General features: G+C 67.3%; 51 protein-coding genes and 2 tRNA genes (1 of these 53 running past the window's edge). 27 read left to right on the plus strand and 26 right to left on the minus strand.

What is annotated here, in order from left to right; genetic code table 11:
• From QZ951_RS10745 to QZ951_RS10770, 6 genes are all read left to right on the plus strand, one after another.
• A partial coding sequence (locus tag QZ951_RS10745) for a hypothetical protein (protein WP_293000708.1) occupies positions 1-515 on the plus strand: 515 nt, incomplete at its 5' end.
• 129 nt (positions 516-644) lie between these two features.
• Positions 645-1,130 carry a YHS domain-containing (seleno)protein gene (locus tag QZ951_RS10750; protein ID WP_293000581.1) on the plus strand — a complete coding sequence of 162 codons (486 nt, stop codon included), beginning with the start codon at positions 645-647 and terminating at the stop codon, positions 1,128-1,130.
• Between the two features lies 1 nt (position 1,131).
• Positions 1,132-1,911 (plus strand): hypothetical protein, encoded by a 780-nt coding sequence (locus QZ951_RS10755; RefSeq protein WP_293000582.1) that lies wholly within the window; start codon positions 1,132-1,134, stop codon positions 1,909-1,911.
• The gene (locus QZ951_RS10760) at positions 1,908-2,984 is read left to right on the plus strand and encodes a 3-oxoacyl-[acyl-carrier-protein] synthase III C-terminal domain-containing protein (RefSeq protein WP_293000583.1); all 1,077 of its coding nucleotides are present in this window, start codon (positions 1,908-1,910) and stop codon (positions 2,982-2,984) included. Before QZ951_RS10755 ends, QZ951_RS10760 begins: the two co-directional genes overlap by 4 nt.
• Entirely contained in the window at positions 2,977-3,843 is an 867-nt protein-coding gene (locus QZ951_RS10765) for an ABC transporter ATP-binding protein (protein ID WP_293000584.1), read from the plus strand. The genes QZ951_RS10760 and QZ951_RS10765 overlap by 8 nt, the downstream gene beginning before the upstream one ends.
• Positions 3,840-4,937 (plus strand): ABC transporter permease, encoded by a 1,098-nt coding sequence (locus QZ951_RS10770; RefSeq protein WP_293000585.1) that lies wholly within the window; start codon positions 3,840-3,842, stop codon positions 4,935-4,937. The genes QZ951_RS10765 and QZ951_RS10770 overlap by 4 nt, the downstream gene beginning before the upstream one ends.
• On the opposite strand, the gene QZ951_RS10775 is transcribed toward QZ951_RS10770, so the two are convergent.
• From QZ951_RS10775 to QZ951_RS10820, 10 genes are all read right to left on the minus strand, one after another.
• Positions 4,891-7,266: a M20/M25/M40 family metallo-hydrolase gene (locus tag QZ951_RS10775; protein WP_293000586.1), complete on the minus strand. Its 2,376-nt coding sequence runs from the start codon at positions 7,264-7,266 to the stop codon at positions 4,891-4,893. The two genes, QZ951_RS10770 and QZ951_RS10775, sit on opposite strands and share 47 nt — an antisense overlap.
• 140 nt (positions 7,267-7,406) lie before the next feature.
• Positions 7,407-7,482 (minus strand) — tRNA-Lys (locus QZ951_RS10780).
• A 17-nt stretch (positions 7,483-7,499) separates the two neighbouring features.
• A tRNA-His gene (locus QZ951_RS10785) sits at positions 7,500-7,576 on the minus strand.
• A gap of 146 nt (positions 7,577-7,722) precedes the next feature.
• The gene (locus tag QZ951_RS10790; RefSeq protein ID WP_293000587.1) at positions 7,723-8,502 is read right to left on the minus strand and encodes an outer membrane lipoprotein-sorting protein; all 780 of its coding nucleotides are present in this window, start codon (positions 8,500-8,502) and stop codon (positions 7,723-7,725) included.
• Positions 8,499-9,785 carry a DUF445 domain-containing protein gene (locus QZ951_RS10795; RefSeq protein WP_293000588.1) on the minus strand — a complete coding sequence of 429 codons (1,287 nt, stop codon included), beginning with the start codon at positions 9,783-9,785 and terminating at the stop codon, positions 8,499-8,501. The genes QZ951_RS10790 and QZ951_RS10795 overlap by 4 nt, the downstream gene beginning before the upstream one ends.
• 82 nt (positions 9,786-9,867) lie before the next feature.
• The gene (locus QZ951_RS10800) at positions 9,868-10,629 is read right to left on the minus strand and encodes an Abi-alpha family protein (protein ID WP_293000589.1); all 762 of its coding nucleotides are present in this window, start codon (positions 10,627-10,629) and stop codon (positions 9,868-9,870) included.
• Between the two features lie 16 nt (positions 10,630-10,645).
• On the minus strand, positions 10,646-11,410 hold the full coding sequence (locus QZ951_RS10805; protein WP_293000590.1) for a hypothetical protein: 765 nt from the start codon (positions 11,408-11,410) through the stop codon (positions 10,646-10,648).
• A complete protein-coding gene (locus QZ951_RS10810) occupies positions 11,407-12,129 on the minus strand; it encodes a hypothetical protein (RefSeq protein WP_293000591.1) in 723 nt (240 codons plus the stop codon). Before QZ951_RS10810 ends, QZ951_RS10805 begins: the two co-directional genes overlap by 4 nt.
• Before the next feature lie 14 nt (positions 12,130-12,143).
• The gene (locus QZ951_RS10815) at positions 12,144-14,333 is read right to left on the minus strand and encodes a DUF1302 family protein (protein ID WP_293000593.1); all 2,190 of its coding nucleotides are present in this window, start codon (positions 14,331-14,333) and stop codon (positions 12,144-12,146) included.
• Complete coding sequence (locus QZ951_RS10820) at positions 14,323-14,808, minus strand: DUF4282 domain-containing protein (RefSeq protein ID WP_293000595.1); 486 nt, start codon at positions 14,806-14,808, stop codon at positions 14,323-14,325. The genes QZ951_RS10815 and QZ951_RS10820 overlap by 11 nt, the downstream gene beginning before the upstream one ends.
• A 546-nt stretch (positions 14,809-15,354) precedes the next feature.
• Here QZ951_RS10820 and QZ951_RS10825 point away from each other — a divergent pair.
• From QZ951_RS10825 to QZ951_RS10855, 7 genes are all read left to right on the plus strand, one after another.
• Positions 15,355-16,014, plus strand: coding sequence for a TetR/AcrR family transcriptional regulator (locus tag QZ951_RS10825; protein ID WP_293000596.1), 660 nt, complete (start codon positions 15,355-15,357; stop codon positions 16,012-16,014).
• Entirely contained in the window at positions 16,014-17,543 is a 1,530-nt protein-coding gene (locus QZ951_RS10830) for an efflux transporter outer membrane subunit (protein WP_293000597.1), read from the plus strand. The genes QZ951_RS10825 and QZ951_RS10830 overlap by 1 nt, the downstream gene beginning before the upstream one ends.
• 64 nt (positions 17,544-17,607) lie before the next feature.
• A complete protein-coding gene (locus QZ951_RS10835; RefSeq protein ID WP_293000598.1) occupies positions 17,608-18,888 on the plus strand; it encodes an efflux RND transporter periplasmic adaptor subunit in 1,281 nt (426 codons plus the stop codon).
• 40 nt (positions 18,889-18,928) lie between these two features.
• The gene (locus QZ951_RS10840) at positions 18,929-22,021 is read left to right on the plus strand and encodes an efflux RND transporter permease subunit (RefSeq protein WP_293000599.1); all 3,093 of its coding nucleotides are present in this window, start codon (positions 18,929-18,931) and stop codon (positions 22,019-22,021) included.
• Between the two features lie 111 nt (positions 22,022-22,132).
• Positions 22,133-22,897, plus strand: coding sequence for a hypothetical protein (locus QZ951_RS10845; protein WP_293000600.1), 765 nt, complete (start codon positions 22,133-22,135; stop codon positions 22,895-22,897).
• Positions 22,890-25,181 (plus strand): ATP-dependent DNA helicase, encoded by a 2,292-nt coding sequence (locus QZ951_RS10850; RefSeq protein WP_293000601.1) that lies wholly within the window; start codon positions 22,890-22,892, stop codon positions 25,179-25,181. The genes QZ951_RS10845 and QZ951_RS10850 overlap by 8 nt, the downstream gene beginning before the upstream one ends.
• A gap of 79 nt (positions 25,182-25,260) precedes the next feature.
• Positions 25,261-26,187, plus strand: a complete 927-nt coding sequence (locus QZ951_RS10855; RefSeq protein ID WP_293000602.1) for a M14 family metallocarboxypeptidase — start codon at positions 25,261-25,263, stop codon at positions 26,185-26,187.
• Between the two features lie 51 nt (positions 26,188-26,238).
• Here the strand turns inward: QZ951_RS10855 and QZ951_RS10860 are convergent, their stop codons facing one another.
• The 5 genes from QZ951_RS10860 to QZ951_RS10880 all read right to left on the minus strand — a co-directional run bounded on the left by QZ951_RS10860 (position 26,239) and on the right by QZ951_RS10880 (position 30,049).
• Positions 26,239-26,784, minus strand: a complete 546-nt coding sequence (locus QZ951_RS10860; protein WP_293000603.1) for a hypothetical protein — start codon at positions 26,782-26,784, stop codon at positions 26,239-26,241.
• 10 nt (positions 26,785-26,794) lie between these two features.
• Positions 26,795-27,733 carry a DegV family protein gene (locus QZ951_RS10865; protein WP_293000604.1) on the minus strand — a complete coding sequence of 313 codons (939 nt, stop codon included), beginning with the start codon at positions 27,731-27,733 and terminating at the stop codon, positions 26,795-26,797.
• A gap of 112 nt (positions 27,734-27,845) precedes the next feature.
• The gene (locus tag QZ951_RS10870; protein ID WP_293000605.1) at positions 27,846-28,226 is read right to left on the minus strand and encodes a MazG nucleotide pyrophosphohydrolase domain-containing protein; all 381 of its coding nucleotides are present in this window, start codon (positions 28,224-28,226) and stop codon (positions 27,846-27,848) included.
• On the minus strand, positions 28,223-28,846 hold the full coding sequence (locus QZ951_RS10875) for a CoA pyrophosphatase (RefSeq protein ID WP_293000606.1): 624 nt from the start codon (positions 28,844-28,846) through the stop codon (positions 28,223-28,225). Before QZ951_RS10875 ends, QZ951_RS10870 begins: the two co-directional genes overlap by 4 nt.
• A 3-nt stretch (positions 28,847-28,849) precedes the next feature.
• Entirely contained in the window at positions 28,850-30,049 is a 1,200-nt protein-coding gene (locus QZ951_RS10880) for an O-succinylhomoserine sulfhydrylase (RefSeq protein ID WP_293000607.1), read from the minus strand.
• Positions 30,050-30,203: 154 nt separating this feature from the next.
• Between QZ951_RS10880 and QZ951_RS10885 the strand changes: the two genes are divergently transcribed.
• Positions 30,204-30,830: a TetR/AcrR family transcriptional regulator gene (locus QZ951_RS10885; RefSeq protein WP_293000608.1), complete on the plus strand. Its 627-nt coding sequence runs from the start codon at positions 30,204-30,206 to the stop codon at positions 30,828-30,830.
• Positions 30,831-30,924: 94 nt separating this feature from the next.
• Positions 30,925-31,737, plus strand: a complete 813-nt coding sequence (locus tag QZ951_RS10890; RefSeq protein WP_293000609.1) for a TIGR00266 family protein — start codon at positions 30,925-30,927, stop codon at positions 31,735-31,737.
• Positions 31,738-31,774: 37 nt separating this feature from the next.
• Here the strand turns inward: QZ951_RS10890 and QZ951_RS10895 are convergent, their stop codons facing one another.
• Complete coding sequence (locus tag QZ951_RS10895; RefSeq protein WP_293000610.1) at positions 31,775-32,329, minus strand: DUF427 domain-containing protein; 555 nt, start codon at positions 32,327-32,329, stop codon at positions 31,775-31,777.
• Between the two features lie 259 nt (positions 32,330-32,588).
• On the opposite strand from QZ951_RS10895, the gene QZ951_RS10900 reads away from it, so the two are divergent.
• From QZ951_RS10900 to QZ951_RS10910, 3 genes are all read left to right on the plus strand, one after another.
• The gene (locus QZ951_RS10900; RefSeq protein WP_293000611.1) at positions 32,589-33,587 is read left to right on the plus strand and encodes a hypothetical protein; all 999 of its coding nucleotides are present in this window, start codon (positions 32,589-32,591) and stop codon (positions 33,585-33,587) included.
• A 154-nt stretch (positions 33,588-33,741) separates the two neighbouring features.
• On the plus strand, positions 33,742-35,136 hold the full coding sequence (locus tag QZ951_RS10905; protein ID WP_366943876.1) for a TIGR00366 family protein: 1,395 nt from the start codon (positions 33,742-33,744) through the stop codon (positions 35,134-35,136).
• A gap of 32 nt (positions 35,137-35,168) precedes the next feature.
• Complete coding sequence (locus tag QZ951_RS10910) at positions 35,169-36,491, plus strand: MFS transporter (RefSeq protein WP_293000613.1); 1,323 nt, start codon at positions 35,169-35,171, stop codon at positions 36,489-36,491.
• Positions 36,492-36,504: 13 nt separating this feature from the next.
• On the opposite strand, the gene QZ951_RS10915 is transcribed toward QZ951_RS10910, so the two are convergent.
• Positions 36,505-36,792 carry a pyrimidine/purine nucleoside phosphorylase gene (locus QZ951_RS10915; RefSeq protein WP_293000614.1) on the minus strand — a complete coding sequence of 96 codons (288 nt, stop codon included), beginning with the start codon at positions 36,790-36,792 and terminating at the stop codon, positions 36,505-36,507.
• A 146-nt stretch (positions 36,793-36,938) separates the two neighbouring features.
• On the opposite strand from QZ951_RS10915, the gene QZ951_RS10920 reads away from it, so the two are divergent.
• Positions 36,939-37,703, plus strand: coding sequence for a ParA family protein (locus tag QZ951_RS10920; protein WP_366943877.1), 765 nt, complete (start codon positions 36,939-36,941; stop codon positions 37,701-37,703).
• A gap of 195 nt (positions 37,704-37,898) precedes the next feature.
• Here the strand turns inward: QZ951_RS10920 and QZ951_RS10925 are convergent, their stop codons facing one another.
• From QZ951_RS10925 to QZ951_RS10960, 8 genes are read right to left on the minus strand one after another with little or no spacing between them, the layout of a single operon-like run.
• Positions 37,899-38,837, minus strand: coding sequence for a pseudouridine synthase (locus tag QZ951_RS10925; protein ID WP_293000616.1), 939 nt, complete (start codon positions 38,835-38,837; stop codon positions 37,899-37,901).
• On the minus strand, positions 38,834-39,712 hold the full coding sequence (gene scpB / locus QZ951_RS10930) for an SMC-Scp complex subunit ScpB (protein WP_293000617.1): 879 nt from the start codon (positions 39,710-39,712) through the stop codon (positions 38,834-38,836). Before scpB ends, QZ951_RS10925 begins: the two co-directional genes overlap by 4 nt.
• Positions 39,713-39,750: 38 nt before the next feature.
• Positions 39,751-41,262: a hypothetical protein gene (locus tag QZ951_RS10935; protein WP_293000618.1), complete on the minus strand. Its 1,512-nt coding sequence runs from the start codon at positions 41,260-41,262 to the stop codon at positions 39,751-39,753.
• Positions 41,259-42,020: an ABC transporter ATP-binding protein gene (locus tag QZ951_RS10940; protein ID WP_293000619.1), complete on the minus strand. Its 762-nt coding sequence runs from the start codon at positions 42,018-42,020 to the stop codon at positions 41,259-41,261. Before QZ951_RS10940 ends, QZ951_RS10935 begins: the two co-directional genes overlap by 4 nt.
• A complete protein-coding gene (locus QZ951_RS10945) occupies positions 42,017-42,877 on the minus strand; it encodes a ScpA family protein (RefSeq protein WP_293000620.1) in 861 nt (286 codons plus the stop codon). The genes QZ951_RS10940 and QZ951_RS10945 overlap by 4 nt, the downstream gene beginning before the upstream one ends.
• On the minus strand, positions 42,874-43,878 hold the full coding sequence (gene trpS / locus QZ951_RS10950) for a tryptophan--tRNA ligase (RefSeq protein ID WP_293000621.1): 1,005 nt from the start codon (positions 43,876-43,878) through the stop codon (positions 42,874-42,876). The genes QZ951_RS10945 and trpS overlap by 4 nt, the downstream gene beginning before the upstream one ends.
• A 34-nt stretch (positions 43,879-43,912) precedes the next feature.
• Positions 43,913-44,575: a site-2 protease family protein gene (locus QZ951_RS10955; protein WP_293000622.1), complete on the minus strand. Its 663-nt coding sequence runs from the start codon at positions 44,573-44,575 to the stop codon at positions 43,913-43,915.
• A 36-nt stretch (positions 44,576-44,611) separates the two neighbouring features.
• Positions 44,612-45,238 carry an L-threonylcarbamoyladenylate synthase gene (locus tag QZ951_RS10960; protein ID WP_293000623.1) on the minus strand — a complete coding sequence of 209 codons (627 nt, stop codon included), beginning with the start codon at positions 45,236-45,238 and terminating at the stop codon, positions 44,612-44,614.
• A gap of 118 nt (positions 45,239-45,356) precedes the next feature.
• Between QZ951_RS10960 and ispZ the strand changes: the two genes are divergently transcribed.
• The 3 genes from ispZ (at position 45,357) to QZ951_RS10975 (ending at position 47,615) form a co-directional block, all read left to right on the plus strand.
• The gene (gene ispZ, locus QZ951_RS10965; protein WP_293000624.1) at positions 45,357-45,902 is read left to right on the plus strand and encodes a septation protein IspZ; all 546 of its coding nucleotides are present in this window, start codon (positions 45,357-45,359) and stop codon (positions 45,900-45,902) included.
• Positions 45,886-46,161: a BolA family transcriptional regulator gene (locus QZ951_RS10970; protein ID WP_293000625.1), complete on the plus strand. Its 276-nt coding sequence runs from the start codon at positions 45,886-45,888 to the stop codon at positions 46,159-46,161. The genes ispZ and QZ951_RS10970 overlap by 17 nt, the downstream gene beginning before the upstream one ends.
• 77 nt (positions 46,162-46,238) lie before the next feature.
• Positions 46,239-47,615, plus strand: coding sequence for an adenosylmethionine--8-amino-7-oxononanoate transaminase (locus tag QZ951_RS10975; RefSeq protein WP_293000626.1), 1,377 nt, complete (start codon positions 46,239-46,241; stop codon positions 47,613-47,615).
• Between the two features lie 12 nt (positions 47,616-47,627).
• Here the strand turns inward: QZ951_RS10975 and QZ951_RS10980 are convergent, their stop codons facing one another.
• A complete protein-coding gene (locus tag QZ951_RS10980) occupies positions 47,628-48,050 on the minus strand; it encodes a VOC family protein (protein WP_293000627.1) in 423 nt (140 codons plus the stop codon).
• 398 nt (positions 48,051-48,448) lie between these two features.
• Between QZ951_RS10980 and fdxA the strand changes: the two genes are divergently transcribed.
• The 5 genes from fdxA to QZ951_RS11005 form a co-directional block, all read left to right on the plus strand.
• Complete coding sequence (gene fdxA, locus QZ951_RS10985) at positions 48,449-48,772, plus strand: ferredoxin FdxA (RefSeq protein ID WP_293000628.1); 324 nt, start codon at positions 48,449-48,451, stop codon at positions 48,770-48,772.
• Between the two features lie 48 nt (positions 48,773-48,820).
• Positions 48,821-51,631 (plus strand): PD-(D/E)XK nuclease family protein, encoded by a 2,811-nt coding sequence (locus QZ951_RS10990; RefSeq protein ID WP_293000629.1) that lies wholly within the window; start codon positions 48,821-48,823, stop codon positions 51,629-51,631.
• Positions 51,628-55,026, plus strand: a complete 3,399-nt coding sequence (locus QZ951_RS10995; protein WP_293000631.1) for an exodeoxyribonuclease V subunit beta — start codon at positions 51,628-51,630, stop codon at positions 55,024-55,026. Before QZ951_RS10990 ends, QZ951_RS10995 begins: the two co-directional genes overlap by 4 nt.
• 128 nt (positions 55,027-55,154) lie before the next feature.
• The gene (locus QZ951_RS11000) at positions 55,155-56,963 is read left to right on the plus strand and encodes a hypothetical protein (protein WP_293000633.1); all 1,809 of its coding nucleotides are present in this window, start codon (positions 55,155-55,157) and stop codon (positions 56,961-56,963) included.
• Positions 56,964-57,238: 275 nt separating this feature from the next.
• Positions 57,239-57,671, plus strand: partial view of a hypothetical protein gene (locus QZ951_RS11005; RefSeq protein WP_293000635.1) — the 5' portion only. It continues 134 nt past the right edge of the window; 433 of the gene's 567 nt are visible here — the first part of the coding sequence; the start codon lies at positions 57,239-57,241; the stop codon falls past the right edge of the window.

Raw genomic sequence — 57,671 nt, forward strand, 5'->3', positions numbered from 1 at the left:
CTCGTCAAGGCGGCGGCCCGACACCTGCGCAGCGTGCAGCGGCAGCCCGACCGCATCAAGCGCTACTTCCAACACGAGCCGGTTCGGTATGCCGCTTGAGTTCAACATTTGAATGCCGGCTCAATAATGACGCGTTTTTATCAGGACCTGATCGCAATGGCACTGATCTAAAACAAGTCTGCAGCCATCCAGATGGCCGCATCCCTGCCTGCCCTGACGACGGAAATCCGATTCCGGCTATAGAAGCGGTTTATACACGCGGTTTCGAGGCAATCAAAGTTCGATTGATAATCGTCAAGCAATTGTCATCAGGCCTGTCTTCATCACGTTATTCGTGCGTGCCGCGCACGATTTCATTGTTCATGTCGGCTTTTTTGCACCGTCGTAGTGCGCACCGGAATGCATCGATATTGAAGCCCTTGATCAGCGGAACTTTCGACCGTTTCGTGCATCCGAACGTAGCGCTCCAATTCAATTACGACGCGGTGCGCGTGTTCAAACATGAAACTTGTTAACTTGCGACTGTCAGCCGCACCGTTGTTGGGCCGGAACCGATGGTCGCCTTGACATTTAATGCACTTTCAAGCGTTCGTCACCGAACGACTGTTATCTTTTTTTCGAGCCGATACATGGAGAGCCGGTCGATGTCGCCAAAACCTGCAAGCTTGCTTTGCAACCTGCTGCTGGCGATCTGTCTGGCATCGACGGCAACGCTGCCTTGGCCGGCGGCAGCGGCGACGGTGATCAGCGGTGCCGACAAGGGACCCGCGATCGAAGGCTACGATCCGGTGGCGTACTTCACGGACGGCAAGCCCGTCCGCGGCTCGGAAGCGTTCTCGACCGAGTGGCAGGGTGCGACCTGGCACTTCGCCAGCGCCGAGCATCGCGATCTTTTCATCGCAATGCCCGAGCGCTACGCACCGCAGTACGGTGGCTATTGCGCCTATGCCACCTCGCTGGACCGGGTGGCTGCCGGTGATGGCCGACACTGGCGAATCGTCGACGACAAGCTCTATCTCAACAACAACTGGTTCGCCCACAAACTGTGGCAGACCGATGTCAAGGGCAATCTGGTCGACAGCGAGCGGCACTGGCCGGAGGTCAAGGCCCGCATCGAGACGGCGAACTGACATGCCGCCGGCCGCAGATGGCAACAACCTGGCGATCGCGCCAGCGACCGCGGACACGGACGCGGGCGGCGGCAAGCTCCGTCGCGCCTGCCGGATCGCGCAGCGCTGGCCGTCATCACCGCGGGCGATGGCCGACGATGCGCTGGCTCAGGCGATCTCGGACCTGCTGCCGGTGCTGATCTGCGGCGAGGCGTCGGCCGAGCAGGCGTTCGGGCGCGCCGTGCAGTCGCTGTCGGCTCGCCTTCCGGCAGCGATGACGCAGGCCTTGCGCAGCATCGAGGACGACGAGCGCCGCCACGGTCGCGTGCTGGGACAACTGTGCGAATCGCTGCCGCCACCCCGATCGCAACGTCCGGCCCGCGCCGCAGCGCGCTTCGTTCGGCAGATTCAGCAGCGCGATCCCGCGCGCCACCTCGCCAACATTGCCGCGCTGGATGCCGCCCTCTGTCGCGTGCTGTCCGGCGTCTGCCAGCCCGGTCGCCCCCTCGCGCGCAACCCTGCCCTGCTCGCGGTGTTCGATGGCATACGTCGCGACGAAGCCCGCCATGTCCGGATCAGCCGGCGAACCGCGATGCACCTCGGTCTCGGCGCCGATGTCCTGCGCCATGCCCGGATGACCGTCGGCGAGGCCTTCGCCGCGCTGCTGCTGCCGCAGGCCGCGGCGTTCGCCGTGCTGGGCATTGACGAATCCGAGTTGCGACAGCGGCTGAAGGCCAGCGCCGGAGTCGCGGGCTCGACCGATGTCGATGACGGGATAGAACCGGAAGCCATCGCTTCGTGACGGCAAGGATCGTCCAGGGCCGACTCCGGCTGCTCGGGTCCGGCATCGCGCTGCCCGGCGAGCGGCTGTCCAGCGCCGATCTGCTGGCGAGAATCGAGCGCAACTTCGACGGCCTGCCGGTTCGCACCGGCCATGCGCTGGCGCGACGGCTGGCGGTCAGCCATCGCCATCACAGCCGGGATTGGCTGCAACGGCTGGAGTCCCCGCGCGATGGTGATCGCAACCCCGATCTCGCGGCGCTGGCACTGGCGCAGGCGCTGCGGGAAGCCGGCGTCGACGCTGCCGGTCTGCAATACCTGATCGGTCACACGACGACCCCGGCGAAGCTGCTGCCGCCGAACATCGCGGAAGTGGCGAATCGACTGGGAGTTGCCGCGCCATACGTCGAGCTGCGACAGGCCTGCACCGGCTTCGCCAATGCGCTGCAGCTGGCGGCGGGTTTGTTGACAGCACCGGGCGCGGCGCCGGTCGGCATCGTCGGCAGCGAGGTCGGTTCCGTGTTCTTCGATCCCGCCGCACTGGCCAGCGATCCGTCGCAGTGGGTCAATCTGATGCAGATGGGCGATGGCGCCGGCGCTGTCGTCATCGGCCGCGACGACGGCTCGCCCGGTCCGGCGATCGAGTCGCTGTACTTCGGCCATATCGGCCTGGGCCGCAACCCGGGCTTCCTGCTCGAAGACGGCGGCTCGGACTATCCGGCGGTGCGTCAGGGCCGAGTGACATCGACCTTCCATCACCCGTTCGAGACGGTGCGCGACGAAGGCGAGGCGCTGTTCCGCGCGGGTTTCGCCGCCGCTGCCGCAGCCGGCATCGCGATCGATTCCGTGCGTTACATCATTCCGCATCAGGCCAACGGTCAGATCGGCCGCTGGCTGGCGCGTGGCATGGGCCTGCCGGTGGAGCGATTCCGCGGCAACGGCGCGGTCGTCGGCAACCTCGGCAGCGCCTCGATCTGGGTGGCGCTCGACGACCTGCGCCGCAGCGGCGAACTGGCACCCGGCGATCGGGTGCTGATCGTCGGCGCCGAAGCCACGCACTATCTGTACGGCGGCTTCGTCTATGTTCATGGCTGAGGCGGCAGCCGGACGCGCACCGGCGCTGGTGCTGTCCGGCATCCGGCAGTCCTTCGGCACCGTGCAGGCACTGACCGGCCTCGACCTGACGATCGACACCGGCGAGATCTTCGGTCTGCTTGGCCCGAACGGGGCCGGCAAGACCACGGCGCTGCGGATCATCAGCGGCCTGCTGCGGCCCGGCGCGGGCAGCGGCCGCTGTCTCGACCAGCCGCTGGGGCGGCCAGTGCGCGGCCTTGGCTACATGCCGCAGCGCGGCGGCTTTTACGACGATCTGAGCATCGCCGAAAACCTCAATTTCCTGGCCCGCGCCCATGCGCTGGCCGATCCAGCGGCGCGCGTCGCGCAAGCGCTTGATGCGCACGGCCTGCACGAACGCAAGGCGCAGCGCGTCGGCCATCTGTCCGGCGGCTGGCGCCAGCGCGTGGCACTGGCGGCGGCACTGCTGCATCGCCCTCGCCTGCTGCTGCTCGACGAGCCGAGCGCCGGGCTCGACCCGCAGGCGCGCGACACGCTGTGGCAGCGGCTGCGCGCCCTCGCCGACGCCGGCACGACGCTGCTGGTGACGACGCACTACAGCGACGAGGCCGAACGCTGCGACCGGCTGGGCTACCTCGACGGCGGCCGGATTGTCGCGACCGGGCGCCCGGATCGCATCGCGGCCGATCTGGGGCTGGCGGTGCAGCGATCGGCCGCGACCGCCGCCCCGCCCGTTGTCGCCGACGGTGCGATGGTGCGAGACGGCAGCGGCTGGCGCGTGATCGCACCGGCTCGATCGCTGCCCGCCGACGCCCGCGAACCTGCGCGCCTCGGCGATGCCCTGAGCTGGCTCGCCGCCGGTCGCGGAGCGGGCCGATGAAGCATTGGCTGGCCGGCGTCCGGGCGCTGGCCGGCAAGGAGTTGCTGCACATCGTCCGTGATCGGCTGACCCTGGCCCTGCTGATCAGCGTGCCGCTGGTGCAACTGCTGCTGTTCGGCACTGCGATCGACCTGCATCCGAAAGGCCTGCCGACGGCGCTGGTCGCACACGAGGACGACAGTTTCACGCAGCGCGCGGTCGCCGAGCTCGAAGCCGTCGGCTATTTCCGGATCGCCGCGCGCACGAACGACGCTGCCGTCGCCGAACGCTGGCTGGCCACCAGCCGTGTGCAGTTCGTGCTGGAACTGCCGCCGCAGTTCGGGTTCAAGGCCACGGTCGGGCAGAAGCCGGAAGTGCGGCTGATCGCGGATGCCACGGATCCGGTGGCGTCGATCGTCGCGACACAGGCGGCCGAAGCGCGCTATGCGCAGGCCGCTGCCGGCGACCGTCCGCTGCGGGTCGATATCGTCATCGACAAGCGCTACAACCCCGGCGGCAACTCGCGGCAATTCATCGTGCCCGGGCTGCTCGGCGTGGTGCTGACCCTGACCCTGGTGCTGCTCGGCGCATTCGCGCTGGTGCGGGAGCGCGAGTCCGGCAATTTCGAAAGCCTGCTGCTGCTGCCGATCCCGAAATCCGCGGTGCTGGTCGGCAAGGCAACACCGTACTTCGTGCTCGGCTGCTTGCTGTTCGCCGGCCTGCTGGCGATCTGCACGGTCTGGCTCGATCTGGCGTGGCGGAACCTGTCGTGGGCCTTGGCTGCCACCGTGATGCTGTTCGTTGCCGCCAACCTTGCGCTTGGGCTGACGCTGTCGCTGCTGGCGCGCAACCAGATGCAGGCGATGCAGCTCGGCGTGTTCTTCTATCTGCCGTCGATGCTGCTGTCCGGCTTCATGTTTCCGTTCCACGGCATGCCGGCGTGGGCCCGGGCGATCGGCGAACTGCTGCCGCTGACGCACTTCCTGCGCGTGGTGCGCGGCACGCTGCTGAAAGGCCTGCCGGCGGAGGCCGTGCCGGCGCTGGCGTGGCCGATTGCGGTGTTCGCGATCATCCTGGGGCTGGCGGCGGCGGCGCTGTTCCAGCGGGCGCGCTGACCGCAGCGGGCTGCACCATCATCCGCCGGAACACCCGTGTCACATCACCGTCCTGCGACGGCACCGCGTTTGCCGGTCGTATGTCCCGCAAGGCCTTGCCGCTCGCCGGCAGGCCGTAGCTGCGATCACTGACGATCACCTCGAACGGCGCGCTGCTGCCGCGCTCGAAGGTCACGACCGAGCTGCGGCCGTGGGTCAGCGTGTGATCCGTCACGCAACGCCAACCACCGCGGGCGCTCGGCAAGTCTTGATCGCCGTTCTTGGCGTCGGCCGCCTGACCGGCGCTGGCGGCGATGACGCGCTTGAGACCCGCTTCCGGAGCGAAGCAGACGCTGGCGGTCGGCGCGCCGCGCACGGAAGACAAGGTGGCCTGGCCGTGTGTGACGCCGTCCTTCTGGTAGCTCAGGTTGATCGTGAACGTCGGCGCGGGCAGGTTTTCGGCAGGCGCCGGGGCCGAAAGTGGCTTACCGCGCGATGCCGGCAGCAGCGGCTTTTCGCGTCGAGCGAACGTCGCAACAGTCCCGAACGCCTGCGGCAGCACACCGGAATCCGGCCGGATCAGCCATTCCGCCTGGCCGCTGTCGGCATCGAGCGCGTATTCGATGTTGACGCGCTGCGGCGCATCGACGCTGTACGCCGGCTGCCGCGCCGCGATCATGGTGCCGATGACGGCGACGACGGCAAAACCGCCGACAGCGCGACGCTGCGCACCCAACCCGCAGGCCGCGATCACCGGCAGCAGCGGCGCGGCCATCCACGCGATCAGCAGCGCGATCGCCGGCAGCAGTGCCAGGCCGAGGCTGGGATACAGGAACCAGACCGTCGGCAGCAGCACGATCAGGCTCACCGCGATCGTCAGCAGGTCGCGCACGGTGGAAGGGCGATCGTCGGCAAATGGTCGCAGGCCCCAGACCAGCACGGCGGTCGCCGGCAGCAGCAGCGCAAAGCTGGCGCCCGGAAGCAGGAACGCGGTCAGCAGCGACAACAGCTGCAAGATCAGTCCGAACGCGAGCGCGAGGCCGGCAGCCGAGACCCGCCGGCGAAACACGGCCGTGAGGCCGGCGAGCACGGTGGCGGTCCACGCCGTCATCGCGATCAGCAGCGGCAGCGGCCGTGCCGTCCATTGATAACCGGCGGCGCCCGGCGGCACGGCACCGACCGCTCGCAACACCTCCAGCAGGGTGGCCGCGGCAGCGGCGCTGGTGACGAGGCTCAGCACCACGAGGAACAGGCTCCAGCCGATCGGACCGAGCCCCACCGCCGGCCGCCCGGCAATCGCCAGTGCAAGCCAGAGCACGGCGACGATCCCGGCCAGCACGGGCGCCCATGACGCCGGCCACTGCAGCAGCGTGGCGGCCATCAGGTCGAGATAGACCGCATCGTGCGCCTGCTGGGTTTCGGGAGCGGCGACATCGGCATTCGCCAGCACCCGCAGCATGGCCAGCGCGTTGTCACCCTGATGCTGCACGCTGGCCAGCGACAGGTGCGCCAGATCGTCCAGCGGCGTGTGGTAATGCTGCACCGAGCCGGAGAACGCGAAGTTGTAACCCTGCCAGCCGTGGGCCTTGAATACGGTGAAGTCGGTATCGTTCGGCAGCAACTGGTAGGCGGTGTAGTAGATCGAGTTGGTGATCGGCAGTTGCACCTTCGGCGCGTACGCGCGCATCGCCCAGCGGTTGGCGCGGCCGGTCTCGAACAGCACGCTCGGCCCGGAACTGCCGCGCGCCTCGATATTGACGGCCGCTTTCACCTCTCTGGCCCAGCGATGCCCGTCGGCGAACACCCTCGCGCCGAACAGGCCGACTTCCTCGCCATCGCTCAGCAGCAGGATCACGGCGTGCCGCGGCGCCGGCGCGCTGCGCAGCGCACGGGCGATCTCGAGCACGGTGGCGACTCCGGCACCGTCGTCCGCCGCACCCGGGCCGGCGCCCACCGAGTCGTAGTGCGCCGCCATCAGCACCGCCGCACCGGGTTCGCGGCCATCGAGCCGGGCGACGAGGTTTTCGATCTGCGCGCAGTTGCCCCATTCGTCGCAGGCGCTGCCGATCTGCACTTCCGGACTGTAGCCAAGGTCGCGCAGCTGGCTCAGCAGCCGGTCGCGCACGGCCGCATGCGCAGGTGTGCCGATCGGATGCGGTGCACCGTCGCCGAGCATCGTCGCGAGCGCGGCCTGCGCGCGGGTGGCCGAGAATTCGGTCGCCGGCGCATCGGCGCCGCGCGGCGCGCTGGGCTGGTAGCGAATCGCGACGACGATCGCGAGCAGCGCAGCCAGCGCCAGAGCGATGACGAAGTTGCGGGCCGCGGCGGCGGCTACGGAGGCGGACGGCATCGGCGGCAGTATCCGGGAAAGGCGATGGCGTCGATTGTCGTCGCTTGCGCGGCGTTCGCGCGCTCGGCCTGCGGGCCGCCGGAACGACGACCACAAAAAAGCCCGCGTTGGCGGGCCGTTTCGATCCAGATTGCATGTAGTGGTGGGTTGCCCCGGACTCGAACCGGGAACCTACTGATTAAGAGTCAGCTGCTCTACCGATTGAGCTAGCAACCCGCACGACATACTGAAAATGGGGTGGACGATGGGACTCGAACCCACGACCTCTGGAATCACAATCCAGAGCTCTAACCAACTGAGCTACGCCCACCATAAGCGTATTTGCGACTCAGCCCTTCGCACCCAGAACCGTTTGCAAGCTTGCGATTTGCGAGGTACCGGACCGCTGCACCTCAGTGCGGCGCGCAGTATACCCGGACGTGAGCAGAGTGCCAGTCTTTTCTGACGGATTTCGAACTATTTCGCCCGGTAAAACTGCCCCGGGTCGAACAGGGCGGCGGGCAACGCGGTGTCGACCTGCTCGGTGCCGAGGCGAATCTCGGCCTGATTGCCCTCGCGCAAGTCCTTCAGCAGCAGCCGTCCGGCGCGCCAGCGATTGCCCGATTTCTGCACGCTGGCGGTGTCGACGGTCAAGGTTTTCCACGGCACGCCGCCGTACAGATCGGCACTCAGCGGCAGGCACCAGACCTCGTCGATCACCAGATCGACCCGGTCGTACAGGATGTTCGGATCGCTAGGCGGCAGGTAACGCCAGCGTTCGGCACTGCGGTTGCCGACCTTTTCCGGGCCGATCCGCGTCAGCTGCCCGCCGACCAGGCCGCTGAACAGGAATTTCAGATCGAACGCCGACAGGCCGCTGCCGAACAGCGATTGCGCCATCGTCGCGCCAACGACCTTGCGCACCTTGCGCACGCTCGGCAGATACAGGAAGAACGCTTCCTGCCCATCCTTCGTCGTCAGCAGGTAGGCCGCACCGGCCAGATCGGCCGGGGCCGCGAGTTTCAGCATGCCGCGCTGATCGGCGCCGTCGCGCTGCCAGTACCAGCGGCCCGCCAGACGCCGGATCATGCCGGCGGCGTCCGACTGGGCGATGGTGATGTCCTGCGCCACCGAGCGTTCGAACAGGTTCGCGCGCAGACAGGCGCGCAGACCCGCCTCGTCCCGGGCCTCGACCGGTGCCGCCGCAAGCAGTGCCGCCGCGATGGCGGCAGCGCCCGCCCACCGCCGTCGCGTCATTGCAGCAGCGACAGCGCCGCGGTGACGTGATCGGCCTTCTTCGCCAGATGCTCCATGACGAACACCTGCATTTCGCCGACCAGGAAGCCGAGCGAGGCACCGACCGCGATCAGGATCCATTCATCCTGCTCGAACGCCGGATGCAGCAGGCCCTCGAACTCCTCGACCGACAGCTCGGTCATTTTCGAGGCCAGCGTGTTCTCGATCGCCATCGCATCGCCGGCGTAGGCCTCGATGTGCTTCAGCGTTTCCGGCAGCCGCTTCATGATTTCTTCCGCGACCAAACGCTTCATTTCCTGGTACTTGGTCGAGCCGACGGCGAACACGACGAACGGCTTGGCGATGCCGGACTGCTCGTCGACGACCTTCTGCACCTGCTTCTGCACCATGTTGAACAGGCGGTCCGACAGCGGGCCCTTCAGCACAGCGTCGATGATGTTGCGCGGCGTGACGATTTCCTTCGCGATCAGGCGTCCGTACTCCGCCGAAACCTCGGCGCGGCGCTTCAGGAACAGGCCCTGCCACTCGATCAGGCCACCGAGATACTTGGTGGGGTGCTTGGGGTTGAACACCATCTTCAGCGCCAGCCAGTCGGTGAACCAGCCGGTGAACAGGCCGAAGATCGGCATCACCAGCGGGTTCTGCGTCACCGCCCAGGTCACCGCCTGCACCACGCCGATCAGGAAGCCGAAGTAGATGCCGGAGTTGCGGATGAACTTGAATTCGCCGCTGCCGGCTTCGAGGAAGATGCGGTTCAGCAGCGGCTTGTCGCGCAGCAGGTTCGAAACGACCATGTCCTTGAGATCAAAGACCGAGTCGATGTTCTGCTTGATGTCGACCATGATCGCGCGAACGATGTTCGGCGCCTCATGCTGGATGCGGCTGATGATCAGCCGCTTGACCGCTTCCGGCGCCGCTTCCCACAAGCCCGGCGAATAGACCGCCGCCACTTCGCGGGTGATGTCCTCGACTGCCGCCAGCAGCGGCTTCTCGATTTCGCGCGCAATGCGGTCCGGATCGAGCTTGTTGAAGATGTCTTCCGGCTTGATCAGGCGCGAGGTCATGGTGTCGCAGGCGATCGACGCCATCGTCGCCGCCTTGCGCGGCACGATGCCCTGCCAGCCGAGAAACGGCTTGATGCCGACGAACTCGATCGGCTGGAACATCATCTTGATCGCGACGATCTTGGTGACGTAGCCGATCAGCGCCGCAACGAACGGCATCGACAGGTACAGCAGCCAGTTCAGCTGCACGTCCGCGACGATCTGTGCCCAGCTTTGCATTGCCCTTCCCCTTTCGCGTGATCCCGCTTTTTCGTGCCGGCGCTTCGATCAGCGCCGCTTCATTGTTCGCTGCCGCGTCGGCTCAGTCTTCGGTGACGCGGCAGGCTTCCCAGAGATTGCGCCCCAGCTCGGAAATCTTCAGCGTGCGGCGCTTGATCTGGCTGCGCTGGCCGCCGGCCTTCATCTGGTTGATCAGCTTGCGCAGCAAATCGTCGGTTTCCAGGATTTCGTACTTGGTGGTCATCGTGTAGTCCTCCGGCCCGGTCTCGACCAGCCCCGCCGCCATCAGCCGCTGGATGTAACCGCGCGTCATTTCAACGAGTTGCACGCCCGCCGCGCGGCCGACGGAGCTGGTGTTCTCGAGCACCGAGTGCGACACCATGCCGAGCTTCGACAGCGCCACCAGATTCACCAGCGGATAGGCCGAGCCATCCGACAATGCCGACAGGATGCGCGCCTCGTCCGGCAGCAGGTTGCGGATCAGGATGCTGTAGTACGCGAGTTCCGCCTGTTCCTTGGTCTGTTCGGATGAGGTCTGCAACAGCTGCCGCAGCAGTTCGCCCGGCTCGCGCAGGTCCCGGGTCGGCGCGTGCGTGGCCTCGGTGGTGTCCATCGAAAACGCCACCACCTGCACCGTCTGCGAGGTTTCGCCCTCGATCCGGTCCAGGCGCTGCTTCAGCTCGCTGAGCAGGCGCTTCTCGACCTTGTCCATCTGTTCCTGCACCAGCGCGCCACCCGGCATCCGCGCCAGCAGGCGGTTGCCGATCGAGGCCGGCGTGGCGCCGTCTTCGCCGACGGCTTCCATCGCGCGCTGCCAGATCGACGGGGGTTTCTTCTTGCTCATGGGGCTCGATGCAGGCTCAGGGCGTGGGGGGCGATGCGGTTGGGCTGGACGTCGGCGACGCGCGCTTCGGCAGCGCCGGGTCCGGCGCCTGCTCGAGCCGCAGCGTGTCGACCTCCAGCTTCAGATCCGAATGCTGGATGATGACGGGGATCGGGGTCGTCGGTGAAGTCACCGCCAGACCGAACTTGGCGAGGATCGGCGTCGTCACCTCGCGCTGCGCCTTGATCCGGGTGGTCAGCACCGTGTCCACCGGCGCGGCGATGGTCTGGTTCAGCTTCAGGCCGATCGGCCCGTGAAACTTGACCCGCAGCTGGGTGTCGATCGGCACGACGAACTTCACCGGCTGCTCGAACTGCAGCGGAACCCGGCCGGAAAACGCCACGTTCCGCAGACGCTTGACGTTCTGGTACAGGAAATCGGTGCGGCCCTTGATGTCGGCAAACGTGTCGACGGGAATCAAGCCCTTGTATTCGATGGTGAATTTCAGCGGAACGACAGTATCCAGATCGATGTCGGCGGTGTAGTCGCCTTCGATCGGCAGGCTCAGCGTCTGCTTGAACGGCACGGTCGCGTCGATGTAGCCGTCGAGGTTGATCGTGACATCGTTGGTCGCCTGGGCGTTCGCCGTGAACGTCGGCGGTAGCGTGATCAGCGCCGGCTGGTTGCTGACGGTCAGGCCGACGATCAGATACGAGTACAGCCAGAAGCCGAACAGGCCGCAGGCGACCAGCAGCCCGCCGCCGCCGATCAGTCCCGCCAGCCAGGCCAGTAGCTTCTTCACGGTGCCGGCGCTGGCGCAGGCGCCGGATTGCCATGCTGGCCAAGGCTCAGCAGCACGGTGCGCAGCGGCAGCAGCAGGTCGGACTCGACGATGACGATCTTCGCCGGGTCCGGAATGGTGATGCTCGCTTCGAGCGCCGAGCGCACCGGCACGCTCATCTGGCTCTTGATCGGAATCGTGGTCGAGATGTCGGCCTTCAACGGCACCCGCAATGCCTGCTTGAGCCGCGCCTGCACTGGGGCCTTGAACTTGAGCCGCACCAGCTGATCGACCGGAATGTTCAGGCTGACCGGCACCGTCGCCTTGACCGGAATCTTTCCTCGCAGCGGCAGGTCGTGCTTGTCGCCGAGGATCTCGGCCTTGATCACGGTATCGATGTCGAGAATCTGGTCGATCTGGATCTTGTCCCGCACCGGCACGTTGATCTTGATCGGCACATCGCCGTCGAAATCGGCCATCACGTTCAGCGTCTCGGCGATCGGGATCGTGATCATCTGATCGACCGGCACGGTGGTGGTGATGCTGGTGTCGAGCGAGATCTCGAGATTGTTCAGCACCTGCGCGGAGACCCGCAGCGGCTCCGGAATGATCACGGTCGCCGGCTGGTTGGTCAGCAGCAGCCGCGCATCGACATTGCGGAACACCCAGACGCCGACCACCACGCCGGCGGCGACGCCGATGATCGCGATCAGCCCGATTGCCGCCAGCAGCGTTTTCATCGTCGTGACCTTTCCTAGAACTTGTAGGCGATGCTGGCGGAGACGAAATCGCGATCGCCCAGCGTGTTGCGCTTGCCGCCGCCGAAGAAGAAGGCGCCGACCAGATTGACGTCGAAGTCGCCGTAGTTGAAGCGGAAATCGGCAACGCCGAGCTTGCGGCCTTCGATGAAGTTTTCGGCCAGACCCGGCGAGACGCCGGTGACGTCGTGGGTGAAGACCAGGAATGGCGTGACATCCAGCCCCGGAATGCCGACATCGGCGTAGTGCAGCAGCGCGCCGAGCCGGTAGCCGAGCGAGAACGGCGTGACATAGCCGCCGACATTGCGGATCGGATTGATCCGCAGCGCGTTGTTGGTATCGAACGCACCCGGCCCGCCGTGGGTATCGGTGCCCGGCCCTTCGAACTGCAGGCGCGACTTCGACGGCAGGTCGATCACCCAGATGTTGGTCGCCTCGAACAGCAGTGCTGCGTCCTTGGTGCCCAGGAAATGCGTGTTGCCGAACACCTTGGTCAGGCCGAGCGACGCCTGCTGCACGGCGAGCCGTTCGTAGCCGCGGATGTACGAACCGGGCACGACCTCGCCCGGCGTGCCGCCGCGGTAGGCAGTGATGAAGTCAGGAATCGCCGTGCGCGAGCCGGGCACGGTCGTGCCGAGCACGTTGTTGGCGCCGAGCAGCGCCTGCAGGGTGCCGATCGCACCCTGCAGGTTGCCGCTGGAAGCCCCGATGATCGCCAGCGCGTTGGTCGGGTCCTGCAGCGCGGCGATCAGATCCGGCAGCGAGTTGCCGGCCGTGAACAGCGGGATGTCCTGCCGCGGCAGCGCCGGCTGCAGCGCGGCGAACAGCACGTCCTCGATGTCGACCTGTACCGGCTGGTTCGGCCGAAACGCGAACTCGCCGCGCACGGCGATGCCGGACAGCAGGGTCGAGAAGCTGGCGCCGAACAGATGGATGTTCTCGGGATAGTCGAGAAAATAACGCGCGGTATCGAGCGGCACCGCCTCGCGCTGATGCGTGCCCGGCACGCCGCAGGCGCTGATGAACGACACCAGCGAGGTGGCATCGATGCCGGACGGATTGCCCTCGCGCCGCGCGCAGCTGGCATCGGACGCATAGGCGCTCGCGCTCGGAATGCGCGAGTGGTAGTTCGAGTAGTAGAAACCGAGCTCGGAGCCGCCGAGCAGTTCCGGATGCCAGTAGAACGCCGCTCCGTACTGGCCCTGATTGCTCGGCGTCTGGTTCGGCGCGCGGCGCAGGGTGAAGCTGGTTTCACTGACCAGCGCCAGGATGTCGTTCGCCGGCGTGCCGATCTGCAGCGGGTCGTACGGCGCCTTCGCGAACGGCGCGATGATGCCTTCATTGCCGGTGACATGATTGCTGGCGTTGAAGAACGACAGATACGAGCCGCGTGCCGGAATGCCGACCGGCCGCCATTCGAACTGGTAGAACGCCTCGAAGCTCAGGCTGTCGTTGATCGGCCCCTTGGCGATCGCGAGTCCCACCGGGCGGTAGACCTCTTCCAGCGTGCCGCCCGGCCGCGCCAGGTTGTTCACGTCTGGCGGGTTCAGGAAGTTCAGGCTGCCTTGCGTGGCGAATGTCGCTTCACCCCAAACCAACCGCTGCCGGCCGATGCTGACATCGATCGGCTGGCCTTCGACGTCGAACGTGTCCTGCACGAAAGCGTCGAGCAGCTGCACGTCGTAGCCGATCTGCTGGATCGTCTTGATGTCGCGCTTGCTGCGCACCGGCACGCCCGGTCCACCCGGCGTCACGATCTGGTTCGGATGGTTCTCCTTCAGCGTGGCGTTGATGTAGTCGTAGAACGCCAGCGTGCCGACTTCGAACTTGAAGTTGTTGCGGTGCAGCTGGAAGCGCGAGTTCCACTTGACCGGCGAGGCGATGAAATCGCCCTTGTCGTAGTTCAGGTTGCCGTCGTCGTAGACCGAATTGCGCGCACCCGGCGCGGCCAGATAGCGATCGTTCGGCTCGCGGTTGTCCGGGCTGACCGACAGGCACTCGTCCTGCGCGCACAGGCTCGGATCGAGATTCGACTTGCCGACGAGAAACGGATCGCGATTCTCGATGCGCACCGCGGTGCCGATCGAAACCCGGTTGTTCCACTCGTGTTCCCACTCCGCAGCCGATGCCAGCAGCGGCAGCGCGGCGAGCAATGGCAGACCTCGCAGCATCCGTTCAATTCGCATGGCGAGCTCCGTCTCGGGCGGTATCGGCATCGCCGCGCCTGCGCCGCGGCTTCCAGAACTGGATGCGCGGCAGTTCGATGATTTCCGTGCGATCGACGATGGTCTCGGTCTGTCCTTTCAAGGTGCTGACGTGGTCCATCAGCGTCTCCATGTGCACGACGATCCGGAAGATCGACAGGATCACTTCCAGCGCCACCCGCACCACGACGACGCCCGACACGAACAGCACCGGCATGATCAACAGCGTCCAGACGAGCCCCAGCGCCAGCGAGTACCCGAACACCAGCGCGGCCAGATAGAGATTGATCGCCGCCACGCCGGCAACGCACAGCACGTAGATGGCCGGTGCCATGCGGGTGGTGACGATGGTGCGCAGTTGCACGTCGGTGAGGCCGACGAGGACATCGACCAACTCGGCCCGCACCGCCTGCCAGCTGGACACGGCTTCGTTCGAGCCCTGCGCTTCCACCTTCATGACGAGTCCCCCGCTCGTGTCCTGTCTCGACGGCTGCTGCCGCTTCTGTTGTTGTGCGGCCGGTCGCCATGCGCGCCCGCCGTCTGCTTGGATGCTCCCGCGCTCCCGCGCGGGCCGCTGCCGATGATGACGGCAATACCGATCGCCACGCGACATCGCCATGAAGCCGCTGATCCGATCGTCATCGAAGCCTACACACGACTGTTACATTCGGCAATGACAGTGTCCTGATGTGCAATCGCTCGGAAAGTCGTTCGTCGCGACCGGACCGCATGCCGTGCCGCCCGCCTCGACGGTGTTGAGGAAAAAACCACAACATCCTGTTTGGATTGTATTTTTAGCGCGGACCACGATCACGAGGCGCTGCGCCGTCCGCCTCGCCGTGCGTCCGACGCCACTAGCCGACATCCGCTTGCAACCGATTGCTGCGACCCTTGCCAGCCGATTCGTCGGGCTGTTACTCTGCACTTACCGTCCGGTCAGTCAGCAATTGTTGACCAAACCGATCCCGTGCTTTCCGCTGCACATCCGACCGCGTCCGTCTCGATGACCCTTCCCGCCGGCGCGCGCTCGATTCTCGACGCTGCCACGACCCTGTTTTCCCGTACCGGCTTCGATTCCGTGTCGCTGGCGGAAATCGCGTCGATGGCGGGTGTCTGCAAGGCCAACATCTTCCATCACTTCGAATCGAAGGAAGCGCTGTATCTCGACGTGATGCGCGAAGCCTGCAAGGGCCACGCGGAATTCGCCGAGAGCCTGCTGCAGCTGCCGTTGACCAGCACCGAAAAGCTGCGCCGCCTCGTCGCGTTCGAGTTCGCCGACATGTTCGAGCACGAATCGCGCACGCAGCTCGTGTTCCGCGAAGTGCTGAACGCCGGCAGCGGCAAGGGTCGGCAGCTGGCCGAACAGGTCTTCCAGCGCAATTGTTTCGCGGTGATCGCGCTGTTTCAGGAAGGAATCGACCGGGGCGAGTTCCGCGCCGATCTCGATTCCGGCATCACCGCCTGGATGCTCGGCGCCAGCACCATGATGTTCTTCCAGAACCGCAACATCCTGCCGCACATGCCGGGCATGGGCGGCTGCAACAGTCCGGCCGATTTCGCCGAAAAGATCGTCAACACGATGCTCCAGGGCCTGCTGGCGGCGCCAGACGCCTCCGGAACCGCCGAGGCAGCATCGCCATCGTCATCAAGGAAGCCGACGTGATGAGTTCCCGTTTTCAATCGCTGCGCCGTCGCAGCCTGCAGGCAACCGGTGTCGCGCTGGCCGTGCTGACCGCCGGTTGCGCGCTCGGTCCGGATTTCGCGCCGCCCGCCGCACCCGACGATGCGCGCTTCACGGCCCTGCCGCTGCCCGAGCGGACCGCGAGCAGTGCCGCGCCGAATGGCGAGGCGCAGGCGTTTCTCGCCGGCCGACCGTTGCCGGATCGCTGGTGGACGCTGTTCGGGTCGCCGAAGCTCGATGCGCTGGTCGAGCAGGCCTTGGCGGCCAGCCCGACCGTCACGTCGGCGCAGGCCGCGCTGCGCGTGGCGCAGGAAACCTTCCGCGTGCAGCGCGCCACGCTGTTTCCGTCGTTCGATGCGACGTTCGATGCGTCGCGCCAGAAGATCGATACCGGCAGCTTCGGCAATCCGGGTGGCGGCGCGGCGATCTACAACCTCTACAACGCCTCGGTCCGGGTCAATTACGGTCTCGACATCTGGGGCGGTACCCGGCGCGGCATCGAAGCCCAGCGCGCCGCGACCGAATACCAGCGCTACCAGCTCGAAGCGACCTACCAGACGCTGATCGCCAACGTCATCACGACGGCGGTGCGGGCGGCGGAGCAGCGCCTGCTGCTGCTCGGCCAGGAACAGGTGATCGCAACGCAGGAGTCGCTGCTCAAGGTCACCCGCGCCCGCTTCGAAAGCGGCGCCATCGCCCGCAGCGAATTGCTGGCGCTGGAATCGGCGCTGGCCACCGAGCGCAGCAAGCTGCCGGGCTACAAGCTGGGCCTGACCCAAGCCCAGAACCAGCTCGCGGTCTACCTCGGCAAGCTGCCGAGCGAACAGCCGCCGATCGAGGTCGACCTGTACGAGCTGAAGCTGCCGCAGACGCTGCCGCTGTCGCTGCCGTCCGAGCTGGTGCGCCAGCGGCCGGACATCCGCGCCGCCGAAGCGACGATGCATCAGGCGTCCGCGAACATCGGCGTGGCCACCGCCAACCTGCTGCCGCAGATCGTGCTGACCGGCAGCATCGGCACGCAGTCGTCGGTGCTGGATGACCTGTTCAAGGGCAACATCTTCTCGATCGCCAGCTCGGTGACCCAGCCGCTGCTGCATGCGGGCGAGCTCACCGCCAAGCGCCGCGCCGCGATCGCCACCTACGACCAGACCGCCGCCGACTATCGCGACACGGTGCTGAACGCGTTCCGCAACGTCGCCGATTCGCTGCGCGCACTGGAAACCGATGCCGAGTACCAGCAGGCGCAGTTCGCGGCGATGTCGACGTCCGAGCAAAGCCTGCGGCTGATCGAAAGCCAGTACCGGCTCGGTGCCGGCAGCTATCTCGACGTGCTGACCGCCCAGAACCAGTACACGATCGCGCGCGCCGGCTACATCGTCGCGATCAGCAGCCGGCTGACCGATACCGCCGCGCTGTTTCAGGCTCTGGGCGGAGGCTGGACCACGCGTGATCCGGCGGCCGATTCGCCGCTCGATCCGTCGAATCCCGTCAGCGCCGCCGCCGCGCCGTAATCCTCATCTCACGAATCGTTTCGCAGCGCACCGCCGCACGGATCGCGCACTTTTGGAGAATCACATGCGCTGGCTCAAGCTCTTCGGCATCGTCATCGTCATCCTGCTGATCATCGGGGGCGTCAAGGCGTGGCAGATCCAAAAGGTCATCGCCGGCTTCGCCTCGGCACCGGAACCGCAGGTCGCGGTGTCGACGCTGACCGCGTCGTACGCGGACTGGCAGCCGGAACTGACCGCCGCCGGCTCGCTACGCGCGATCCGCGGCGTCAACCTGACGACGGAAGTCGCCGGCCTGGTGCAGACCGTCGCCTTCGACTCGGGTCGCGAGGTCAAGGCCGGCGAGCGCCTTGTGCAGCTCAATGCCGATACCGACATCGCCAAGCTCGACGCGCTGAAGGTCGCGCTGAATCTGGCCGAGATCAATCTCAAGCGCGACCGGAACCAGCGCGAGGCGGATGCGATCAGCCAGGCGCAGCTCGACAGCACCGAATCGGCCCTCGCCAGCGCCAAGGCCGCCTATGCCGAGCAGGCCGCACTGGTCGCCAAGAAGTCGATCCGCGCGCCGTTCGATGGCCGCCTCGGCATCACCACCGTCAATCGCGGCCAGTACCTGAATCCGGGCGATCCGATCGTGACCTTGCAGCAGCTCGACCCGATCCACGTCGACTTCACGTTGCCGCAGCAGGCGCTGACCCAGCTCAAGGTCGGCCAGAAGGTGCGCGCGAAGAGCGACAGCTTTCCGGATGCCGAATTCACCGGCGAAATCGCCGCGATCAACCCGCTGGTGGATACCGACACCCGCAACATCCAGGTGCTGGCCACCCTGCGCAACCCGCAGAAGCGGCTGCTGCCCGGCATGTTCGCGACCGTCAACGTCATCGCCGGCGCCCCGGCCCGGTATCTGACGCTGCCGCAGACCGCCGTCACCTTCAATCCGTATGGCGAGACGGTGTTCGTCGTGGTGCCGCGCGGCAGCGAGAAGGCGCCGGACCCGAACACGCCGCCCGATGTGCAGCGCACGCAGGCGCTGGCCGCGATCGACGAAAAGATCAAGGCCAAGCAAGCGGCCGAGGGCAAGCCGGAACCTGAAGCGAAGGCCGCCGCAGCGTCGTCAGCCGAAATCGCCACCGGCAAGCCGGCCGAGCCACCGCCGCTGGTCGCGCGGCAGGTGTTCGTCAAGGTCGGGCCGACCCGCGGCGATCAGGTCGCGATCCTGTCGGGCCTGAAGGAAGGCGATGTCGTGGTCACCAGCGGCCAGCTGAAGCTCAAGACCGGCGCCCGGGTCGAAATCCACAACGAGGTGGTGCCGGCCAACGCGCCGGATCCGAAGCTGGTCGACGAATGAGCCGCGCCGACGCCGTTGATCCAGGGACGATGACCTCCTCATGAAATTCACCGATCTGTTCATCAAGAAGCCGGTGCTGGCGACCGTCGTCAGCCTGATGATCCTGGTGCTCGGCCTGCGCTCGATGTTCGGGCTGCCGGTGCGCCAGTATCCGAAGACCGAGAACGCGACCGTCACCGTGACCACGGTCTACTACGGCGCAAATCCGGACGTGATCGCCGGCTTCATCACCACGCCGATCGAGGCCGCCGTGGCGCAGGCGCAGGGCATCGACTATCTGACCTCGTCCAGTTCCTCGGGCGTGTCGACGGTCACCGCGACGCTGCAGCTGAACTACGACTCGAACCGCGCCCTCAGCGAAATCAACACCAAGGTGCAGTCGGTGCTGAACCAGCTGCCGGCGGAAGCGCAACAGCCGACGCTGACCGTGCAGATCGGCGAAGCGATCGCGGCGATGTACATGGGCTTCAATTCGACGACGATTCCGTCGAACAAGGTCACCGACTACATGGTGCGCGTGGTGCAGCCGAAGCTGCAGACCATCGCCGGCGTCAAGCAGGCGGAACTGATCGGCGGCCGTCAGTTCGCGCTGCGCGCGTGGCTGGACCCGCAGAAGCTCGCCGCCGTCGATCTGACCGCGACCGATGTCTACACCGCGCTCGCCAACAACAACTACCTGTCGGCGCTCGGCACGACCAAGGGCCAGATGGTCAGCGTCGATCTGACCGCCGGCACCGATCTGCACTCGGTCGAAGAGTTCAAGGAACTCGTGATCAAGCAGAAGGGCACGTCGCTGGTGCGGCTGAAGGATGTCGCCAACGTCACGCTCGGTGCCGAAAGCTACGACTCCGGCACCCGCTTCGACGGCAAGCAGTCGGTCTTCATCGGCATCCAGGTGGCGCCGGACGCCAACGTGCTGACCGTGGTCAAGAACGTGCGCGCCGCGTTCCCGGAACTGGTGTCGCAGCTGCCGGAAGGCCTGCACGGCGAGATCGTCTACGACTCCACCGAGTACATCAATTCCTCGATCAGCGAAGTGGAAAAGACGCTGGTCGAGGCGCTGCTGATCGTCACGGTCGTGATCTTCCTGTTCCTCGGCAGCTTCCGCTCGGTGATCATCCCGATCATCGCGATGCCGCTGAGCCTGATCGGCGCGTTCTTCGTGATGCTGCTGCTCGGCTACTCGATCAACCTGCTGACCCTGCTGGCGCTGGTGCTGGCGATCGGTCTGGTGGTCGATGACGCGATCATCGTGGTCGAGAATGTCGATCGCCACATGAAGATGGGCAAGAAGCCGCTCGAAGCGGCACTGGTCGGTGCCCGCGAACTGGCCGGACCGATCATCGCGATCTCCGTGGTGCTGATCGCGGTCTATGTGCCGATCGGCTTCCAGGGCGGCCTGACTGGCGTGCTGTTCTCGGAATTCGCATTCACGCTGGCCGGTGCCGTCGCCGTGTCGGCCGTGGTCGCGCTTACCTTGTCACCGATGATGTGCGCGGTGTTCCTGCGCGACGACCACGGCTCGAACAAGTTCGTGGCGATGATCGACCACAACTTCGAGCGCTTCTCGGCCGCCTACCGTCGTCTGCTCGGCAGCCTGCTGAATGGCTGGTCCGCCGTGGTCGTGTTCGGCTTCGTGATCATGGCGCTGATCGCCGTGATGATGATGATGCCGCAGGCGGGCGTAATCGCGAAAAGCGAACTGGCACCCGCCGAAGATCAGGGCTTCCTGATCCACATCGTCAGCGGTCCGCCGAATGCCACGTACCAGCAGATGGCCACGTACACCGACCAGATCTACGGTGTGATGAAGGAATTCCCGGAGTACGACAGCTCGTTCCAGATCGAAGGCGCCGGCACGATCAACTCCGGCATCGGCGGCTTCGTCGCCAAGCCGTACGAGGAACGCACGCGCACCACCGGCGTGCTGTCGGTGGAACTTCAGAACAAGAGCAACAGCATCGCCGGCGCCAGCGTCTACTGGGTCAACCCGCCGCCGCTGCCCGGCGGCGGCAACGGGCTCCCGATCCAATTCGTGATCGGAACAACCGAATCGTTCGACAAGCTTTACGAAGTCGCGACCGCCGTGATTGCCAAGGCGCAGGCCACCGGCAAGTTCTACGTGCTCGACAATGGGCTCAAGATCGACAAGCCGCAGACCACGGTCAAGGTCGATCGCGACAAGGTCGCCAGCCTCGGGCTGACCATGCGCGATGTCGGTTCGTCGCTCGGCTCGCTGCTCGGTGGCGGCTATGTCAACTACTTCTCGATCGAGGGGCGCTCGTACAAGGTCATTCCGCAGATCCAGACCAACGACCGTCTGAACGCCTCGCAGCTGGACAACTACTACATCCGGGCCGCGAACGGCACGGTGGTGCCCGCCTCGACCGTGATCAGCCTGAAGTCGGAAACCGTGCCGCAGTCGATTCCGCACTTCCAGCAGTTGAATTCGGCCACGATCGGCGCCGTGTTCGGCGGCACCCAGGGCGAGGCGCTGCAGATCCTCCGCGACATCGCGAAGACTACGCTGCCGCAGGGTTACACGATCGACTACGGCGGCGTCTCGCGTCAGTTCGTGCGCGAGTCCGGCGGCTTCCTGACCACGATGGTGTTCGCGCTGATCATCATCTTTCTCACCCTGGCAGCGCAGTTCGAGAGTTTCCGCGACCCGCTTGTCGTGATGATGTCGGTGCCGATGGCGATCTTCGGGGCGATGGTCTTCCTGTTCCTCGACTTCGCCACCCTGAACGTCTACACGCAGGTCGGGCTCGTGACCCTGGTCGGGCTGATCGCCAAGCACGGCATCCTGATCGTGCAGTTCGCGAACGAGCAGTTGGCGCTCGGCAAGTCGAAGCGCGAAGCGATCGAGATCGCCGCCGAGACCCGCCTGCGTCCGATCCTGATGACCACCGCCGCGATGGTGCTCGGCGTCATGCCGCTGGTGATCGCCAGCGGTGCCGGGGCCGTCGGCCGCAATCACATGGGTCTGGTGATCGCGACCGGCATCACCATCGGCACGATCTTCACGCTGTTCGTGGTGCCGGCGATGTATCTGTGGCTGGCCAGCGCGCACAAGCAGAAGGATGCTGCGGTGGGAAGCGAGGCTGCGCCGATGAAGCCGCAGCAGGCCTGATTCCGGCCTTCCGATCGGCGAATCCCGCGTGACAGCGAGCCCCCGTCATCCGCGCGATGACGGGGGCTTTTTCGTGGCTTTGTCGACGCGTGCGCTCGCGTACGATGCGCCGTGACCTGCGAAATCGTCAGCGCCGAACCTGTCTCCGCCGCCTCCGTTGCGGCCTCGATCGGCCTCGCGCACCTGAAACGGCTGCGCGGCTACTACCGCTCGGCCGGCTGGCCGATGCGGGACAACCTGGAGCTCGATCTGCTGGTCGCCGGCCTTGCTGAACTGAGAACCGGACCCGGTGGCCACGAGACCGTGCACGTCACGACCGCCGGCCTGCACGCGCTCGCCGGGCTGCTGGCGCGCAACCGGGCGTCGCTGGCGCGGCATGAAGCGCTCGTCGCCCGTGTCGTCGATCATCTGCAGGCGCAGGGCTGGCTGACGTTCACCGGCCGCAGTTTCAAGGTCAAGCCGCAGGACAAGTGGATCAGCGTGCGGCCGGATGTCTTCGCGCTGCCGCAGACGCTCGACGAGCGCCGCATCGTGCCCTGCGTCTACGAGATCAAGGTCTCGCGCGCCGATCTGAAATCCGACCTGCGCAACGATGCCAAGCGCCTCGGCTACGAATTCCTGTCGAAGCGGCTGTACTACGTGCTGCCGGAAGGGCTGGCGACGGACGCCGATCTGTCGGCGATTCCGGACAGCTGCGGCGTGCTGCTGGCGGCCAGCGGCCGGCTGATCGAGCAGCGGCCAGCCCCGATGCGCGACGTCGATCTGCGGCCGATCCACTGGCTGCAGCTGTTGGCCAGCTGCAGCGACGCGAAGATCGGCGAACCGCTGCAGTTGCCGCTGCAGAACGCCTGTGCCGACCGCGATACCCATGGCTGACGGCGAGCTGCCGGCCCCGACCCTGCGCGAGATCACCGTCTCGGTCCGTGCCCTGTGCGAGTTCGGCGCCAAGCGCGGCGATCTCGATCGGCGCTTCACGCCGGCACCGACGGCGCAGCAGGGCATGGTCGGCCACAGCGTGGTGCAGGGTCGCCGGTCCGGGCATTACCTGCGCGAAGTACCGCTCAGCGGCATCGCGCAGGGCCTGACCATCCGCGGCCGCGCCGATGGCTTCGATCCCGAGCTGCGGCGGCTGGAGGAGATCAAGACCCATCGCGGCAATGTCGCGCGGATTCCGGACAATCACCGGCAGCTGCACTGGGCGCAGGCCCGGGTCTACGGCGCGCTGCTGTGCCGCAGCCGCAGTCTGGAGTCGCTCGAGCTGGCGCTGATCTACTTCAACGTCGACGACGAAACCGAGACGGTACTGACCGAGACCGCGACGGCCGACGCGCTGGAGCAGTTTCTCGACGCCCTCGCCGTCACCTATCGAGTGTGGGCGGAGCGCGAAGCCGTGCATCGCGAGGCCCGCAACGCGGCGCTGGCGCAGATCCGCTTCCCGCATGCCGATTTCAATGCTGGCCAGCGGCTGCTGGCGGAGTCCGTGTTCCGCGCGGTCAGTCAGAAGTCCGCGCTGCTGGTGCAGGCGCCGACCGGCATCGGCAAGACCGTGGGCACGCTGTTTCCGGCGCTGAAGGCCTGCCTGCGCCAGCCGATCGACAAGCTGTTCTACCTGACCGCGAAAACCCCCGGCCGGCAGGTCGCGCTCGAAGCACTCGCCCGCATTCAGGGCGTCGCACCCGAACGCCCGCTGCGCGTGCTGGAAATGGCCTCGCGCGACAAGAGCTGCGTGCATCCGGACAAGCGCTGCAACGGCGAATCCTGCCCGCTGGCACGTGGTTTCTACGACCGGCTGCCGGCGGCGCGGGCCGCGGCGGTCGACACCGCCCAACTCGATCAGCCCGGCCTTCGTGCGGTCGCCGCGCAACACGAGATCTGTCCGTATTACCTGAGCCAGGAAATGGCGCGCTGGGCCGATGTCGTCGTCGGCGACTACAACTACTACTTCGATGGCCAGGCGCTGCTGTACGCGCTCGCCGCGCAGCACGAGTGGCAGGTGGCGGTGCTCGTCGACGAAGCCCACAACCTGGTCGACCGGGCGCGTGACATGTATTCGGCCACGCTCGATCCGGAAGCGATTGCCCGCGCGCGCCGGCAGGCGCCGCCATCGCTCCGGCGCGGGCTTGCGCGCATCCAGCACGCGGTCAGCGACATCGCCAATGTCCAGACCGAGGACTACGACGTGCTCGATGCCGTGCCGGACTCGCTGCAGCACGCGCTGCAGGATTTCATCGGCGACGCGAGCCGCCTGCTGGCCGAGCAGGGCGACGATTTCCCGGCCGATCTGCAGCAGTTCTTCTTCGACGCACTCGGCTTCATCCGCGCCTGCGAAACCTTCGGCCGGCATTCGATGCTCGACTCGCAGATGGATCCGTCGACCGGCAGCGAACGCCCCGGCAGCACCACGCTTACCATCCGCAACATCGTGCCGGCGCCGTTTCTGGCGCCACGCTTCGCCGCTGCGCACGGCGCGGCGATTTTCTCGGCCACGCTGAATCCGCCCGAGTTCTACCGCGACCTGCTCGGCCTGCCGGAAGCCACACCGTGGCTCGACGTGCCATCGCCGTTCAAGGCCGAGCAGCTCGATGTCCGCATCGCCCGCCACGTCACGACCCGGTTTCGCGAGCGCGAGGATTCGATCGAGCCGATCGTCGACCTGATCGCCGAACAGTTCCAGCGCCAGCCGGGCAACTACCTCGCGTTCTTCAGCAGCTTCGACTACCTCGAACGCACGCTCGACCGGCTGCGACAGCGCGCCGCACCGCTGCCGGTCTGGGCACAGGAGCGGCGCATGGACGAACGCGCCCGCAGCGAGTTCCTCGATCGCTTCACCGCATCCGGCCAGGGCATCGGCTTCGCGGTGCTGGGCGGCGTCTTTTCCGAAGGCATCGACCTGCCCGGCTCGCGCCTGATCGGCGCCTTCGTCGTCACGCTCGGGCTGCCGCAGGTCAATCCGGTCAATGAGGAAATGGCACGCCGCATGGACGAGCTGTTCGGCGCCGGCTACGCGTACACCTATCTGTATCCGGGCCTGCGCAAGGTCGTGCAGGCGGCGGGCCGGGTGATTCGCAGCACCGAGGATCGCGGCGTGGTCGTGCTGGTCGATCGTCGGTACCTCCAGCCACAGATTCGCAGCCTGCTGCCGGCGTGGTGGCGCCTCTGAGCCGGCGCCATCGGCGCGCTCGGTGCGCGAAGCCGGTGCTACCGTAAGCGCCTTTCCGCCATCTCCGACGAGTACCGCGATGACTGCAACCGACTTCTATCCGATCGGCACCCCGGGCACACCGTGGGGCGATGCTGAACGCGCAGCCTGGCTCGCCAGCCAGATCCGCCACCGCCGTTATGACGTCGATGTGCTGCCGGTGATCGAGCGCCTGCGCGGCACCTTCGAAGTCATCGAATACGGTCGGCTCGACTACGAACCGGATGCCTTCCCGCTGTTCGCGATCAAGAGTCACGACTGGCAGGACAGCCTGCCGACGGTGCTGGTCACTGGCGGCGTCCATGGCTACGAAACGAGCGGCGTGCACGGCGCGCTGCGCTTTGTCGAAGGCCATGCAGCGCGCTACACCGGGCGGATCAACTGGCTGGTCGCCCCGTGCGTCAGCCCCTGGGCTTACGAGCGCATCCAGCGCTGGAATCCGCTGGCCTTGGACCCGAATCGCTCGTTCTCCGGCGACGGCAAGACGCTGGAAGCCGCAGCGCTGCTACGGCTGGTCGCCCCGTTCCGCACGCGTGTGGCGCTGCATGTCGATCTGCACGAAACCACCGACACCGACGAATCCGAGTTCCGACTGGCACTCGCCGCCCGCGACGGCAAGCTCTCCAAGCCCGGCGAGATTCCGGACGGCTTCTATCTGGTCGACGACAGCGAGCATCCGAATACCGCGTTCCAGCAAGCGGTGATCACGGCGGTGGCGGCCGTCACCCACATCGCACCGGCCGACGCCAAAGGCGAGATCATCGGCTCGCCCGTCGTCTCACCCGGCGTCATCCATTACCCATTGAGCCAGCTCGGCCTGTGCGCCGGCATCACCGACGCCCCGTACAAGACCACGACCGAGGTCTACCCGGACAGCCCGCGCGCGAACCCGGAACAGTGCATCGCCGCGCAGGTGGCCGCGGTGGTCGCGGCAATCGACTACGTGCTGGCGAATCCGACGACATGAGTGCTGTCGACATGCATCACAGGATTGGCGGTGCATTGCACCTGCTGTCGATCATCCCGAATCGCTCTTGAACGTGATCAGGCTCAGGCGGCGATCTCTGGGTGCGCTCCAGCCACCAGCGGTCTCGGTGGAATCGTTGCCGCGTTTCGCGGGCATGGACGTCATGCTTGCCTCACGCCACTGCAGGCGAGCCGGCCACAATGATGTATGCCGGGCGTAGCCGCCGCCACACCACAGGTCGTACTGAAAAACACCGGGGTTTTCAACGAGCGCATGGGCGCGCTCCGCCCAGCGCTTGACCGCAAGATGGGATGACGTCGCCCCCAAACCGATCAGCGACAGCATGCTGTCCTTGGAGCGGGTCTTCCACTGCGTGCGAACCGCGTCCCCAACAATCAGATACAGCATACCGAGGAAGAATCGGGCTTTCGGCCCAACAGCGGTCGTAGACAACTCGATCAACAGCAGGTCGTGGGCGTCTGAGATGCTGATGATCAGGCCCCAGTCCTGCATCGGCTGAGGCGACCTCGAACGCGCCCACCGCCGGATTTCGTCTGCCGTGGGGTTCGCAACGTCGGCAAAGTCCGCTGCGGTCATGCGGCCGGCCTCAGCCAAACTCGTGCGGCGCCGCACAGTAGCCGAACGCTAGCGCGCCCTCGCCGACGTTGATGGCGCCGGTGATGCTCATGACGCTGGTCAGCAGTTCGATGCCCGAGCGGGTCGCGACGTTCTGCAGTTCGACATAGCCGGGCATCTTGTACAGCTGGGTCAGGTCGCCGGCGTAGCTGACGCACAGCGTTCTGGTCATCAGGCCGAACTTGATCCGGCGGATCAGGAAGTCGAAGCAGGTGGCGGCGGCGTCTTCATAGTGACGCAGCTTGGCGACGGGTCCGGTCTCGTTGCGGAACCCGCGGATCAGCGGCTTGATGTCGAGCGCGCTGCCCAGCGCGTATTGCAGCCAGCCCACGCTCTTGTCGCCCTTCTTCGCCGCACGCGCCCTGAGGTGATAGAGATTGCTCGGCAACATGTAGCCGTACAGATTCGGCACCAGCGATTCCACCCGCTCGCGAATCCGGTTCGGGCTCGCCCCCTCGCGCGTCATCCGCACGACTTCCGCCGCCAGCACGCCCTGCGCGGCGAACAGGTTCTGGGTATCGACCACGCGCAGCGCGAACGGGCCGGTGTGGCCGGCGGCCTGCCGGATCGGCTTGTATTCGGAAAGGATCGAGAACGACGCTCGCGTGGCGTGATCGAAAATCGGGCTGCGCGAGCTGGCCAGGGTCAGGCAGAACACGAAGTCGTAGTCGATCACCAGGCGATCGAGAAACAGCCGCTTGATCTGCTCGATCGAGTACGGCGCGGTTTCGCCCTCGGCCGTGTTCGCGAGGTGCTTGCGGTAGAAGCGCTGCGTTTCATCCGGATCGCGCGCGTCGACGAACTCCTGATTGCCGAGCCGGATCGTGATCGGCAGCACGACGATGCCGTTGTCGCGGACGTACTCGGTCGGCAGATCGCATGCCGAGTCCACGACCAGACCGATCCTCATGATTCAACTCCCTTGATTGACGAGGCCACCGGAGGCGCCGCGAGGCGGGCGGCAGACCCCTCCGCTTGATTCGGGGAAACCGGATCGGCAAAACCGACGCGGAACCCGCAATTCAGCAAGTTTTCTTCTCGATTGCCTTCGCAGCCTGCCACAGCGCTTCCATCTGCACCAGACGCTCCGGATCACCGATCGGCGGCAGCGCATCGAGTGCCGCCTCGACATGGCGATAACGTCGCTGGAACTTGGCGTTGGTGGCCGCCAGCGCGGTCATCGGATCCAGCTTCAGATGGCGCGCGATGTTGACCACCATGAACAGCACATCGCCCAGTTCCTCATGCCGATGTTCGGGCGTGGCGGCCTCGCGCAATTCGGCAATCTCCTCGTCCAGCTTGGCCCACAATTCGTCGGGATCGCTCCAGTCGAAGCCCTGTTCGCGGCATTTCCGCTGAATCTGCAGGGCAACGGCAAAAGGATCGTCGGCAGCGTCGCTCATGGGCCCACCAGTTGCCGGCGCAAGTCCCATAGGATCGCGGCGGTCGCGCCCCAGATCGTGTGGCCGCCGTATTCGAGTTGCAGGAACGGCAGGCTCAGGCCGCCGCGCTCCATCGCCTTGCGCTCGAACCGGTTGTCGCCGGTCAGATGGCTGAGCGGCAGTTCGAACGCTTCGGCCACTTCGCCGGGATCGGTCGATGGCTCGAACGCGGTCTCGACATACCCGACGACCGGCGTGATCCGGTAGCCGGTGAAGGTCGGATAGTCGTCGAGGTAGCCGAGCACCTGCACCGCGGCGGGCGGCAGGCCGACTTCCTCGTGCGCCTCGCGCAGCGCGGCATGGGCGTAGGTCGGGTCGCCGTCGTCGCGGCGGCCGCCGGGAAAGCTGATTTGGCCCTTGTGCTGGCGCAGATGCTCGGCGCGCTTGGTCAGCAGCACGGTGTGACCGTGGTCGCGGCGGATGATCGGCACCAGCACCGCGGCGGGCTTCAGCAGGGCGACCGCCGCGGCGCTGACCAGATGGTCGAGCTTCATCGGCAGATCCATCCGCGCCACCGGCCGGTGCGCTTCGCTGCTGGCCGCCAGCAGCGCCCGCAGGCGTTCGAGCGCCGTGGCCTCCACCGCTTACAGGCCGTTCGACAGGTCGGCGATGATGTCTTCGACGTTCTCGAGACCGACCGCGATGCGGATCAGGCCCTCGGTGATGCCGGCCAGACGCCGCGCTTCGGCCGAGATGCGGCCGTGCGTCGTCGTCGCCGGATGCGTGATCGTGGTTCGGGTATCGCCGAGGTTCGCGGTGATCGACAGCATCCGCACCGAGTCGATGACCTTCCATGCCGCTTCGCGCCCGCCTTCGACCTCGAACGAGACGATGCCGCCGAAGCCGGTGTCGCCGCCCGGCCCGACGGCCAGATGCTGGCGCTTGGCCAGTTCGTGCTGCGGATGGCTCGGCAGCCCCGGATGGAACACGCGCTTGACACCCGGCTGCCCATCGAGCCACTGCGCCAGCGCCAGCGCCGATTCACAGTGCGCGCGCATCCGCAGCGGCAGCGTCTCGAGACCTTTCAGGAACACCCAGGCATTGAACGGACTCATGCTCGGGCCGGCCGTGCGCATGAAGCCGAACACGTCCTTGCCGACGCGCTGGGCATCCCCGACGACCGCACCGCCGACGCAGCGACCCTGCCCGTCGAGATACTTCGTGGCCGAATGAACGACGAGGTCCGCGCCGAGCTTCAGCGGCTGCTGCAGCACCGGCGTCAGGAAGCAGTTGTCGACGCACAGCAGCGCGCCGGCACCGTGGGCGATGTCGGCCAGCGCCCGGATGTCGGCGATCTCGGTCAGCGGGTTGTTCGGTGTCTCGACGAAGAACAGCCGCGTGTTCGGTCGCAGACCGGCGCCCCAGGCGTTCAGATCGCTCGGATCGACGAACGTGGTGTCGACGCCGAACTTGCCGAGGACATTGTTGAACAGGTTGATCGTGGCGCCGAACAGCGTGCGCGAGGCGATGATGTGGTCACCGGCCTTCAGCAGCGCCATGCACATCGCGAGGATCGCCGACATGCCGCTGGCCGTGGCCACGCAGGCATCGGCCCCTTCCATCGCCGCCAGCCGCTGCTCGAAGGCGTGGACGGTCGGGTTGGTGAAGCGGGAGTAGACGTTGCCCGGTTTCTCGCCGGCGAACACCGCAGCAGCTTCGGCCGCGCTGGTGTACACGAACGACGACGTCAGATGCATCGCCGCCGAGTGCTCCATCTCCCCGGTCCGCGGCTCCGCAGCGCGGACGCCAAGGGTCGAAAAGCCCCACTTCTTGAAATCGTTCATGCCGGTCTGTGTGCGTCTGGGCGCTGGCGGTCTGGCCAGAGCGCAAGTTTAACGCCGATCAAGCCCCGTTCTCAGAAAGATTGGCGCAGGTGCGGCGGATTCCCGCTTTCGGGATAATCGTTTTTTCCACCAGATCGCCTGATCGCCCCACCGAATGGCTCGCAAACCCGCCCACGAACAGTTCGACACGCTGAAAGCGATTCAGGATCGAGCATTCGACCTGTTCGGGCGCTATGGCTACGACGGTGTCTCGATCGGCGATATCTCGACCGCCGCGAAGCTGTCGAAAGGCGCGCTGTACTGGCACTACCCGAGCAAGGAAGCGCTGTTTCTGGCCTGCCTGAAGCGCCTGCATGCGTTGTTCGACGCCTACATCTTCGACCCGATGCGCGACCCGGGCATCGACCCGGTGGCCGGCGTGCTGACGCTGTTCAAGGGCATTTCCCGGCTCTTGCAGGACCCGCTGGTGCGCAACGGCGTGGCCGGCTACTGGCTGGTGCCGGACAGCCCGGAAACCGCCGAACTGGCCGCCGAACAGCGTGCCTTCGAGGCGCGCTCGATCGTCGCCATCCGCAGCGTGCTGGCACGCGGCATCGAGATGGGCCGTTTCGACCTCGGCGGCGATCTTGAAGACATGTCGCGCGCCATCATCTCCATCGTCGAAGCCGTGATCCTGCCACTGCGCTACCAGTCGCCCGAGGAAGTGCGCGGCACGCTCGGCGTGCTGGCCCGCACGCTGTTCCGCGCCTACGACAAGGGTGGACTGCTGCCGCAGCTGTGAGGGGATCGTCGGCTTGAACAACACGCCGCATTGACGTGATATTCCGGCAGCATTCGCCGCCTCAACCCGTATTTCCAACCGAGGAACACCCCCGATGGCCATGGACGTGATCGACTACAAGCTGTACGGCGAGGACATGCAGTTCGTCGAGATCGAGCTGGACCCGAACGAAGCGGCAATCGGTGAAGCCGGCGCCATGATGTTCATGGAAGACGGCATCGTCATGGACACGATCTTCGGCGACGGCTCGCAGCAGAAATCGGGCTTCTGGGGTGCCTTGGCCGGTGCCGGCAAGCGTCTGGTGACCGGTGAAAGCCTGTTCACCACCGTGTTTTCGAACCAGGGTCAAGGCAAGAAGAAGGTCGCCTTCGCCGCGCCGTACCCGGGCACGATCCTGCCGGTGCACCTGCCGGATGTCGGCGGCACGCTGATCTGCCAGAAGGATTCGTTCCTGTGCGCGGCCAAGGGCGTGGCCATCGGCATCGCCTTCCAGAAGCGGCTCGGCGTCGGCCTGTTCGGCGGCGAGGGCTTCATCATGCAGAAGCTCGATGGCGACGGTCTGGCCTTCGTGCATGCCGGCGGCACGATGCACGAACGCACACTGGCGCCGGGCGAGATCCTGCGCGTGGATACCGGCTGCATCGTGGCCTTGCAGCCGAGCGTGGATTTCGACATCCAGTACGTCGGCAAGCTGAAGTCGGCGCTGTTCTCCGGCGAAGGTCTGTTCTATGCCGTGCTCCGCGGCCCGGGCAAGGTCTGGCTGCAGTCGCTGCCGCTGTCGCGCATGGCCAACCGCATCGTCATGGCGGCACCGGCGATGGGTGGCCGTTCGCGCGATGAAGGCTCGTTGCTCGGCGGTGTCGCCGGCGGCGGCATCCTCGGCGGCCTGCTCGGCAGCGACGAGTAGATCGCCACCCGCTCACCGCGGCACGGAACGGCTGGCGCTACCAGCCTTCCGTGCCCGGTTCGCCCTTGAACGGGCCGGTCAGTTCCTTCGTGATCCAGCCGCCGTAGAAACGGCCTGGCTGCGGCGTCACCCGCTCGCCGTCGACCCAGCACTCGACCCGATTCGGGTAGAACGCGAGATGGCCCTTGATCTCGCTGGCATCGTCCAGCGGCCGCTCGTAGGACCACGCGGCCATCTCGTGGCGACCGGCGTCGGTGACGATGGTCCAGTAGCTCGCCAGTCCCTTCCATTCGCAGCGCGAGGTGCCGCGCGCCGGCACCAGCCGCGTGCGATCGACATCGTCCGGCGGCAGGTAGAACGTCGGTGGGCTCGCGGTTTCGCAGATGCGCAAGGCGCGGCGCGTCCGGGCGATCTCGACCCCGTCGACCGTGACCACGACTTCGCGTCCGTCCGTGACGATCTTCGGCGGCCGCGGGTAATCCCAGACCGATTCCTGACCGGGGCCGGTCGGCTCCGCGAATGGCGGGCGCTCGCGCCCATTCCAGCGCCACATCAGGCTCGGGTCGTTGCGGGGGTCGGGACGGTCGATCATCGGGCGGCTCCGGGTTTCAAGGATGTGACGACAGCTTAGCGAGCCGGAGCGGCCGCAGCCGGACGCCGGGGCGCGGACGCTGCGGCACTGTTCAGCATCGGTACGGTCTCAGAACGAGATGATCAAGTTGCCGGCGCGTTGGCTATATCGCGCGTCGGACCGGCACAATCGGCGCGCGGCTTGCGTTGCCCGACGCAGCCCCGACCGCCCCCGCGGCCGGCATGCGACCCTCCACCCACACCCCGCCCCCGGAGTTCCCGTGAATCCTCGTACCAGAATCCCCTTGAGCCGGTCGCTGATGGTCATCGGCCTCGGCCTGACCGGCCTGTTCGGCTGTTCCGCACCTCAGGTGCAGGCGGAAGCCCCGGCCGGCGGTGGTGCCAGCGGCCCGGTCGCAGCCGCGAAGGCCACGGCCACCGGCAGCCAGTCCTGCCAGGCGATCGGCGACTTCTACTGGGAAGTCGGCGACGGCCGCGGTGCCATCGTCAGCGGCAGCGTCGGCGACTCCTACTCCGCCAACAAGTCGATCAAGATCGCGTCCGCGTCGAAGTTCGTCTGGGGCGCCTACGTCGTCGAAAAGCTCGGCAAGAGTGGCCGGCTCGACAGCGGCGTTGTCGAAGCCCTGACGATGCGCTCCGGCGCCACGGCGTTCAACCCGATCGCCTGCCTGCTGACGCGTTCGGTCGAAGCCTGCCTGCGCGTGCGATCGAACTCCGAAACCACCCCGGGCGATGTCGGCCGCTTCTCGTACGGCGGCGGGCATGATCAGCGTCTGGCGGTGGAACTCGGGCTCGGTCGCTTCAACGGTCAGGAACTGACGCGCGAAGTGCGCACCTACATCGGCAACGACGTCGATCTGTCGTACGCCCGTCCGCAGCCTGCCGGCGGCATGGAAGGCACGCCGGCCGGCTACGCCACGTTCCTGCGCAAGATCATCAATGGTGATCTGAAGATGCGCGATTACCTCGGCAGCAATGCCGTCTGCACCCTGCCCGGCCGCTGCCCGACGGCGCTGAAGAGCCCGGTCAAGGAAGCCTGGCATTACAGCCTCAACCACTGGGTCGAGGATGACCCGCAGACCGGCGACGGCAGCTTCTCCAGCCCGGGCCTCGAAGGCTTCTATCCGTGGATTTCCGCGGACAAGAAGACCTACGGCATCGTCGCGCGCGAAACCCTGCGCGGCAACGCCTACTGGGCCTCGGTGCTGTGCGGCCGCGACATCCGCCGCGCCTACATGACCGGCAACCCGGTGCGCTGAGCCCGGCCCTTCGCAGCACCTGAACGCGCGGGTCGGAGCCAGTTCCGGCCCGCGCGTTTTTCGTTGTGGCCATGCGCCCCGCTATCATTCGGCGGATGACAGCGCCTCGCTCGAAGGCGCGCATGGCGAGGGGCATGTGAACGAAGGCAATGCGATGTCGCGACTGGCGCTGCGTTTCTGCGCGTGGTCCGAACACTGGTTCCCGGACGCCTGGGTGTTTTCGGTGACCGCCGTGCTGGTGGTCGCCGCCGCCGCCGCGCTCAATGGCGCTGCGCCGACCGCCGTGGCCAAGGCCTTTGGCGATGGCTACTGGACGCTGATCCCGTTCACCCTGCAGATGTGCTACGTGCTGGTCGGCGGTCACGTCGTGGCCTCGTCACCACCGGCACGCAGGCTGATCGAGGCACTCGCCCGCCGTCCGACGACGGGCCCCGGTGCCATCGGCATGGTGGCGATCGTGACGATGCTGCTGTCGCTGATCCACTGGGCGCTGGGGCTCGTGCTGGGCGGGCTGCTGGTCAAGGCGCTGGGCCGGCGACGCGATCTGCCGATGGACTACCGCGCAGCGTCGGCCGCGGCCTATCTCGGCCTCGGTGCGGTCTGGGCGCTGGGGCTGTCGTCGTCAGCCGCGCAGCTTCAGGCCAACCCGGCCAGCATGAGCCGGGAACTGCTCGCGATCACCGGCGTGATCCCGTTCACCCAGACCATCTTCCTGTGGCAATCGCTGCTGATGACGGCGATTCTGGTCGTGCTGTCGACGCTGATCGCGGTGAAGTCCGCGCCGGCGCCGGCGCAGGCCCGAACCGCGACGATGCTCGGCGTGGATTGCGCGCTGGCCGCGGAAGATCGCGCGCCGGCCAGCCGACCGGGCGAGCGTCCGGAACGCAGCCCGGTGCTGAATCTGGCGCTGTTCGCGCTCGGTGCGCTGTGGTTGTACGGCGAATTCGCCGGCAAGGGCGCGATCGGCGCGATCACCTCGCTGAACACCTACAACTTCCTGTTCATCATGCTCGGGCTGCTGCTGCAATGGAGCCCGCGACGCTTTCTGGATTCGGTCTACGAAGCGGTGCCGTCGACCGCCGGCATCATGATCCAGTTTCCGCTGTACGCCGGCATCGCGATGATGCTGACGGCGGCGAAGGCGCCGGACGGCTCGACCATCGCCAGCCATCTGTCGACGTTCTTCGCCAGCATCGCCACCCGCGACAGCTTCCCGGTGGTGATCGGCGCGTACTCGGCGGTGCTCGGCTTCTTCGTGCCGTCCGGTGGCGGCAAGTGGCTGATCGAAGCGCCCTACGTGATGCAGGCCGCGAACGACCTGCAGGCGCACCTCGGCTGGGCGGTGCAGATCTACAACGCGGCGGAAGCGCTGCCGAACCTGATCAATCCGCTGTTCATGCTGCCGCTGCTCGGCATCGTGGGACTCAGGACGCGGGACATCGTCGGCTACACGTTCCTGCAGTTCCTGTTTCACACGCCGGTGGTGCTGTTCCTGCTGTGGATCCTCGGGCTGACGCTGACTTACGTGCCGCCGCAGATTCCGCAGTAGCGTCTGCTCGACAACGACCCGGAAACGCCGCCATGCATGAACCGTCATCGAGCGTGAACCCGGGGCCGGAGATGACGCCGGGCGCACGGCTGAAGGCGATCTTCAGCGGCTCGATCGGCAACCTCGTCGAGTATTTCGACTGGTACGCGTACTCGGCCTTTGCGCTGTACTTCTCGAAGGCGTTCTTTCCCGGCAGCGACGAAACCGCGCAACTGCTGAACACGGCCGCAATCTTCGCCGTGGGCTTCTTCATGCGGCCGATCGGCGGCTGGCTGATGGGCAGCTATGCCGACCGCCGTGGCCGACGCGCGGCGATGATGCTGTCGGTGCTGATGATGTGCGCCGGCTCGCTGGCGATCGCCCTGACACCCGGCTACGCGCAGATCGGCGTTGCGGCGCCGATCATTCTGGTTGCCGCCCGTCTCGTGCAGGGTCTGAGTCTCGGCGGCGAGTACGGCATCTCGGCGACGTACCTGAGCGAAGTGGCCTCGCCGGCGCATCGCGGCTTCTGGTCCAGCTTCCAGTACGTCACCCTGATCCTCGGCCAGCTGTCGGCACTCGCCGTGCTGATCGTGCTGCAGCAACTGCTGCTGACGCCGCAGCAGCTCGATGACTGGGGCTGGCGCATTCCGTTCGTCATCGGCGGCGGGCTGTCGCTGGTCGCGCTGTTCCTGCGGCGCGGTCTGCACGAAACCGAGGTGTTCTCGCGGCAGACGGCGCGCGTCGAAAGCCCGCTGCGCGAGCTGCTGCGCGCCCATCCGCGCGAAGCGCTGACTGTGGTCGGCCTGACGCTCGGCGGGACGCTGGCCTTCTACACGTTCACCACCTACATGCAGAAGTTTCTGGTGACGACCAGCGGCTTCTCGAAGAACGACGCGACCCTGATTTCGGCCGCCGCCCTGTTCGTCTACATGCTGCTGCAGCCGGTGGCCGGCGCGCTGTCGGATCGCATCGGCCGCAAGCCGCTGCTGATCGCGTTCGGCATCGGCGGGCTGTTCGGCACGGTGCCGCTGCTGACCGCCATCGGCCGGGCCGGCAGTCCGGTCGAAGCCTTCTGGCTGATGCTGCTCGGGCTGACCGTGATCAGCGGCTACACCGCGGTCAATGCCATCGTGAAGGCGGAGCTGTTCCCGGTCGGCGTGCGGGCGCTCGGTGTCGGCCTGCCGTACGCGCTGTCGGTGTCGCTGTTCGGCGGCACGGCGGAATACGTGGCGCTGTGGTTCAAGCAGCAACAGTTCGCGACCGGCTTCTACTTCTACGTCAGCGCGATGATCGGCCTGTCGCTGCTGGTATACCTGCGGCTTCCGGAAACCCGATCGACCTCCCGAATCGATCGGGACGGCGATCGGGATTGAGACCATCCGCGGCTCAGGCGCCGAGGAACTCGCACAGATAGGCCGCCGGGCCGCCAACCGCGCGAACATCGAAGCCGCTGTTGGCGCCGATCTCGAACGAAGTGCCGGCCGGATAGTTCAGCCAGCCCAGTTCGCCGACCTTGGCCTGCAGCAGGCCGCTGACCACGGTCATGCGCTCGGCCGCGGCGGTGCCGAAGTGATATTCGCCCGGCGCGATCACGCCGACCGACGCGCGCAGGCTGTTGCGCTCGAAGCCGATGCTCTGGACGCCGCCTTCGAAATACGTGTTGTGCTTCAGCATGACCACTCCTTCTGGTGAGAATTCGGGGGCGCATGCTAACCGGGTTCGCGGCCTGTTCGCCGTGCGCATCAGATTGCTGCACTGCGGCAGGAATCTGGCGATAATCGCCCGACGGCGCTGTTGCCGCCCACTACGAGCCTTCCATGATCCGCAGAGTCGTGTTCAACCAGAAAGGCGGCGTCGGCAAGACGACCATCGTCTGCAACCTCGCTGCGATCGCCGCGTCGCGCGGGCTGCGCACCCTGGTGATCGATCTCGACACGCAGGGCAATTCGACGCAGTACCTGCTCGGCCCGCTGGCCGCCCAGGCCGACCGCTCGATCGCCGATTTCTTCGAATCGACGCTGAGCTTCTCGATCCAGTCGCCGCCGTTCATGACCTACGCGACGAACTCGCCGTACGAGAATCTCGACGTGGTCGCCGCCAGCCCGAAGCTCGACGATCTGCAGGTCAAGCTCGAAGCCAAGCAGAAGGTCCAGAAGCTGAACCAGGCGCTCGACAAGCTGAAAGGCTACGACGCGGTGTTCATCGACACGCCGCCGGCGCTGAATTTCTACAGCCGTTCGGCGCTGATCGCCGCCGATCGCGTGCTGATCCCGTTCGATTGCGACGAGTTCTCGCGGCAGGCGCTGTACACGCTGATCGACAACATCCACGAGCTGCGGGCCGACCACAACGAGGACCTGACGATCGAAGGGATCATCGTCAACCAGTTCCAGTCCCGCGCGAAGATGCCGCAGCGCGTGGTCGCCGAACTGAAGGCGGAAGGCCAGCCGCTGCTCGATGCCTCGCTGTCGTCATCAGTTCGGGTCAAGGAATCGCACGAACTGCACCGGCCGATGATCTACCTCGACCCGACGCACCGGGTGACGCAGGAGTACATCGCGCTGTTCGATTCGCTGGGGCACTGAAGCTTCACAGCGGCGCGTGACGCGGTGCTGGCGGTCGGAAGACCGCGCTCACCAACGGTGTGATTCCGGCGAAAGCCGAAATCCAGTCCGCGATCGCCGCCCGGTCACGGACCGGGCGCGCCGGCTTCCCGCCTTCGCGGGAATGACGGAGATTTAATGTGTATCTGACCCCAATTTTCGGGCCCCAATTTTCGATTACTCCGGCTTGCGCGGCCGGTAGCCGGTCCAGCCGGCGGGCTTCGCCGTCCGGTCGACCTTCTTGATCGCGTCACGGCGCGGCACGTCGCCGGCCTTGCGCTCCGCGCCGCCCGGACGCGAGCGGCGCTCGCGCGGTGGCTTCGGGGCCTTCGGCGCCGTGAACTTCACCGCAGCGCGCAGTGCGTTCAGCTCGTCCTTGTCGAGTTCCCGATAGCCGCCGGACTTCACGCCGCGACCGAGCACGATGGGGCCATAGCGAACGCGGATCAGGCGGCTGACCTTCAGGTCCTGCGATTCGAACAGGCGACGAACCTCGCGGTTGCGGCCTTCCTTCAGCGTGACCTTCCACCAGCTGTTCGCGGCGACGCGGGGGCCGCCGTCCTCGTCTTCGTCGTCGATCGGGATGTCGGCCTTCTCGCCGGCTTCGATCTTGTCGAAGTGCGCCGGGCCGTCTTCCAGTTCGACGCCCTTGCGCAGCTTGTCGAGTGTTTCCTTGGTGATCGTGCCGAGCACGCGCACGGCGTACTCGCGCTCCAGCTCGAAGCTCGGATGGGTCAGGCGCCGCGCCAGTTCGCCGTCATTGGTCAGCAGCAGCAGGCCGGAGGTGTTGAGATCGAGTCGGCCGACCGCGATCCAGCGCCCGGTTTCGAGATCCGGCAGCTTGCGGAAGACGGTCTTGCGGCCTTCCGGATCGTCCCGCGTCACCAGCTCGCCGGTGCGCTTCTTGTACAGCAGCACGCGCGTGGCCTGCTGCGCGTAGCTGTGACGCACGCTGCGGCCATCGACCATCACCCGATCGCCCGGGACGATCTTCTGGCCCGGCGTGGCCGGTTCGCCGTTCACCTTGATCCGGCCTTCGGCGACCATCGTTTCGACCGCGCGACGCGACGCGATGCCGGCATCGGCCAGCACCTTCTGAATCCGTTCGCCGCTCAATGGACCACCACGCCGCTCGGCGGCTCGGCCGACGGCGGGGCCGGCTGTTCGTCTTCGTTCACGTCGCTTTCCTCGGGCGGCACGTCCACAACGGCACCCGCTCCGAGCTTGGCCAGCGCGGCTTCGAGTTGTTCCAGGTCCTTCACGTCCGGCAGCGGCGGCAGCTGGTCGAGCGTCTTCAGGTTGAAGTCGTCGAGAAACTGGCCGGTGGTGCCGAACAGCGCCGGGCGACCCGGCACGTCCTTGTGGCCCAGCTCGCGAATCCAGCCGCGCTCCTGCAGGGTCCGCAGGATGTTCGACGACACGGCGACACCGCGCACTTCCTCGATCTCGCCGCGCGTGATCGGCTGGCGGTAGACGATCAGCGCCAGCGTTTCGAGCAGCGCGCGGGAATACTTCGGCGGCTTTTCCTGCCACAGCCGCGAAATCCACTCGGCGTACTCCGGGCGCACCTGCACGCGCCAGCCGCTGCCGACCTCGCGCAGCTCGCTCGCCGTGCCGGAGAACCGGGCATCGACCCGCGCCAGCGCCTCGCGCAGTTCACGCTTGCCCAGATTGAATTCGGAGCCGACCAGCCGCACGAGCTGATCCATCGACAGCGGGCCGTCGGATGCCAGCAGCAGCGCTTCGAGAATCAGCGACACGGCCGACAGATCGACGACCGGCGCCGATTCCCCTTCGGTCGCGGCAGCCGGCAGATCGTCCGCGTCCGCGGCCGGCTCGACCGCGGCATCGGCCGCCGGTTCGGCTGCGGATTCGACGACCGGGCCCGCCGCGAGCGCGGTCACCGGCTCCGCAGCGGCCGGTGCCGCCGCATCGGCAGCGCCTGGCGTCTCGGTGGGGTCGTTCGCGTTGTCCTGCACATCATGCTCCACGGGTCTTGCTTCCTTCGTTCGCAGCCATTGTTCGGCCGTCAGTATCCCAGCAATGCCTGCCGGTTGGCGTCGCGCCACCATTCGAAGAACGGCACGAGCATCACCAGCAGCACGATGGCGGCGCCCCAGTGACTGCCGGTGGCCAGAAACCACGCGGCGGCGGTCCAGCCCAACTGCATCGCGATGACGCTGACGATGTCGAGCGGATCGCGCTTGGTCCGGCCGCTGCCGACCTTGACGAACGAGCGTCGCGGCGCCGGATACGGTCGCGCCACCTCGACCGCGCACGCGCAAAAACCCGCGCCGAAGCTGCAGACGAGACAGACGAAGCCGATCCATGGATCATCCAGCGCCACCGACACCGAGGCCAGCAGCATCACCACCAGCACCGGCAGCAATGCGGCGATGCACTTGAACGCGATAACCCGGCCGCGCGGCTGCGGCGCGGCGCCGAGCAGGCTGGGCGCTTCCTCGGCACTGATCATCAGGTTGGCGATGTACTGGCAGATCTGCGCGGCGCAGAAGGTCGTCGCCGCAACCGACGCGGCCAGCTTGTGCTCGCCGCGGAACAGGTTCGAGTAGAAGAACATGATGATCAGCACCGGCTGCGCCAGCAGCGCGATCGACAGCCGCGCATCGCGCAGGATCGTCCGCCATTCCTTCAGCAGCATCACCCGGAACAGGCCGGTGCTGAAACGCAGGTCGCCCGCGCGAGCCTTCTGCTGCGTCGGGACGGCATCCGGCGACTGCACGGCCAGCAGCACGGCCGGCGCTGCGAAGCGCGCGGCCAGGATCAGCGCCAGCACGGCACCGAGCGCCAGGGTTGCCATCGCCGCCAGATCGCCGCCGACCGCCAGCGCCGGCACCCGCAGCAGCCAGGCGTGATCCTCGAGCCCGCCGCCGTTGACGCCGACCGGACGCCCGGCACCGTCATCGCGCCCGATCAGGCTCGACAGCACGAAGATCAGCGGCACGCCGGCCTGCACCACCTGCAGCACGCGCCGCGCGCGAACGATGCCGAAGCTACGCACGGCAAGCCCCATCGCGGTCAGCGCGAAGGCCACCGTCGCCACCGCCATCATCACCGTCACCGGATAGGCCAGCAGGAACGCCGGCTTGCCCAGGATCGCGCCCATGTTCGCGACCGGCGTCACCAGCAGGATCGACACCGCCCAGGTGCCGGCGACCAGCGCCAGCACCCGCATCCACAGCACGCGCGCGAACGGCAGCGGGCTGCTCAGGTGAAGGGTCAGTTCGCGGCCGGCGAGGATCAGGCGGAAGGTGCCGAGCATCGCTGCCATCAGCACGAAGAATTCGAGCGACAGCAGCAGCACGCCGGTCAGCTGCACCACCTTGTCCGGCGGAATCAGCTTCGGCTGTCGGAAGATGCCCCACAGCAGAATTCCGGCCCCGGCGTGCATCAGCGCGATGAAGCCGATGTAGATCAGCAGCGGCCAGCGCTTGCCGGTGCCGAAGCTCATGCTGCGCACGTTCAGCCGGAGGTCCTGCCAGACCAGCCACGGCAGTCCGCCGGCCCGCAGGCCGATCACGACGCGCTTCCGGCCGCGGGTGCCGGCCCCGCCTCGGTGGCCGACAGGAACAGGTCTTCGAGCGATGTGTGCTCGCTGCCGTAGACCGCCCGCAGTTCGTCGAGCGTGCCCTCGGCGATCAACTGCCCGGCGCGGATCAGGCCGATGCGCGTGGCCATGCGCTCCGCCACTTCGAGAATGTGCGTGGTGAACAGCACCGTCAGGCCGTCGCGGACCAGGCCGGCCAGGAAATCCTTGACCTTGCGGGCCGCCGCGGCATCGAGACCGGTCAGCGGCTCGTCGAGGATCAGCAGCTTCGGGTTGTGGATCAGCGCGCCGGCCAGGGTCAGCTTCTGCTGCATGCCGCGCGACAGGTTCTCGCAGTAGTTGGCGCGGGCGTCCCACAGGTCCAGCCACTGCAGCAGGTCCTGACCGCGGGCGGCCGCCGTGCGGCCATCGACGCCCCACAGACCGGCGACGAATTCGAGGTATTCGGTGCAGCGCAGCTTGCCGTACAGCATCGGCTCGTCCGGCAGGAACGCCATCTGCTGCTTGGCGCCGGTCGGGTTGCCGGCGAGCGACTCGCCGAACACGCGGATGCTGCCGCCGTCGGGCTGCAGCAGTCCGGCGATCATCCGCAGGGTCGTGGTCTTGCCGGCGCCGTTCGCCCCGAGCAGTGCGTAGAACGCGCCGGCCGGAATCCGCAGGTTCAGGCCATCGACGGCGCGCTTGCCGCCGTAGTCCTTGACGACCCCGATCAGTTCAAGCGCGGGTGTCACGCGTCGTCCGCGAGCGCGCGTTCGGCCGAGCCGGCCGCGGCGATCGTCACCGGCAGGAACGGGCCAGCCTGCGTGATTTCCAGCATCGACGACTTCGCCAGTTCGAGGATCGCCAGCAGGCAGACGACGACACCGGCGCGGCCTTCCTCGAGATCGATCAGATCCTCGAAGCGGACAGGTCCCGTGCGCACGCGATCGAGGACCGAGCTCATGCGTTCGCGCACGGACAGCGGCTCGCGGGCAATCGTGTGGCGGGTGAACAGTTCGGCACGCAGCAGCACGTCGCGCAGCGCCAGCATCAGTTCGCGCAGCCCCGGTGCCGGTTGCGGCCGGGCGACCTCGATCTTGTCCGGACGCGCCTGCACCACGGCAATCTCGCGCCCGACTCGCGGCATCGCATCGAGGTTCTCGGCCGCGGTCTTGAAGCGCTCGTACTCCTGCAGCCGGCGCACCAGTTCCATGCGCGGGTCGCCGCCAGTCTCGTCGTCGTGCGTCGGCGGCTTCGGCAGCAGGATGCGCGACTTGATCTCGGCCAGCCACGCCGCCATCACGAGGTATTCGGCCGCCAGTTCGAGGCGCAGCTCGCGCATCAGGCGGATGTATTCCATGTACTGCTGCGTGATCTTCAGCACCGGGATATCGAGGATGTCCAGGTTCTGCTTGCGGATCAGGTACAGCAGCAGGTCGAGCGGGCCTTCGAAGGTTTCGAGGAAGACCTCCAGCGCATCCGGCGGGATGTACAGATCGCTCGGCAGTTGCGACAGCCGCTCGCCATTGACTCGCGGCGTGCGCGGCTCGGCCGCGACCGCGGGCGGCGCGGCGACATCGCCGGCGTCGAGCGTCTCGGGCTCGTTCACGCGGGAATCAGGCCCAGCACGTCGTGCACGCGCTTGAGCGTGGCGTTGGCACGCACGCTGGCGCGCTCGGCGCCATCCTTCAGCACTGCCTGGAGGCCGGCGCGGTCTTCGCGCAGTTCGGCGTACTTCGCCTGAACCGGCTTCAGACATTCGACCACGGCATCGGCGACCGCGCCCTTGAACGTGCCGTACTGCTTGCCTTCGAACTCGACTTCGAGCGCAGCGACGGTCTTGCCGGTGGTTGCGGCGAGGATAGCCAGCAGATTCGACACCCCCGGCTTGGCGGCGATGTCGAAACGCACCACGCCGTCCATGTCGGTGACCGCGCGCTTGATCTTGCGGACGATCACGTCCGGCGTATCGAGCAGATACAGCGCATTGGTTTCGGCGTCGTCGGACTTCGACATTTTCCCGGTCGGGTCCTGCAAGCCCATGATCCGGGCGCCGACCGGCGGGATCATCGGCTCCGGCACGGTAAAGACATCGCCATACAAGTTGTTGAATCGATTGGCGATATCGCGCGTCAGCTCCAGATGCTGCTTCTGGTCGTCGCCGACCGGGACCTGCGCTGCGTCATACAGCAGGATGTCCGCCGCCATCAGCACCGGGTAGCCGAACAGGCCGGCGTTGATGTTGTCGGCATGCTTCGCACTCTTGTCCTTGAACTGCGTCATCCGGCCCAGTTCGCCGAACTGCGTGTAGCAGTTCAGGATCCAGCCGAGCTGCGAGTGCGCCGGCACATGGCTCTGCACGAACAGCACGTTGTCCTTCGGATCGAGCCCGCAGGCGATGTACAGCGCCAGAAACTCGTAGCAGCGCTCGCGCAGGATCGCCGGGTCCTGGCGCACGGTGATCGCGTGCAGGTCGACCAGCATGTAGTGGCAATCGTAGGTCGCCGACAGCGGCAGCCAGTTCTTGATCGCGCCAAGGTAGTTGCCGAGCGTGAGACGGCCGGACGGCTGGATGCCGGACAGGACGGTGGGACGGGAATTCGAGGTCATCGGGACGCGAAAAGTGGAATGCGGCGGAGCGCGATCAGACGATCAGCTGGATCAGGCCGAGCGTCAGCTTGTAGATCGGCGCAGTGATCGCGCCGAGCACGCCGATGAAGGCGAGCACCAGGATGATCGGAAACGTGTACGGCTGTATCTGCTCCAGCTTCATCGCCTGCCGCGGCGGCAGCGTGACCAGCAGCATCCGGCCGACGTCGAACGGCGGCAGCGGCAGCAGGTTCAGCACGAAAAAGTTGACGTTGAAGGCAATACCGACGTTCGCCATGTAGCGCACGCCCAACCACACGCCCTCGCTGGAGCCCGGCATGCCGTTGGCAATCTTCAGCAGGACGGCAAACGCGATCGCCATCGCGAGGTTGGCCAGCAGGCCGGCGGCGGCCACCTTGATCGCCCCGCTGCGCGGATCGCGGAAGCGACCCTCGGAAATCGGGATGAACTTGGGCCAGCCGATCAGAAAGCTGCTGATGCCGGCGCTGCTCAGGGCAATGAACACGCCCGGCAGCAGCAGCGTGCCGATCGGGTCGACATGCGCCAGCGGGTTGAGGCTCAGCCGGCCCTCGGCACGAGCGGTGTTGTCGCCAAGCGAATGGGCCATGTAGCCGCGCGCGATCTCGCGAACGGTGAGCGCCAGCACCAGCGGCAGCAGGGAGACAGCCAGCCGCTGAAAAAGGTCGAGGGATTTCATAGACCGATTATACCGGCGCGTGCCGCCCCGGCCGCGTCACAGCCCGAGCATCGAGACGTCGCCCAAGCCCTGGCGCAGCAGCGCCGGCGCATCGCCCGTGAGGTCCAGCACCGTCGTCGGGTCAACGCCGCAGCTCCCGGCGTCCAGCACCAGATCGACCGAGCGCTCCAGCCGCGCACGCTCGTCATCCAGATCGGCCAGCGGCTGGTCCTCATCCGGCCACTGCAGGGTGCAGCTGAGCATCGGCTCGCCGAGCAATTCCAGCAGCGCGTGCGCGACCCGGTGTTCCGGCACGCGGATGCCGATGGTCTTGCGCTTCTCGTGCGCGATGCGGCGCGGCAGTTCCTTGGTCGCTTCGAGCACAAAGGTGTACGGACCCGGCGTCAGCTGCTTCAAAAGCCGGAACTGCCAGTTGTCGACCCGCGCGTAGGTCGCGATTTCGGAGAGATCCCGGCAGACCAGCGTGAACTGGTGGTGGCGATCGAACTCGCGCAGGCCGCGAATGCGCTCGGCGGCGTCCTTGTCGCCCAGCCGGCAACCGAAGGCGTAGCAGGAATCGGTCGGATACGCGATCACCGCACCGGCGCGCACGCGGTCGGCCGCGCGCTGCAGCCAGCGCTTCTGGGGATCGATCGGGTGCAGTTCCAGCCATTCGCATGCCATGCCGGCATTGTCCCACGGCCAGGGCTGCAGCCGTGCGACAGCCCCTGACGCGACGGAAAATGCCGTCGCTATAATCCGGCTCGCGGCCTGCGCCGCCCCCGGAGCGACACCCGATTCCATGAATGCCGTTCTCGACCTGATCCCGGCGATCCTGTTCTTCGCCGCCTACAAGTTCTACGACCTGTTCGTGGCGACGGCGGTGCTGGTCGTGGCGCTGCTGGTCATGGTCGGGTTCACCTACTTCAGGACCGGGAAGGTGCCGAAACTGCAGCTGGCGGTCGCCGGTGTCGCCGTGGTCATGGGCGGCCTGACGCTGTACTTCCACAACGCCACCTTCATCCTGTACAAGCCGACCGTGCTGTACGGCGCGTTTTCGCTGGCGCTGCTGGCCAGTCACGTGATCGGCGACCGGGTGATCCTGCAGCGGCTGCCGCAGAAGGCGCTGGTGATGCCGGATCGCCTGTGGCGGCGGGTCAATTTCGCATGGGCGCTGTTCTTCGCGTTCTGTGCCGTGCTGAACATCTATGTGGCGCTGAACTACAGCGAAGACGTCTGGGTGAAGGTCAAGGCCTTCGGCTTCACCGCGCTGATGTTCGTGTTCATGCTCGCCCACATCCCGTTCCTGTCCCGCCACTTCGTCGATCCCGATGCCGCTCCGCGTTGACAACATCCGGACCACGCTGCAAACGGTCCTGAACCCGATCCGCCTCGACATCGAGGACGACAGCCATCGCCACGCCGGCCACGCCGGGGCCAAGGGTGGCGGCCATTACCGCGTGTTCGTCGTGTCGGAAAAGTTTTCCGGCCGCACGCTGATCGCGCGGCACCGCATGGTTTACGAAGCCCTCGCCGACCAGATGAAGGACGACATCCATGCGCTGTCGATCGTCGCCAAGGCACCCGAGGAAGTGACGGACGCGTAAGGTCGGATTGTCGGATGCGCCGTCGTGCGCACCTACCCGTCCCGATTCGCAGTGCCGCCCCCTCAACCGCCGCCCCCATGACCACCAACGCCGACTGGATTTCGCGCTCGCTCGCCCACGTCTGGCATCCGTGCACGCAGATGCGCGACCACGAGGCTGGTGGCGCGCTGCCGCTGGTGCCGATCGCCTCGGCCGAAGGCGTCTGGCTGACCGATTTCGACGGCAAGCGTTACATCGACGCCGTCAGCTCGTGGTGGACCAACATCTTCGGCCACCGCAACCCGCGAATCGTCGAGCGGGTCAAGGCGCAGCTGGACCGGCTCGACCACGTGCTGCTGGGCGGTTTCAGCCATCAGCCGGTGGTGGAATTGAGCGAGCGGCTGGTCAGGATCGCCCCGAAAAGCGCCGGCAGCGAAGCGCTGACCCGCTGCTTCTACGCGGACAACGGCAGCAGCGCGATCGAGGTGGCGCTGAAGATGAGCGCGCATTACTGGCGCAATGTCGGGCAGCCCGGCAAGACCCGCTTCATCGCGCTGGACAACGCCTATCACGGTGAAACGCTGGGCGCGCTCGGCGTTTCCGGGGAAGGCATGTATCGCGATGCCTACTCGCCGCTGATGCAGCCGCCAATCGTCGTGCCGTCACCGGACTGCTTCGACCGCACGCCGGGCGAATCCTGGGAGGACTACACGCGTCGCCGCTTCCGGCTGATGGAGGAAACGCTGGCGAAGCACGCGCACGAAGTCGCCGCGGTGATCGTCGAGCCGCTGGTGCAGTGCGCCGGCGGCATGCGCATGTACCACCCGATCTATCTCAAGCTGCTGCGCGACGCCTGCACGCGCCATGGCGTGCACTACATCGCCGACGAGATCGCGGTCGGCTTCGGCCGCACCGGGCGGATGTTCGCCAACGAGTGGAGCCAGACCACGCCGGATTTCCTGTGCCTGTCCAAAGGTCTGACCGGAGGCACGCTGCCGCTGGCCGTGACCATGACCACGAACACGGTCTACGAAGCGTTCTACGCCGACTACGCCGCACAGCGCGCCTTCCTGCATTCGCACAGCTACACCGGCAACCCACTGGCCTGCGCAGCGGCTCTCGGCGCGCTCGACCTGTTCGAGCAGGAAGACTGGACGGCCCGCAACCGCATCACCTCGGCCGGCATCTGGGGACTGATGGGAGAACTGGCGACGCATCGCAACGTCATCGACCTGCGCCAGCAGGGCATGATCCTCGCCGTCGAGATCGCGCGGAATCCGCGCAAGCGCGAAGCCTATCCGGCGTCCGAACGGCGCGGGCTGCGGGTCTATCGTCACGGGCTCGAGCATGGCGTGCTGCTGCGGCCGCTCGGCAACGTGATCTACCTGATGCCGCCGTACGTCATCGACGATGACGCACTGGTGCAGATGTGCCGGGTCGCGATCGACGGCATCCACGCCGCCACCCGCGACTGACGCCCGCAGGCGTCAGTGCGTGCCGGATGGCGGGCGGCGCTCTTCCATCAGCGCCATCGGGTTGCCTTCGCTGTCCTCGAAGAACGCCATCCACAGGTCGTGATCGCCCATCGCGGCCACCTTTTCCGGCATCTGCAGGGTGGTCGCGCCATGGGTCTCGATCAGCGCGAATGACGCGGCGATGTCGTCGACCTTGAAGTAGACGATCGACGTGCCCGGGTCATCCTCGCCGGGCGGCATCAGATCCAGCACCAGCCGCAGGCCGTCGCAGTCGAAGAACGCCATGCGCTCGGCGACGGTGAACAGATGCTTCAGGCCGAGCACGTCGCGATAGAACGCTTCGGCGCGCGGCAGGTCCTCGACCGCGATCGAGACCTGCCCGATCCGGCTGATCGACAGCGGTGGCGCGACACGGCGGGATGCGGCTTTCGTCATCGATTCAGGTCTCGGCAGGCGTTACCTGCGGCAGCCGCAGGCGAATGATCCGGTTCACCGCATCATCGCCCGGTTGGGCGTTCGTTGTCCCGCCACGTCATCCGCCGACGTCGCGGACGCGCGACCGTATTGACGCGCGACCGAGCCGCTTCGATCCGGGTCGCGCCAGTCCCCGGGCTGGTGGAACATTTTGAGCGGGCTGGCCCGCTCCGCGAATGGCGGGGCCTCGCCGGCACCGGTGGCGCCGAAGCAACTGCCCTGCGCCATCGCGATCGCGGGCTGAACGACGCGCGCTGCGGCGAATGGTGCGCGGCGTCGCCTGATCGATGCCGCGGATCGTCAAAGGCGGGCCGGCTTTCTGTAAAATCCGCCGACCGATCATTCAGAACCGAATTGCCATGACCTTCGTCGTCGTCGAAAACTGCATCAAGTGCAAGTACACGGACTGTGTGGAAGTCTGCCCGGTCGATTGCTTCCACGAAGGCCCGAATTTCCTCGTGATCGACCCGGAAGAGTGCATCGACTGCACGCTGTGCGAACCGGAGTGCCCGGCCAACGCGATCCTCGCCGAGGATGACGTGCCCGAAGATCAGAAGCACTTCATCGCGTTGAACAAGGAACTGTCGGCCGAATGGCCGGTGCTGACCGAAAAGAAGGACGGGCTTCCGGGCGCCAAGGAGTGGGACGGCAAGCCTGGCAAGTTCAAGCTGCTGGAACGCTGATCCCGGCGCCTTCGCGCCACCGACCGTTCCGACCATCACGCCGCGCGCATGAACGATCCGCGCGCGGCGTGGTGCCTGTTTCCGACCGGCGCCGCGTTCGTCGATCAGGTCGCCATCCGTCTGGTGGCGCTGCATCGCGAGCGACTCCCCGATCTTTCGCACCTGACCCTGGTCGTCGCGTCGCCGCTGCTGCTGCGGCCGCTGCGCGAAGCCCTGGCCCGCGCCGCCGGCGGGGCCCTGCTGATGCCGCGGTTGCTGAGCCTGGCCCAGCTTGCCGCGTCGGAACGCGACCCTGAAGCCCCCGCCCCGCTGACGCCGCTTGCCTGCCGCCTGCAATTGGCGGCGTGGCTCGCACGCCTGAGCAGCGTCTTCCCGGGCCGTGACCCGGTGCGCGTGGCCGATGCCCTGTTCAACCTGTTCGAGGAACTGAGCTTGAACGCGGTGCGGCTGCCGACCGAGGCCGACGCCTTCGCCGAGCAGCTGCGCGCCGCGTACGCAGCCCCGGAACTCGACGCGCTGTCGCGCGAAGCGCAGCTCGTGCATCAGCTCTGGCGCGCCTACACCGACGAGATCGGCGACCGTGCGCCGGCCGTTGCCCACCTGCGGGCACTGCGTCTGGCCTGCGCGGCGATGCACGACACGGTGCTGATCGGCCATGACCAGCTCGGCCGCGCCGAAGCCACGCTGCTGGCGCCGGCCCTGCTCGAAGGCCGCGCGATGCTGTGGACCCGGGGCCGGCGCGAGGGTCACGACGGCGACAGCCTGCGCCCGTTGGCACAGCGACTCGGCATCGAGCCGGTTGCACTCCCACCGATCGGCAGCGTGCGCGGCGCGCTGCTCGACAGCCTGTTCGATGCCGACGACACCCCGCTGCTGCGCCGCGCAGCGCGTTTGTCGGGACGAGGCCCAACCGGCGTCCGGCTCGTCGCCGCCCGCTCGCCCGAGCACGAGGCACGGATCGTCGAACTGGCCGTGCGCGAAGCGCTGCTCGCCGGCCACCGCGACGTCGTCGTGGTCAGCGGCGATCGCCGGCTGGCGCGCCGCGTGCGCGCACTGCTCGAACGTGCCGGCATCGCGCTGGACGACCGCATCGGCTGGACCCTGTCGACCAGCCGCGCCGCCGCCACCGTCGCCGCCTGGCTCGAATGCCTCGAAACCGGCTTCCACTACCGGCCGCTGCTCGACCTGCTGAAGTCCGGTTTCTTCGTCGGCGAGCCGGTCGAGCGGCCCGAGCCGCCGCTGGCCGCGCTGCTCGATCGCCTGCTGCATTTCCCGCCGCGCGATCAGGCCGACGTGCCGCGCAGCGGGCTGCCGGCCCTGCAAGGCCTCGCCGAGAACCGCTGGCCGGCGCTGTTCGAACGCCTGCAGCGCGCCGCCCACGAGCTGCCGGTGACCGGTGCGCCCCGTCCGGCGGTCGACTGGGCACGTGCGACCTTGGCCAGCCTCGTCACGGTCGGCCTCGCGGCCGGTCTGGCCGAGGATGCGGCCGGTTCCCAGGTCGTCGCCGCGCTGCGGCAGCTCGAACAGGCGCTCGACGGCGTGCCGCTGCGCCAGTCGTGGCGCGAGTTCCGCGCGCTGCTGGACCAGCATCTGGAAACCTCGACGTTTCGCCCGGACGTCGACCCGGCACTGCCGCGCGTGCCGCTGGTGACGCTGGACCAGACGGCCGGCCTGTCGGCCGACGTCATCGTGCTGGCCTCGGCCACCCGCGCTGCGCTGCCGGGTGCGGCGCCGGGTGAAGTGCTGTTCAACCATGCCGTGCGCGGCGAGCTGGGACTCGACGGCTGGCCGATGCGGCAGGCCCTGACCCTGAGCCGGCTGCGGGCGCTGCTCGAAGCTGCACCATCAGTCGTCGCCAGCTTCGCGGCCGACGAGGACGGCGATGCACCGCAGCCCTCGCCATGGCTCGAAGCGTTCGCCGCGCAGGCGGTCGCCGCCGGTCACGACACGCCACTCGATGAACGACTCGCCGCGCGAGCCGGCACGGCCGCCACCCAAGTCGCACCGCAGCGTCCGATCGACGTGCAGCCGATGGCGATGCCGGCGCCGCCGGCCGACGCCGCGCTGCTGCCGGTCAGCCTCAGCGCCGGTGGCCATCAGCAACTGATCGACTGTCCGTACCGCTGGTATGCCAACCGCCAGTTGCGCCTCGACGCCGGGCAGGATCCGGATGCCGACCCGAACCGCAGCGACTATGGCGACCGCGTGCATCGCATCCTGTGCGCGTTCCATGCGCAGCACGAGGACGCGCTTCCGCCGCCGTACGCGGGCGCGGCCGATGCGACCGCGATCGCCGCCCACCTCGCACGGCTGGCCGATGCGGTCTTCGCGCCGGATCTGGCTGCACGCCCGCTGGCGGCGGTCTGGCGCCGCGAGTTCGCCGCCGTCACGCCCTGGCTGGCCGAGCAGCTTGCCGAGCGGCTCGATGCCCGGATCGAGGTCGAGGTCGACCTGCCGCGCGAGCGCGCCGGCTGGCAGATCGGCGGCCGGGTCGATCGCGTCGAACACCGCGACGCCGGCGCCACCATCGTCGACTACAAGACCGGCCGCGCCGCGGAGCCCGCCGACATCGTCGCGGGCGAAGCGGTGCAGCTACCGCACTACGCGCTGGCGATCCACGATCCGGCGGCGATCGAGTACTGGCGGCTCGGCGGCGACCTGGCCCCGCACAAGCGCGTGGTGACGGTGCCGGACGAGACCTTGACGCCGCTGCTGGCCGCGATCGAAACCCGCCTGCAATCGCTGCGCACGCGGCTGGCGGCCGGCCATGCGATGCCGGCCAACGGCACGGCGGCAATCTGCGAGCATTGCGATCACAGCGGCCTGTGCCGGCGCGGCACGTGGATCGCCCCGCCATGAACGTCGCGCTCGATCCCGCCCGTTCGGTCAGCGTCGTCGCGTCCGCCGGCAGCGGCAAGACCTGGCAGCTGGTGTCTCGCATCGTGCGCCTGCTGCTCGACGGTGCCGACCCCGGCGGCATCCTCGCGCTGACCTTCACCCGCAAGGCCGCGTCCGAGATGCGCGAGCGGGTCGAGGCGCGGCTGCGCAGTCTGGCTTACGCCGAAGATGCGGCACTGGATCGCGAGCTGCGCACGCTCGATCTGGAACCCTCCCCGGCTCTCCGGGCGCTGGCCCGCAGCCAGTATCCGCGCCTGCTGCAGGCGCCGTTCGGCCTGCGCGCGCTGACCCTGCATTCGTTCTGTCAGGACCTGCTGACCCGATTCGCGATCGAGGCCGGCATTCCGCCGGGCTACACCTTGCTCGAGGACGAGCGCGACGTGCTGGCCGAGGCCTGGGCCACGCTGCTGGAATCGCTGCGCCGCCAGCCCGGCAGCGCCGAAGCTGCGGCCTTCCGGCAACTGATCGACGACGGCGCCAGCGAGCACGCGCTGCGCGGCTGGCTCGAAGGCTTCGTGGCCCAGCGCAGCGACTGGCGCGCCCTCGTGCAGGACTGGCCGGCGGACGAGCAGGTCGAGCATTACCGCGCGCTGCTGGCCGATGAACTCGGCGTCGATCCGGATGACCCCGCGCCGCCGGAGTCCGCGCTGATGACGGCGGCCGTCGAGACCGAGCTGATGGCGCTGCACGACCTGCTGGTCGAGTGCAAGGGCCTCGGCACCCTGAAGCCCGAGATGGCGGGTACCGCGCTGGCTGCGCGCGACCCGGAAAGTCGTTTCCTCGCCGCGTGCAAGCTGCTGACCGGCGACGGCGAGCGACGGTCACTCCGGCAGAAGAAGGACGTCGGCGACGCGGCGTTCGCCCGCATCGTCGCCGCCTACAACGCGGTCTGCGCGGTGCTGGATGCCATCGCCTCGGCTCGCCTCGCCCGCCGCAACTGGCAGCGCGGCGTGGCCGCCGCCACGCTCGGCATCCGGCTGCTGGCCGCGCGCGACGAGGCGCTGCGCGCCCGCAACGCGCTCGGTTTCGATGATCTCGAATGGCATGCCTGGAAGCTGCTGCGCGGCCCGGATCGCGACTGGGTGCAGTACAAGCTCGACCGTCGCATCGAACATCTGCTGCTCGACGAATTCCAGGACACCAGCCCGACGCAATGGGCGCTGCTGCTGCCGATCCTCGACAACATGGCCGATGACGGCGAACGCCGCCGCAGCGCGTTCGTCGTCGGCGATCCGAAGCAGAGCATCTACGGCTTCCGGCGCGCGAATCCCGAACTGCTGCTGCGCGCCGGCGAGCACCTGCGAGACCGGCTCGGCGGGGTCTCGATGCCGCTGAACAAGTCGCGCCGCAGCGCCCCGGCGGTCATCGCCTTCGTCAATGCGCTGTTCACCGGTGATGACGCCACCGCGATCGGCTTCGCGCCGCACGACACCTGGCGCCGCGACGACTGGGGTGCGGTCGAAGTGCTGCCGCGGGTCGTGCCGGATGCCGAAACCCTCGCCGCCGCCGTCGCCGAGAAGGCCGCGCGCAAGCAACTGGTCGTTGGCACGCTGCGGGATCCGCTGACCGAGGCGCGCGAGGATGAAGAAGCCAGCCTCGCCGCGCGCGAGGGCGCGCAGGTCGCGGCCCGCATCCGCGCGCTGGTCGAGGCACGGCTGCCAGTCGCCGTCGATGGCCAACCACCGCGCCCGCTGGCGTGGGATGACGTGATGATCCTCGCGCGCGAGCGCACGCACCTGCGCGCAATCGAGGCCGCGCTGGCGGCGGCGCGCATTCCGTTCGTCGGGTCGGCACGCGGTGGTCTGCTCGATACCGTGCTCGGCCGCGATGTCATGGCACTGCTGCGTCTGCTCGACAGTCCTCAGCGCGATCTCGATCTGGCCCATGTGCTGCGCTCGCCGATGTTCGGCGCCAGCGATGCCGATCTGATGCAACTGGCGCTGGCGCGCGACGACGGCCGCGACTGGTACAGCCGCCTGCTGGCGCTGGCGGCGCGACGCGAACCGCGCCCGCCGCTGGCGCGCGCGGCGGATGCGATCGCATCGTGGCTGCAGGCCGCCAGCCGCCTGCCGGCGCACGACCTGCTGGATCGCATCGACGGCGAACTCGATCTGGCGTCGCGCTACGAAACGGTGATGCCGGCGGACCGCCGCATCCGCGCCAATCTCGGCGCGCTGCTGCAGCAGGTGCTGAACAGCGATCAGGGCCGCTACCCGACCCTGGGCCGGCTGAACCGCGAACTCGCGACGCTGGCGGCCGCCGGCAAGCACGCGCCGGACGAGGCACCGCCGGCAACGGCCGACGCCGTCCGCGTGATGACGGTGCATGCCTCGAAGGGCCTGGAGGCGCCCGTCGTGTTCGTCGTCAACACGGCACCGAAGCCGAACAGCCGCGATGCCGGCTGGCTGGTCGACTGGCCGTCCGATGCGGACCGTCCGCGCGCCATCGTGCTGGTCGGCAACAAGGCCGAGCGCGATGCCCGCAGCGCGGCACTGGTCGAAGCCCGGCGTCAGCGGCAGGACCGCGAAGCGCTGAACCTGCTGTACGTCGCGACCACGCGGGCCCGGCAATACCTGTTCGTGTCGGCGTTCTCGCAGAAACAGGAAGACGCGACGCGGCGCTGGCATCAGCACGCGGTCGATGCGATGACGGCCCTGGTGGCCGCGCACGGGGCGAATCCGTTGCCAGCGGCGCCCGCCGGAACGCTGGGCATCCAGCTCGGCGACTTTCCGGTGCTGCCGGCAGACGCGGCGATCGAGCCGGCGATCATTGACGCCGCCACCGAATCGCCACGCCTTCGCGAGCGCCTGCCGCCGCTGCCACGCGCTCGCGCCACGCCATCGGACGGCAGCCGCAGCGCCCGCGATCCGGACGCCGTGCTGCGCGGTCGCGCGATTCACTGGCTGATCGAGCAACTCGCCCGCGGCCGCCCGGTGCAGGACGACGCTGTCGCCAGCCAGTTGCAGGCGCAGTTCGGCGAGCCGGTCGATCCGACCCTGGTCGCCGGCTGGCTGGCCGAAGCCCGGCGCGTGCTCGCCGCGCCGGCACTGGCGATGCTGTTCTCGTCGCCGAACATCCTTCGCGCGTGGAACGAGGTGCCGGTGCAGTGGCAGGAGGACGACGGCCGCGCCGCGTCCGGCGTCATCGATCGGCTGATCGACGACGGCGCGCGGCTGTGGATCGTCGACTACAAGACGGCACCGCGCCCGGATGCCGCCGCGCTGGACGCAGCCCATCGGCCGCAGCTCGCGCTGTATGCCGACGCGATTGCCCGCGTCTTTCCCGGCCGCGCGATCCGCGCCGGGCTCGTCACCACGGTCAACGCGCAGTGGCTGCCGCTGATCGAACGCGCGTGATCGAGCCGCGCGAGACGGTAAGCCCGAACCGCACGCTGAACCGGCATCGTCACCGCACTGTCTGAACCTTGCATCAAACTGTGGTCGACGCGGCACCTTGCCGCGCCAGGTATCCGGAGAAACCCGTTGTGCGTGTGCTGACTGCTGTCGTTGCCGTTGCCGCCGCCCTGCTGTCCGGCTGCGCCACCACCCGCTTCATCGAGCCGACCGAGCTCGAACTCGGCCACGCGCCCGGCCCGCACGCGTCGGACATCGGCGAGGACGGCTATCTGCAGGTGCAGGTGTCAAGCAATCTCGGCGGCAATGCCGAGCGGATCAAGTTCTACGGCAGCGATGCACCGAAGCTGATCGTGGTCACCGCCAAGCTGCAGCCGAATGCCGGGCCCCAGCGCGACCAGCCGGCGCCGGAAGTGCCGATCCTGAGCTACGACGTCGGCAAGGCCACCAGCGAAGACCTGACCGCCCGGACCCTGGCCGGCGGCATCGTGGTGAAGGCCGGCTCGCTGTCCGGCGCGGCGACCTTGACCCTGATCGTCCGCGGCATCACCGAGAGCGGTGCTGCGACCCTGGGGCCGCTGATGGAAACGATCAAGAAGACGCCGGCCGCGATCAGCGGCGCCGCGACCATCCTCGGCGGCGTGCCGATCACCGCGTTCCAGACCCTGGTGGTGCCGCTGCTCGAGAAATCGGCCGGCAATGCCAACCAGAAGTGGGAGAAGAAGAAGGAATACACGTTCCAGATTGAGGACGGGCTCGATTCCCTCGATGGCCGCGTCGTGGCCTTCCTGCTGCTGACCGAGGACAAGCGCGAGCCGCTGAAAGCGGAACTGTGCACGATCGACTACGAGCGCCCGAAGCTGTGCCTGACCCGCGACAACGTCACCACACCGCTGACCACGCCGTACCTGCTGTTCGATCTGCGGGTCAGCGACTATCGGCCGATCGACGATCTGGTGCCGCAGGGTGGCCCGTGCAGCACCGACCGCACCGTGCTGGCGAAGACTGCCGACGCCATCGCCGCCGGCGCGCTGACTGCCCGTCAGGCGTTTCTCGAAGACCTGATCGTCAAGCGTCGCCTGGTACTGGCCGATATCCGCGACTCCGGTGGCTCGATCGATCGGTTGTCGCGCGCGGCGTGGCGCTACGAGCGCCTGCCGGAACCGGCGCCCGACAGCCCGCGCCATGCCTACTGGAAGAAGCATCTCGCCGCGCGCAGCCAGCGGGTCGATGAATGCATTACCGAAACCCTGGCCGCCACCGCGCTCAGCACCCGCCGCGCGTGGAACACGCTGATCGACGGCTACCGCGCCATCGATGACGTCGAGGACGCGCTCCATCGCAATGCCGACAACCCGGTGCCGGACGCGGCAGACGCGGCCAAGGTCGAGATCGCGTTGCGCAAGCTCAACACCGCCGAGGCGATTCCGGCGATCGACGCGGAATCGCGCGCCTATCTGGTCGCCGGCATCAGCAATGGATCGAGCCTGCTCGAACGCTGGTATCGCGCCGAAGTGCTGCGGATCACCGGCACCACCAGCAGCCCGGATACGGCGGCGGCGGAACTGAAGCGCATGCTCGCGCGTACGCGCTGCACCGCCTGCGTCAGCGTCATCAATGGCGCGCTGACCTCGCTGCAATCCGGCGCCAGCACCCGCAGCACCGAAGCCGCCGTGCGCCGGGACGGCCTGGTCGTCGATGCCGTGCGCACCGGTGCGCGTGTCGATGCCGCACGCTCGGTCAGCGACGCCCGCGCCGGCGGCACGGAGGCGCTGCGCGATGCGGTGGACCGCAGCCTGGAGGTCAAGCCGTCGGAAGCGAGTGCGGCACCGACGCTCGACGCGCTGCACGACCGCGTCGATATCCAGCGTGACCGCGCCGATGCTTCGCTGGACCGTGCGTCGCCGCCGGCTTCGCCTCCGGTCGAAGCCAGCCCGTAGCACCCGTACGGACCCGGACTTCGGGACTGCATTCACATCCACCCGAGCCTTCTGCCCACCTGTTGAAGGCCGGCTCTGGGCGGCCGGGGAGCATCCGCACGGCGCTTCCATGGCACGAACGGCGATCCGTCCGCCTCGCGGGACGACGGTTTCCGAGGCGACCACGGAATCCGCCGAAACGGCGTGCGCAGCATGAATTCGGGACGCTCGGGGCTGTCCCGTCATCGACGTTTCATTGACGATGAGCGCTGATCCCGCTGCATGGAGTGCGCGACATGTCCTCGACCCTTTCCCGCCGGAATGCTCTGGCCATCACGCTGATCACGACTGCGTTCGCTGCCCCCGCCATGGCGGACCGCGGGCCTGACGCCGCCACCGACCGTGTGGCGACAGCGGACGCCAACTCGCGTATCGGCGTTGCCCTGCCGCTGGTCGCCGTGCGCTCGGCCACCACGGATGTTGCGCTGGTCGAGGCCGATCGCCAGCGCGTCGCCGCGAAGATCGCGGCCTGTCTCGCGAACGCGGCGACGTCGGGCGGCGATGCCAGCCGGGCGTTCCGCGTCGAAGTCGCGATCACCAGCTATGACAAGGGCAACACCTACGTTCGCTCGATGGTCAGCGGCGTCGCGGCCGTCCACGCCGATCTCGCGGTGAACCTCGTGTCCCGCATCGACGGCCGCGTTGCGCGGCAGATCAAGCTGTCGCAGG

It is taken from the genome of Nevskia sp. (genome assembly GCF_021732705.1).
Classification (GTDB): Bacteria; Pseudomonadota; Gammaproteobacteria; order Nevskiales; family Nevskiaceae; genus Nevskia.

Bases quoted from the DNA above. Each gene is read 5' to 3' on its own strand.
- QZ951_RS10870 (WP_293000605.1), bottom strand. From the start codon at position 28,226: ATGAGCGACGCTGCCGACGATCCTTTTGCCGTTGCCCTGCAGATTCAG.
- QZ951_RS10910 (WP_293000613.1), top strand. From the start codon at position 35,169: ATGCATGAACCGTCATCGAGCGTGAACCCGGGGCCGGAGATGACGCCG.
- QZ951_RS10775 (WP_293000586.1), bottom strand. From the start codon at position 7,266: ATGCCGTCCGCCTCCGTAGCCGCCGCCGCGGCCCGCAACTTCGTCATC.
- QZ951_RS10855 (WP_293000602.1), top strand. From the start codon at position 25,261: ATGACTGCAACCGACTTCTATCCGATCGGCACCCCGGGCACACCGTGG.
- QZ951_RS10815 (WP_293000593.1), bottom strand. From the start codon at position 14,333: ATGCGAATTGAACGGATGCTGCGAGGTCTGCCATTGCTCGCCGCGCTG.
- QZ951_RS10915 (WP_293000614.1), bottom strand. From the start codon at position 36,792: ATGCTGAAGCACAACACGTATTTCGAAGGCGGCGTCCAGAGCATCGGC.
- QZ951_RS10795 (WP_293000588.1), bottom strand. From the start codon at position 9,785: ATGCAAAGCTGGGCACAGATCGTCGCGGACGTGCAGCTGAACTGGCTG.
- QZ951_RS10790 (WP_293000587.1), bottom strand. From the start codon at position 8,502: ATGACGCGACGGCGGTGGGCGGGCGCTGCCGCCATCGCGGCGGCACTG.
- QZ951_RS10750 (WP_293000581.1), top strand. From the start codon at position 645: ATGTCGCCAAAACCTGCAAGCTTGCTTTGCAACCTGCTGCTGGCGATC.
- QZ951_RS10975 (WP_293000626.1), top strand. From the start codon at position 46,239: ATGACCACCAACGCCGACTGGATTTCGCGCTCGCTCGCCCACGTCTGG.
- ispZ (WP_293000624.1), top strand. From the start codon at position 45,357: ATGAATGCCGTTCTCGACCTGATCCCGGCGATCCTGTTCTTCGCCGCC.
- QZ951_RS10895 (WP_293000610.1), bottom strand. From the start codon at position 32,329: ATGATCGACCGTCCCGACCCCCGCAACGACCCGAGCCTGATGTGGCGC.
- QZ951_RS10980 (WP_293000627.1), bottom strand. From the start codon at position 48,050: ATGACGAAAGCCGCATCCCGCCGTGTCGCGCCACCGCTGTCGATCAGC.
- trpS (WP_293000621.1), bottom strand. From the start codon at position 43,878: ATGACCTCGAATTCCCGTCCCACCGTCCTGTCCGGCATCCAGCCGTCC.
- QZ951_RS10800 (WP_293000589.1), bottom strand. From the start codon at position 10,629: ATGAGCAAGAAGAAACCCCCGTCGATCTGGCAGCGCGCGATGGAAGCC.
- QZ951_RS10955 (WP_293000622.1), bottom strand. From the start codon at position 44,575: ATGAAATCCCTCGACCTTTTTCAGCGGCTGGCTGTCTCCCTGCTGCCG.
- QZ951_RS10770 (WP_293000585.1), top strand. From the start codon at position 3,840: ATGAAGCATTGGCTGGCCGGCGTCCGGGCGCTGGCCGGCAAGGAGTTG.
- QZ951_RS10830 (WP_293000597.1), top strand. From the start codon at position 16,014: ATGAGTTCCCGTTTTCAATCGCTGCGCCGTCGCAGCCTGCAGGCAACC.
- QZ951_RS10825 (WP_293000596.1), top strand. From the start codon at position 15,355: ATGACCCTTCCCGCCGGCGCGCGCTCGATTCTCGACGCTGCCACGACC.
- QZ951_RS10865 (WP_293000604.1), bottom strand. From the start codon at position 27,733: ATGAGGATCGGTCTGGTCGTGGACTCGGCATGCGATCTGCCGACCGAG.
- QZ951_RS10995 (WP_293000631.1), top strand. From the start codon at position 51,628: ATGAACGTCGCGCTCGATCCCGCCCGTTCGGTCAGCGTCGTCGCGTCC.
- QZ951_RS10820 (WP_293000595.1), bottom strand. From the start codon at position 14,808: ATGAAGGTGGAAGCGCAGGGCTCGAACGAAGCCGTGTCCAGCTGGCAG.
- QZ951_RS10885 (WP_293000608.1), top strand. From the start codon at position 30,204: ATGGCTCGCAAACCCGCCCACGAACAGTTCGACACGCTGAAAGCGATT.
- QZ951_RS10905 (WP_366943876.1), top strand. From the start codon at position 33,742: ATGTCGCGACTGGCGCTGCGTTTCTGCGCGTGGTCCGAACACTGGTTC.
- QZ951_RS10890 (WP_293000609.1), top strand. From the start codon at position 30,925: ATGGCCATGGACGTGATCGACTACAAGCTGTACGGCGAGGACATGCAG.
- QZ951_RS10880 (WP_293000607.1), bottom strand. From the start codon at position 30,049: ATGAACGATTTCAAGAAGTGGGGCTTTTCGACCCTTGGCGTCCGCGCT.
- QZ951_RS10990 (WP_293000629.1), top strand. From the start codon at position 48,821: ATGAACGATCCGCGCGCGGCGTGGTGCCTGTTTCCGACCGGCGCCGCG.
- QZ951_RS10810 (WP_293000591.1), bottom strand. From the start codon at position 12,129: ATGAAAACGCTGCTGGCGGCAATCGGGCTGATCGCGATCATCGGCGTC.
- QZ951_RS10970 (WP_293000625.1), top strand. From the start codon at position 45,886: ATGCCGCTCCGCGTTGACAACATCCGGACCACGCTGCAAACGGTCCTG.
- QZ951_RS10850 (WP_293000601.1), top strand. From the start codon at position 22,890: ATGGCTGACGGCGAGCTGCCGGCCCCGACCCTGCGCGAGATCACCGTC.
- QZ951_RS10860 (WP_293000603.1), bottom strand. From the start codon at position 26,784: ATGACCGCAGCGGACTTTGCCGACGTTGCGAACCCCACGGCAGACGAA.
- QZ951_RS10960 (WP_293000623.1), bottom strand. From the start codon at position 45,238: ATGGCATGCGAATGGCTGGAACTGCACCCGATCGATCCCCAGAAGCGC.
- fdxA (WP_293000628.1), top strand. From the start codon at position 48,449: ATGACCTTCGTCGTCGTCGAAAACTGCATCAAGTGCAAGTACACGGAC.
- QZ951_RS10765 (WP_293000584.1), top strand. From the start codon at position 2,977: ATGGCTGAGGCGGCAGCCGGACGCGCACCGGCGCTGGTGCTGTCCGGC.
- QZ951_RS10755 (WP_293000582.1), top strand. From the start codon at position 1,132: ATGCCGCCGGCCGCAGATGGCAACAACCTGGCGATCGCGCCAGCGACC.
- QZ951_RS10835 (WP_293000598.1), top strand. From the start codon at position 17,608: ATGCGCTGGCTCAAGCTCTTCGGCATCGTCATCGTCATCCTGCTGATC.
- QZ951_RS10840 (WP_293000599.1), top strand. From the start codon at position 18,929: ATGAAATTCACCGATCTGTTCATCAAGAAGCCGGTGCTGGCGACCGTC.